Raw genomic sequence first — 57,087 nt, 5'->3', positions numbered from 1 at the left:
GCTCTGCTGCCCCGGCGGCAACACCCCGGTCGACCAGGAGAAACGGGTTAGGGGTGGCAGCGATGGCGCCTGGCGCCCCTCACCCTGCGTGTCCGTTGCCGTGGGGTAAGCAGAGCAAAGCGTGCGAGGAGGGTGTCCGAGCCGGGCGGCGAGGCAGCATTCCGTGACGGCTTGCCGCTGTCACCTCATGCCGCGCAGCGCGGTCTGGAGGCGTTCCTGGGCGCGGCGACGCCGCTCGTTGCTCGCCCCGAGCACCAGCAGCACCAGCCCGACCGGGATCAGCACCAGCCACGGACCGAGGCTGAACAGGGCGTGCACCGCCGCGATCGCGGTCACCGTCGCACCGACGATCACCGGCGCCTGCTGCCGGCTGGTCGACCCGAAGATCAGCACCGCCACCGCGCCGAGCAGCAGCAGCACCTGCCGCAGCATGCTCGAGTCGGTGGCCAGCACGATGGCCAGCGTCGGCACGAACGCGGTGACCAGTGCCGGCCCGTACGCCACCCAGCTCGACAGGTCCGGCCGGTGCCGCAGTTCGATCACCCCGACCAGCAGGGCGAGCGCCGCGAAGGGCAGGGTGTACGCCTCGGGCAGCGCCACGTCGGCGACCCGCATGAGGATCCACCAGGCGGTGATCTCGCAGGCCACCACCGCCCAGAAGAGGATCTGGCGTTCCATCGGCCGGCGCCCGGGCCGGCTCGCGGCGACCCCGAGCACGGCGCCCCAGGCGGCCAGCAGGGCGGCGATGTGCCGCGGTGAGTCGAAGGCCAGTGCCAGGGCGATGAGCGCGGCGGCGTACCCGCTCCACTCCACGGTGGCGGCCTCGCGTTGTGCCTCCGGGCGACGCAGTCGCGGCAGGGTGGCCGCGAAGACCTGCAACGCCGCCCCGACCGCCAGCACCCCGAACGCCGACCAGACCGCGGCGAGCCCGGCCACCAGGCCGGCGGTGAGCACGAAGAGCTGCGCCATCAGGGAGGCGAAGAGCCAGCCGAGGATGCGGGCCCGCTGGGTGGTGCCGTAGAGCGCGGCGACCGTACCGACGGCCACCGCCCCGCCCAGGGTGATCAGGGTCAGCCGCCGGTCGGCGAGGCCCCCGGCCAGTCCGGCGCTGCCGGCGGCGAGCCCGATGACGAAGACCAGCACCCGCGTGACCCGCAGCGACCGGGCCCGCTCGGCCAGCGGCGGCGGTGGGGTCAGCGCCAGGCCCAGCATCGAGATGGTGAAGACCGACAGGGCGGCCAGGGTGTTCTCCGGCCACGCCCGGCCCAGCGCGATCGGGGTGATCAGCAGCGTCACGGCCAGCCCGGGCAGCACCACCGGCACCGCCCGGGACCGCCGTCGGCCGCTGAACCCGGTGGCCGCCAGCGCGGCCGTCGCGGTCAGCAGCAGGGCGGTCAACACGTGCGTCGGGTCCGTCACCTCGGCCGGCGGGGTCAGCAGCTCCGGCGGCGGCCCCTGCCAGACGTGGTTGAGCATCCGGTGCGGCTCGACCAGCGCAACGTAGAGCAGCGGCGCGAGCGAGGCCAGCGCCAGCAGGGTCGGCAGCGCCGCCGCGGCCAGCGCCCCCGCCGCCGGGTTGAGTCGCCAGCGGCGCTCGCCGTCGTCCGGCAGCCGGCGCAGCGCCCCGTCCAGCAGCACCGCCCAGCGGCGTACCGGCTGCGCCGAGCCGACCGGCGGGACGGTGGCCGCCCGGACCAGTTCGGCGAGGACCCCGAGCAGGGCCGCCGCGGCGGCGAACACCCCGGAGGGCAACCGGGCCACCATGGCGCCGAACGCGCTGATCGTCGCGCCGCCGACGATCGCCGCGCTGGCGTACGGCAGGTACTGCGGGACCTGCCGGCGGACGGCGGCCACCCCGGCCAGCCCGAAGCTGGACGCCGCCAGGGCGGCGGTGAGCACCACCTGGGCCGGGTTGCCGAACTCGGCGGCCAGGGCGGCGACCGCGCCGGGCAGCGCCAGCAGTCCGGCGCCCGCCGCGACGCCGCCGACCTGCACCAGGTGCGGCGGCATCCCCTCGGTTTCGACGTCCTCCACCAGGGACGGGGCGAGCGTCCGGGCGAGGGCCGCGACGGTGAGGCCGATCAGCGCGATGCCGCCCAGCGCCAGCGCGGTGGTCCACGGGCGGACCAGGCCCGCCCCGGCCGCGTGCAGGGCGACCACGCCCGCCGCCGTGGCCCGGGACAGCCCGGCCCGCGGGTCGGCCGAGGCCACCGAGGCCATCCCCAGGACGGTGGCGACGGTGAGCCCCACCAGCACCGGTGACCACCACGGCAGGTCGAAGGCAGCCGGCGTGCCGATGGTGGCGAGCACCACGGCCGCCCCGGCGACGTCGTACTTCCAGGGCGGCGGCAGCAGAATCCCGGCGGCGACCGCGAGCAGCGCCAGGGCGACCGGGGCCTGCCAGGTCGAGCCCCCGGTCGGGGCGGCCGGCCAGCCGGTCAGGTCGCCGGCCCAGATCGGACCCGGGGTGGCCAGCGCGCCGACCCCGCCGCGCAGGGCCGACCAGCCGGCCAGCGCACCGATCAGCGTGGCGCCCGCCGCGACGCCCAGCACCGGCCCGCGCCGCCACTCCTCGGGCATGGCGCGGACGGCGACGGCGACCACCAGCACCAGCCCGGCGGCCACCGCGAGCTGCCCACCGGGCGAGATCACCGCGGCGATCCGGGCGAGCGTGGCGATCAGCGCGGCGGTGACCGCGGCGGCGGCCAGGTCGGCGCCGTCCAGGGCGAGGTCGGAGCGGCGGCCCGCGTCGACCTGGCCGGCGAAGACCACCAGCAGGGTGGCGATCAGCAGCAGCCCGGCCACCCAGGCGTCGGCGGCGGTACGGCCGGGGGCGAAGAAGGCGGCGCCGACGACCGCGAGTGCGCCCAGCCCGGTGCCCACGGCGTGCGGCGGGCTGATGTGCCGCTGTGAGACCTGCACCATCGCGGCGTAGCCGAGGGTGACGCAGACGGCCAGAAAGCTGGCCGCCAGGATCGGCACGGTCAGCTCTCGCAGCACCGCCGGGGTGGGCGTCGGACCGGCCGGCTCGGTGGCGGCGACGAAGGCGGCCACCGCCCCGGGCAGGGCGAACGCGGCGCCGCCGGCCGCCCAGCCGGAGAGCGTGTCGGCGGCGGCCGGGGCGAGCCGTACCCGGGGGGCCAGCGCCACCAGCACCCCGGCCAGCATGAGGATGGCCAGTGCGGCGGCGGTCAGCGCCGGTCGGCTCAGCGCGGCAGCGGCGCCGATGATCCCCACCACGGTGGCAGTGCCGGCGTGCACCCGCGCGGCCCGGGCGGTGGTCGCGGAGAGCCCCAGCACGCCGACGCCGACGGCGGCCAGCACCATCGGCCAGGGCGCCACCGCCCAGCCGAGGCCGAGCGACGCCGGCACGGCGAGCGCGGTCAGCCCGGCGCCGACCACCGCGAACTCCCGGCGGATCTCCGGGGGCAGGGCCAGCACGGCGGCGATGGTGAGCAGCAGGGCGGCCCCCGCGAGCTGCCAGTCGGCCGGGCCGACGGCCGCCGCCAGCTCGGCGGGGAACCGGTCCAGGTCGGCCGACCAGGCGGGCAGCGCCGCCGTGGCGGGGGCCAGGCCGGCCCGGAGCGCGCCGCCGGCGACCACCAGGCCGCTGACCGTGAGCGCCGCAGCCGAGGCGAGCTGCGGCCCGCGCCGGGCCGCCTCCGGTACGGCTCGGACGGCCAGCCCGGTGAGCGTGATGACCGCGGCGATCAGCAGCAGGGCCCGACCGGGGAAGGCGACCGAGGCGATCCGGCCCAGCGCGCCGATCACGGCCAGGGTGAGGATGCCGGCGCCCAGGTCCGGCAGCGGCGGGCGGCGCAGCACCAGCGTCCCGGTCAGGGCCACCGCCGCGGCCAGCAGCAGTGCCGCCCCGGCTCCGGTGGCCGCCGGTACGGTGGTGGCGCGCAGCAGGGCGGTGACCGCGTACGCCAGGGCCAGCGCGACCGCCGCGCCGTGCAGCAGCCAGGTCAGCTGTGGCAGCCACGGCACCGGGCGGACGGCGGCGGCGGCCGGGGTGGTCGCCGTGCCGTCGAGCACCTCGCCGGCCTCCTCGGGCGCCCCCTCGGGCCGGCCGTCGGCGGCGGTGCGCTGCCGGGGCGCGGTCGGCTCCTCGGGCGGGAGGTCCCGGCGGACCGGTCGTTCCATGACCACGCCGGAGCGGGCCAGCCAGAGGTCGAGCACGGCGACCACGGTGAGCGCGAGCGCCCAGCCGCCGGGGCCGGTGACCCGGTCGTACGCGAACAGCGGCAGCACCGGCTGGGCGGCGAGGACCGCCGCGAAGCGGGGCGCGCGCAGGCCGGTGCCGGTGGCGTACCCGAGGGAGACCGCGGCGGTGACCGCGAAGATCACGCCGGAGAAGACCGCGCCGGAGGCGCCACCGCCGCCGATCCGGTCCACCGCCCACAGCGCGTACCCGGCGAGCGGCACCAGCAGCAGGCCGACCGTGGCGACGGTTTCGGCGGTGGACGTGAGCCCGCGTCGGGCCAGCACCGGCGGCGCGAGCAGCAGCAGCACGGTGGCGACGAGCAGGATGCCGAGCCGGGCCAGCGCGTCCATCGAGCTGGTGGCGACGGCGGCGAAGACCACCGCGGCCACGGCCAGCAGCAGCGCGCCCAGCCCGAGCGGGATGTTCTGCACCTCCCGGGACGACGCCTCCGGCGGGTGCTCCGGGTCGTCGACGTCCAGCCAGGTGGCGGTGGCCCGGGGCCGGGACGGCGGGGGATCCTCTGGCCCGGACGGGGTGGCGCCCTGCCGGGGCACCCGGGGTGGCGCGCCGGTGGTGGCGGTCGGCGGTCTGCGGTCGGCCTTGCGACGCAGCACCCGGCGCGGGCGGGTGGCCTGCCGGGTCCGCTCCTCACCGGCGTGGGCGAGGATGTCCCGCTGGAAGAGGGCGGCCTGCATCTTGGCGGCGATCTGCCGCTGCTCGGCGAGGATCGCCGCCTCCCGGGCCTTCATCTCCGCGATGGAGCGTTCGATCTCCGCCAGGTGCTCGCGCCACTGCGGCTGCTCGGCGCCGCAGTGGGGGCAGCGGGCCGCCGGCTGGATCTTCCGCCCGCACGAGGAGCACTGAAAGCTCTCCACGACACCCCTCCGCCCGGCCGGCCCGCACTGTGGACTCCCACTGTCGCAGCATGCCTTGAGCCGGCGCGGATTTCGACACCTGGCGCTCCGTCCGGGGCAACAAAAAGCGCGCCGGCCGGGAGGGTGTGCTCCCGGCCGGCGCGTCAGGTCCGGATGTCAGGGGCGGCCCATGCCCCGGTACTCCCAGCCGGCCTGGGTCCACAGTGCGGAGTCCAGGCAGTTGCGCCCGTCGACCACCTTGCGGCCGGCGGCCAGCTCGCCGAGGGCGACCGGGTCGGCGTTGCGGAAGTCGGCCCACTCGGTGAGCACGCAGACCAGGTCGGCGCCGGTCACCGCGTCGTTCATGCTGGCCTCGTAGGTCAGCTCCGGCGCGACCCGGCGGGCGTTCTCGGTGCCCTGCGGGTCGTAGACGTGCACGTCCGCGCCGGCCTTGGCGAGCAGCGCGGCGACGGCGAGCGCCGGGGCGTCGCGTACGTCGTCGGTGTTGGGCTTGAAGGTCGCGCCGAGCACGGCGATCCGGGTGCCGGAGAAGTCCGGGCCGGCCGGGCCGGACCGGCGGCCGAGCAGGTCGGCGGCGAGCTGGAGGACCCGGGTACGCCGACGCAGGTTGATCAGGTCGACCTCGTGCAGGAAGCGCAGCGCCTCACCGGCGCCCAGCTCCTGGGCGCGGGCCTGGAAGGCGCGGATGTCCTTGGGCAGGCAGGCGCCGCCGAAGCCGAGCCCGGCCTGGAGGAACCGGTTGCCGATCCGGGGGTCGTACCCGATCGCCCGGGCCAGCTGGGTGACGTCGCCACCGGCGGCCTCGCAGACCTCGGCCATCGCGTTGATGAAGGAGATCTTGGTGGCGAGGAAGGCGTTCGCGGCTACCTTGACCAGCTCGGCGGTGGCGAAGTCGGTGACCACCAGGGGCACCTCGCGGTCCTCGGTGGCGGCCAGGTCGAAGACGCCCTTGTGCGCGGCGTAGAGCATGGCGTTGGCCCACTCGCTCTTCACGCCGACCACGATCCGGTTGGGGCGCAGCACGTCGTCGACGGCGAAGCCCTCCTGGAGGAACTCGGGGCTCCACGCCACCTCGACGCCCAGGTCGGCGGGGGTGTGCTTGCCGACCAGCTGCTCCACCCACTCGGCGGTGCCCACCGGCACGGTGGACTTGCCGACGATCAGCGCCTTGCGGGTCAGGTGCTGGGCCAGCTTGGTCACCGACGCCTCGACGTACGACAGGTCGGCGCCCATCCCGTCGGCACGCTGCGGGGTGCCCACGCAGATGAAGTGCACGTCGCCGAAGTCGGCGGTCTCCTGGATGTCCGTGCTGAACCGCAGCCGGCCGGCGGCCAGGTTGCGCCGGAGCAGTTCGTCCAGGCCGGGCTCGTGGATCGGCACCTCACCGGCGTTCAGCTTGGCGATCTTGTCGGCGTCGACGTCGAAGCCGAGGACCTCGTAGCCCAGCTCGGCGTAGCAGATGGCGTACGTGGCGCCGAGGTAGCCGGTGCCGAGGAAGGTGACCCGGGGCCGCGGAGCACCCGAGGGCGGCGTCACCGGGGCGATGACCGGCACCGGCTGGATGTTCGGGTACGGGATCGTCACGCCTGTCTTCTCCGCTCGCGCTGGCGGCGCTTCGCTGCGTCGCATTCGGCTGCGGCGCCGTGGCCGGGCACCGATGGGAACCTGTCTCTTCTTGAGGGTAGTTGTGCCCTGTCGGCGCCTCTCGGGCGCGAGCCTACCCGCCGGTAATGTGGGTCGAACCAGGGTGGCTATCCTTCAGTCTGCGGCGATCGGCTGTCTCCGGACGCCACGGACTGCCGCATGATAGCGGCGAAAGGGGAGGGCTGACATGGCCGCAGACCAGACGTTCGACGTCTACCGGCTGCCCGAGGAGCACGACGCGATCCGTGAGGCGGTCCGCGAGGTCTGTGACGCGAAGGTGGCCCCCAACGCCGCCGAGGCGGACGAGACCGGCGAGTTCCCCAAGGCGTCGTACGACGCCCTGCGGGCCGCGGACTTCCACGCCCCGCACATCCCCGTCGAGTACGGCGGTGCGGGCGCGGACGCCCTGGCCACGGCGATCGTGATCGAGGAGGTGGCGCGGGCCTGCGCCTCGTCCTCCCTGATCCCGGCGGTCAACAAGCTGGGCACGATGCCGCTGATCCTGGCCGGCTCCGAGGAGCTGAAGCAGAAGTACCTGACCAGGGTCGCCTCGGGCGACGCGATGTTCTCGTACTGCCTCTCCGAGCCGGAGGCGGGCAGCGACGCGGCCTCGATGACCACCAAGGCGGTCCGCGACGGCGACCACTGGGTGCTCAACGGCGTGAAGCGGTGGATCACCAACGCGGGCGTCTCGGAGTACTACACCGTCTTCGCTGTGACCGATCCCACAGCGCGGTCCCGCGGCATCTCCGCGTTCGTGGTGGAGAAGTCCGACGCCGGGGTGAGCTTCGGCGCGCCGGAGAAGAAGCTGGGCATCAAGGGCTCGCCGACCCGCGAGGTCTACCTGGACAACGTGCGGATCCCGGCGAACCGGATGATCGGCGCGGAGGGCACCGGCTTCGCCACCGCGATGCAGACCCTGGACCACACCCGGGTCACCATCGCCGCGCAGGCCGTGGGCATCGCGCAGGGCGCGCTGGACTACGCCAAGGGGTACGTCCAGGAGCGCAAGCAGTTCGGTAAGCCGGTCGCCGACTTCCAGGGCATCCAGTTCATGCTCGCCGACATGGGCATGAAGCTGGAGGCGGCCCGGCAGTTGACGTACGCCGCCGCCGGCAAGTCCGAGCGCGGCGACGCCGACCTGACCTACTTCGGCGCGGCGGCCAAGTGCTTCGCCTCGGACGCCGCCATGGAGATCACCACCGACGCGGTGCAGCTGCTCGGCGGCTACGGCTACACCCGGGACTACCCGGTCGAGCGGATGATGCGGGACGCCAAGATCACCCAGATCTACGAGGGCACCAACCAGGTGCAGCGCATCGTGATGGCCCGGCAGCTGCTCAAGGGCTGAGCCAGGCGCGAAGTCGGGCGGGCGGGCCGGTGGGCCGGCCCGCCCGCGGTCGTCTAGCGGGGGTCGGTGGTGCCGCCGGACTGGGCGCCGTAGCGCGGCGGCGCGGACCACGGCGACTCGGTGCCGCTGCGCCGGGGCAGCGGGTCGGTGGTGGACTCCGGGTAGCCGAGGCTGACCGGGTTGGTCTCCTGCTCGCGCCGGCCGCCGGCCGGCGGCCAGTCGGCGAGGGTGAAGGTGTTCTCCGGCGGCGTGTCGTCGGCCGGGGTCAGCTCCGCCCCGGTCGTCGACTCCGGCCAGCGCCGCCAGCGCTGGAGGCTGAACACCGCCATCAGTAGCAGCAGGCCGATGAGGAAGAGCGTGCCGTTCTGCACCGGCTGGCGCAGTGGCAGCGGGTCACCGAGCACCTTCCAACCGTCCGGGATCCGGTCGAGCACGGTGAACGGGGCGAGGAACATCCCGACGTAGGGGGTGATCAGCAGCAGCCCGGCGACGAGGGGGCCGAGCGGCGAGACGCGCAGGGTGCCGAGCAGTCCGAGCAGGATGCCGGCCACGCTGAGGTACACGGCCGGCTCGATCAGGTTGGGCGTGCTGTACGTGCCGATCTCCACCCAGCGGTTCACGGTCCGGCCTGACCCGTCCTGCCCGAGGGTGATCAGCGCCCAGGTGATGGGCGCCACCACCAGCCCGGCGAGGAAGCTCCAGAGATGTCGCATCCGCGCACCGTACCGTTTCCGTCATGACCGAGCACCCCTCCACCCTGCCTGGCAAGCCGACCTCGTACTCGCGCGTCACGCTGAGTCGCATCATGACCGCAGTCGATGTAAATCTGTACGGAACCGTGCACGGTGGGGTACTGATGAAGTTCGTCGACGACGTGGCCGGCGCGGCCGCGGCCCGGCACAGCGGCGGCACGGCGGTCACCGCGTCGATCGACGAGATCGTCTTCTCCGAGCCCGTCCGGGTGGGCGATCTGGTGCACGCGCACGCCCAGGTGAACTGGACGGGCAAGACCTCGATGGAGGTCGGGGTGCGGGTGGTGGCGGAGCGCTGGGACTCGGCCGAGGACGAGCCCGTCCGGGTGGCCACCGCGTACCTGGTCTTCGTCGGGGTGGACGTGGGTGGCGCGCCCCGGGTGGTCCGGCCGGTGCTGCCGGAGACCGCGGAGGACGAACGCCGGTTCAAGGAGGCGGAGATCCGCCGCGCGCACCGGCTGGCCAAGCGCCGGGCGATCCAGGCCCACCGGGCGGGCTGACCCACACAGCCGGCCGGCCGGGCCTGTGGGCCGGCCACGCCCCCTCACCGGCACCCGGTGCGGAGAATGACGCTTCGAGGTAGGGCAAGATGGCGCCACGGCCCATTCACAGTGTCGTGCGGGGCCTCAGGGAGGGTGGAGCAGTGGGTGACGTGCTGTGGACGCCGCCGGCGGACGTGCGTGAGCGGTCCCGGATCGGGGGCTACCTGCGCTGGTTGCGGGAGAACCGTGGGCTGGACTTCGCCGACTACGACGCGCTGTGGCGCTGGTCGGTCACCGATCTGGACGCCTTCTGGCGCTCGATCTGGGACCACTTCGAGGTGGTCGCGCACACCCCGCCGACGGCGACCCTGACCGACGCGACGATGCCGGGCGCGCGGTGGTTCCCCGGCGCGACGCTCAACTACGCCGAGAACGTGCTGCGGATGCCCGGCCGGGCCGACGACGACCCGGTGGTGATCGCGCACGGCCAGACCCGCGCGCCGGTCACCCTGACCGCCGCCCAGCTGCGCGAGCAGGTCCGTCGGGTGGCGGCGGGGCTGCGCCGGCTCGGCGTGGTCGCCGGGGACCGGGTGGCGGCGTACGCGCCGAACATCCCGGAGACGTACGTGCTGCTGCTGGCCACCAGCAGCCTGGGCGCGATCTTCTCGTCCTGCGCGCCGGAGTTCGGCACCCGCAGCGTCACCGACCGCTGGCAGCAGATCGAGCCGAAGGTCCTGGTCGCCGTGGACGGCTACCGGTACGGCGACAAGCCGGTGGACCGGCGCGCCGAGGTGGCCGCGATCCGGGCCGCCCTGCCGTCGCTGGAGCACACCGTCGGCATCGCGTACCTCGACCCGGCGGGCGCCCCGCCCGAGGGTGCGCTGGGCTGGGACGAGCTGGCCGCGCCGACCGACGAGCCGCTGGTCTTCACCCCGGTGCCGTTCGACCACCCGCTCTACGTGCTCTACTCCTCCGGCACCACCGGGCTGCCGAAGCCGATCGTGCACGGTCACGGCGGCATCCTGCTGGAGCACCTGAAGATGCTGGCCCTGCACCACGACCTGGGCCCGTCCGACCGGTTCTTCTGGTTCACCACCACCGGCTGGATGATGTGGAACTTCCTGGTCTCCGGCCCGGCGGTGGGGGCGGCGATCGTGCTCTTCGACGGCAACCCGGCCCACCCGGACCTGGGCGCGCTGTGGCGGCTGGCCGAGGAGACCGGCACCACGTACCTCGGCACCTCCGCGCCGTTCCTGCTGGCCTGCCGCAAGGCCGGGCTGGTGCCGAAGGAGATCGCCGACCTCTCCGCGCTGCGCGGGGTCGGCTCGACCGGCGCGCCACTGCCCGCGGAGGGCTTCACCTGGGTGTACGAGACGGTCGGCGACCGCCTCCAGCTCCAGTCCCTCTCCGGCGGCACGGACGTCTGCACCGGCTTCGTCGGCGGGGTGCCGCTGCTGCCGGTGCACGCCGGGGAGATCACCTGCCGGGCGCTCGGCGCGAAGGTGGAGGCCCGCTCGGCCGACGGCACGCCGGTCATCGGTGAGCTGGGCGAGCTGGTGATCACGGCGCCGATGCCGAGCATGCCGGTGGGCTTCTGGAACGACCCGGACGGCCGCCGCTACTCCGAGGCGTACTTCGAGGTCTATCCCGGGGTGTGGCGGCACGGCGACTGGATCACCATCAACGAGCGGGGCGGCTGCGTGATCACCGGCCGTTCCGACGCCACCCTGAACCGGGGCGGCGTCCGCCTCGGCACCGCCGAGTTCTACTCCGTGGTGGAGGGGCTGGACGAGGTCGTCGACTCGGTGGTGGTGCACCTGGAGGACGACGAGGGCGGCGCCGGCGAACTGCTGCTCTTCGTGGTCCTCGCCGAGGGGCTGGAGCTCGACGACGCGTTGCGGAAGAAGATCTGCCGCGAGCTGCGTACCGCCCTGTCGCCGAGGCACGTCCCCGACGAGATCCACCAGGTCAGGGCCGTCCCGCGCACCCTCTCGGCCAAGAAGCTGGAGGTGCCGGTCAAGAAGATCCTCACCGGCACCCCGGTGGACAGCGCCGCGGCCAAGGGCGCGCTGGCCAACCCCGAGTCGCTGACGGCCTTCGCCGCCTTCGCCCAACGCCGCGCCGAGAGCGACACCCCCAGCCCCGCCTGAGTTCAGGTGAGGGCGCGGGTGACCTTCTCGGAGGTGGCCCGGGACCCGACCCGGGCCCGGTCGAGATTGCCGCAGAGGACGGCCGTCGCGCGGGCGGTCAGCGGGGCGAGCAGCCAGTCGACCGGGTCCGGGTGGGTGGCGGTGTCGATGAGGACCCGGTCGCCGGGGGCGACGCCCAGGTCCGCGGCCCGGGCCCGGGCGCGGGCCAGCAGGTCCGCGTCGGCCGGACCGGCCTGGGGGTACGGGGTGAAGTGGTCGCCGTGGGTGCGCACCTCGGACACGAAGTCGGCGAAGCCCTCCGGCACCTGCCGCATCGGCAGGGCGAACGGGTCGAGCGCCAGCACGTAGCGGTCCCCGGCCGACCAGTCACCGGCCTCGGCGACCCGGCCGGCGGCGGCGAAGAGCACGTCCACGTCGCCCGGCGTGTCGGTCACCGTCAGCTTGGCCGACCAGCAGCCGAGCAGCACCGCGGCGGTCTGCCAGTGCGGCGGCAGCAGCACCCCGGCCGGGTCGCCGGGGGAGAGGGCCAGCTCGTCGACGAGCAGGTTGGCGGTCTTGGCCACCCAGTTGGCCAGGGTGGCGCCGGAGAGCTCGGTACGCTCCCCGGTCGCGTCGTCGTACCAGGTCAGCAGCGGTCGGGTCGGATCGGACGCGATCGCGTCGGCGAACACCCGGGCAATGTTGTCGGCCATCGGCGCGAACGATACGCCGCCGGCACCCGTACCCGACGATGACAAGTCGGCGTACCGTCGGGTCGCAGTCAGCGTCCCACCCGGGCTCCGGCGTAGGCTTGCCCGCAGTGTCGTTGCCCACAGACCCGCCAGTTCAAGGAGTCGCCCCGTGACCGCCGGTCGCCCGCCCCGCGTGCTCATCGACGCCACGAGTGTCCCCGCCGACCGCGGTGGTGTCGGTCGATACGTCGACGGCCTGCTCGGCGCCCTGGGCGCCGTCTCCGGGCAGGGGGTGGACCTGGTCGTGGTCAGCCTCCGCACCGACCTGGAGCGCTACACCCGGATGCTGCCGGGGGCGGAGGTCATCCCGGCTCCGGCCGCGGTGGCGCACCGCCCGGCGCGGCTCGCCTGGGAGCAGACCGGCCTGCCGCTGCTGGCCCAGCAGGTCGGCGCCGAGGTGCTGCACTCGCCCTTCTACACCTGCCCGCTGCGGGCCGGCTGCCCGGTCACGGTGACCGTGCACGACGCGACCTTCTTCACCGAGCCGGAGCACTACGACAAGTCCCGCCGGACGTTCTTCCGCAGCGCCATCAAGACCTCGCTGCGCCGGGCCGACCGGGTGATCGTGCCGAGCAAGGCCACCCGGGACGAGCTGATCCGCCTGCTCGACGCCGACCCGACCCGGATCGACGTGGCCTACCACGGGGTGGACCAGTCGGCCTTCCACGCGCCCAGCGAGGAGGAGAAGGCCCGGGTCCGGGCCCGCCTCGGCCTGGGCGGCAGCACCTACATCGCCTTCCTCGGTGCCAAGGAGCCCCGCAAGAACGTGCCCAACCTGATCCGTGGTTGGGCGCGGGCGGTCGGCGACCGGGAGGACCCGCCGGCCCTGGTGGTCGCCGGCGGCCAGGGGCACGACGACGACATCGACCGCGCGGTCGCCGAGGTCCCCTCGCACCTGCGCCTGCTCCGCCCGGGCTACCTGCGCTACGCCGACCTGCCCGGCTTCCTCGGCGGCGCGCTGGTGGCCGCCTACCCGTCGTACGGCGAGGGCTTCGGCCTGCCGATCCTGGAGGCGATGGCCTGCGCCGCCCCGGTGCTGACCACCCCGCGGCTCTCCCTGCCGGAGGTGGGCGGCGACGCGGTCGCCTACACCAGCGAGGACCCGGAGCAGATCGCCACCGACCTGGCCGCCCTCCTCGACGACGAGCAGCGCCGGTTGGCGCTGGCCAAGGCGGGCTTCGATCGGGCCAAGGAGTTCACCTGGGAGTCCAGCGCCGAGGTGCACATTGCGGCGTGGAGCCGGGCCCGTTCCTGAGCGTGCGCTGCCGGTACGGGCGACCCGACGGTTGGCCCTTGGCGGTTCGGGCATGATGTGCGGGTGATTTACGCCGTCATCCCGGCGGGTGGCAGCGGCACGAGGTTGTGGCCGCTGTCCCGCGCGGGGCACCCCAAGTTCCTCCACCCACTCACCGGAAGCAGCGCCTCGCTGCTCCAGGCGACCGTGGACCGGCTGGCGCCACTGGCCACGCCGGACTGCACGCTGGTCGTCACCGGGGCCGCGCACGCGGCGGCGGTGGCCCGGCAGCTGACCAGGCTGCCGGAGGAGAACATCCTGGTGGAGCCCTCGCCCCGGGATTCCTGCGCGGCGATCGCGCTGGCCGCCGCGGTGATCGCGGTGCGCGACCCGGAGGCGGTGATGGGATCCTTCGCGGCCGACCACCTGATCCGGGACACCGCGGCCTGGGTGGAGACGGTCCGCGCGGCGGTCCGCGGGGCCGAGCAGGGGCTGCTGATGACGGTCGGGATCACCCCGACCCACGCGGAGACCGGATACGGCTACCTGGAGACCGGCGCGCCCACCGGCGACGGGCTGCTGCGGCCGGTGATCGAGTTCAAGGAGAAGCCGGCCGCGCCGGTGGCCGAGGCGTACCTGCGCTCCGGCCGGCACCTCTGGAACGCCAGCATGTTCGTCTGGCGGGTCGACATCTTCCTCGCCGAACTGGCCCGGCAGCAGCCGGCCCTGCACGCCGGGGTCACCACGATCGCCGCCGCCTGGGGCACCCCCGAGCAGGACGAGGCGCTCGGCGCGATCTGGCCGACCCTGCCGAAGATCTCCGTGGACTACGCGGTGATGGAGGGCGCGGCGACCGCCGGCCGGGTGGCGACCGTGCCCGGGGACTTCGGCTGGAACGACGTGGGTGACTTCCACACCCTCGGCGACGTGCTCCCCGCCGATGCGGCGGGCAACGTGGTGCTGGGCACCGACGCGAAGCCGGGCGTCCTGCTGCACGACTGCGCCGGCCTGGTGGTGGTGCCGCAGTCCGGGCGCCTGGTGGCCGCCCTCGGGCTGCGGGACGTGATCGTGGTGGACACCCCGGACGCGGTGCTGGTCTGCCCGCGCGACCGGGCCCAGGACGTCAAGCTGCTGGTGGACGAACTGAAGGCGCGCGGCGAGGAGGGCCTGGTCTGAGCGGCGGCGCGGCCGGGGTCAGCCGCGGCGGCGGGCCAGCGCGGCCAGTGCCGGGGCGACCAGCTGGGCGGTGCCGCCGGCCAGCGGCTCCGGCAGCCGGTCGGGCCGGAACCAGCCCAGCGCCTCGGACTCGTCGCTGACCCGTTCCACCGCGCCGGTCGGGGCGAAGACCGCGAACCGGACGTCGTGGTGCAGCGAGCCGCCCTGGCAGGCCACCGGGTGGATGTCCACGTCGATCGGTACCGGGTCGATGACCAGGCCAGCGATGCCGGACTCCTCGGTCGCCTCGCGGAGCGCGGCGCCGGCCAGCGTCCGGTCGGTCGGCTCGCAGTGCCCGCCGAGCTGCACCCAGCGGCGGAACTTCCCGTGGAGGCAGAGCAGCACCCGGGTGCCGTCGGCGTCGAGCACCAGGGCGCTGGCGGTGACGTGCCCAGCGCGGTGGGCCCGGTCCATCGTCACCGGGCCCGCCGCCAGCAGCTCCACGGTCCGGTCCCGGGCCGCCGCGGCGGCGGGACTGGTCGGCTCCCAGCCGGTGAGCAGCGCGACCGCGTCCGCGTGCAGCAGGTCGGTCGGCGAGGCGGCGGCGGTCGGGCCGGTGGCAGGCAGGATGTCGGGCACCCGGACACTCTACGAGCGCGGCCTCCGTACCCTGTCCCGGTGACCCTGCGACTCGTCGAGTTCGTCGTGTCCGGCAACGAGGCCAGCGACCTGTTGCCGGTCCGTTCCCCGGCGCTGCTGCGGGCGTACGGCGCCCGCCGGGGCTTCTGGACGGTGCTGGACGAGGGGCCGGTGGAGCGCTGCCTGGCCCTGCTGTTCGAGCGGGCGGACGGTGAGTGGGTCGCCCACCACGTACCGGCCGACGCGGGGGCGGAGAACGCCCGCACCGAGGACGGTGAGGCGCTGGCCCACCACGACGGCTGGGTGTACGTCTTCGGCTCCCACTTCGGGTCCAAGGCCGGCCCGTTGCGCCCCCGCCGGGCCTTCGTGGCCCGGTTCCGCGAGGACGACGCCGCGGCCGGCACCCTGCCGGTGCAGGTGGTGCGGAACCGGTTCCGGCTGCACCGCGCGATCAACGACGCGCTGCTGAAGGCGGCGTTCACCCCGTTGCCGCCCGGTGACCGGGTACGGGACCGGTTCATCGTGGAGACGCTGGCAAGGGGCACGTCCCGGTCCAAGAGCTGGGTGACCCGGCTGACCGCGGACGACCTGCCGCTGAACGTGGAGGCCGCCACCTTCACCCCGGACGGCACAGTGCTGCTCGGCCTGCGCTTCCCGGTGACCGCCGACGGCGAGCCGATCCTGGTCGAGCTGGCCGGCGTGCCGGAGATGTTCACCAGTGGCGGGGGGTGGCCGCGGGCCGGCCGGGCGTACGCGTTGACCGGGGTGACCCCGCCGGGCGCGCTGGTCGGCTTCCGGGCCGTCACGCCCACCCCGGACGGCGGGTACGCGGCGGTGATCGGCTCGATCGACGCCCTGGGCAAGGGCTCGGTGCTGCTTGACGAGCATCCGACCGGCGGTCCGGTGACCTCCCGGCACGTCCGGTTCAGCTGGCCGCCGGCCGACGACGGGCACCGGGTCGACGCGGAGCTGGTGGCGGAGCTGGCCCCGTTCCACCACGTGGAGGGGCTGGCCGAGTCGGACGGGCGGTGCTTCTACGTCACCGACGAGGACCACCGGGTCGCGCTCTGGATCGGCTGACCGGCCCGGCGCCCGGGCGACACCTCTGCGGAGGTGAGGCCGCAGACCCTCGTGGTGCCGCCCGGACGTCGATCCTGATCCCCAGGTCACCCGGGCGTGGCAGTGGAGACCCCTTCGCACGCCGTACCGGGCAACAGCAGCATGTCAACCGCCGGCGCCGGGCGTCGAGGTCTTTCACTCCACGCTTAAAAATGGAGATAAGTGCCGGCGGGTACAGTGCGAAAGGTTGGTGGTTCCTCCTCCACCCGCCGCAGGAGAGCGCTCCATGCTGACGATCCACTTCACCCGGGAGGACGTGCTCCGCACCCGGGTCGCGCCCGGCGCGGACCCGGTCTGGGAGCTCGTCCTCAGCCTGCACCTGCTCCAGGGGCGCAGCCGCGACCCGCTGACCACCCCATGGCAGCGGGGCGTCGCCCGACAGTTGCGCCAGGACCCGGCCTCCGACCAGTTCCGGCTGCTCTTCGCGCTGAACCCGCCGCGCGGCTACTTCCCCGACTTCCTCACCCCGTACGCCAGCCTGTCGGGCTTCGAGGCGGGGCTGGAGGCGGTCCGCTCCACTCCGGCCGGGCTGCTGCGCCGGGATCTCACCCTGCTGGCCGGCGACAATTCGCTGCCCGCCTCCGCCGCCGGGCTGGCCCGGGGCGAGCCGGAGATGCTGCGCCACCTGACCGACTCGATGGAGCGGTACCGGTCGGTGGCGATCGGGCCGTTCTGGGCGCGGATCCAGGCGGCGGTGGAGGCCGATCGCGCCCGCCGGGCCCGGGCGATGCTGGACGGGGGAGCGGAGGGGCTGCTGGCCAGCCTGCGGCCGACCATGCGCTGGGCGGCCGACGTGCTGGAGGTGCCGGACTATCCGGACAACCGGGAGCTGCACCTCGACGGCCGGGGGCTGTTGCTGGTCCCGTCGTTCTTCTGCGCGCGTACCCCGGTGGCGCTGCTCGACGCCGCCCTGCCGCCGGTGCTGGTCTACCCGGTGGACCGGCTGGGCGGGCTGGCGCCGGCACCCGGCGAGGGGGCCGGTCCGGCCGGCGGCGGGTCGGGGCGGGAGGCGCTGGCCGCGCTGCTCGGCCGGACCCGGGCCGCGGTGCTGGAGGCCAGCGACGACGGCTGCACCACCGGCGAGGTGGCCCGCCGGCTGCACATCTCGCCGGCCGCCGCCAGCCAGCACACCGCCGTGCTGCGCAACGCCGGGCTGCTGGTCAGCCAGCGGGACCGCAACACGGTGCTGCACACGCTGACTCCGCTCGGCCGGGCCATGCTGGACGCCTGACCCGGCCGGTCGGGCCGGCGCGGGTCAGATCGCCAGGCAGGCGCTGGCCGTGCTGCCCGTCGGGGGCGGCAGCAGCGTCGAGCCGATCCCCTCGGCGGCCAGCGCGGTGCGCAGCCGTTGCAGGTCGGCCCCGAACCGGACCAGGTCCGGCTGGTCGACCGGGGTCGGCGCCGCGCCCAGCACCAGGCCGGTGGCGTCGGCCGGCCAGCCGTCGACGCTCGACACCAGTCCGGCGCGTACCTCGTCGTCGGTGACGTGGGTGAAGGCCGTGCCGGGTGCGATCACGTCGGCCACCGCGGCGATGGCCCGGGCCACCGCCGCCGGGTCCGGCGGCGTGCCACCGGGCCCCGGGTCGGCGGTCGCGGCGGACCGCAGGCCGTCCGCCCGCGCCTCGGCGGTGCCCAGCGAGAAGAGGTCCAGCTCGCTCTCCCGGACCAGCGCGGATGCCCCGGCGCCGTCGTCGGGCCGGACGGCGGACAAATAGCCGCGGACCACCGCGACCGGCACCTGGTCGCACTTGCCCTTGATCAGCTCACCGGCGCCGGCCAGCTCGTCCACCACGGCCATCTGGGTCAGTTGCAGCTCGTTGCCGTACGGGTCGACCTCGCCCCGGTGGTCCCGGATCGCGGCCATCCCGGCGACGCCGAGCGCCACGTCGGTCAACCCGTTGCGCCAGGGGCGGCCCATGGTGTCGCTGATGATCACCGCGACGTCGACGTCGTAGCGGTCGCGCAGCGCGGCGCGCAGCGCCCGGGCCGAGGCGTCCGGGTCCTCCGGCAGCAGCACCAGCCGGGTCTTGTCGACGTTGGACGCGTCGATCCCGGCGGAGGCCATCACGAACCCGTGGTGGGTCTGCACGATCCGGGTCGGGCCCCGGCTGGCCACCACCCGGGCGGTCTCCGCGGCCAGCACCTCGTCCCGGGCGGCGAGCCGCTCCGGCCCGTCGGCCGGCACGTCCACCAGCCGTCCCTCCGCCTTCGACACGATCTTGCTGGTCACCACCAGCACGTCGTCGTCGCGCAGCCACGGCGCGGCGGTCGCGATCATCGCCGCCAGGTCGTCGCCCTCGGTCACGTCGCCGATGCCCGGCACCGGCAGGATCTCCAGCCTCACACCAGCTCCAATGCGGCGCGGACCATCTGTGCGGTCGCCGCCTCGTCGGTCATCCGCAACGGCACGGCACGCACCGTCACCCCCGGCACCACCGCGCCCTCGTCCTCCGGCGCGACCAGCCAGCCGTCGAGCAGCCCGCCGTCGCCGCGCCCGCCGTAGAGCCGGCCCACGCCGCCGGCGCTGCACTCCACGCCCAGCACCGAGAGGCAGCGATCGGCCATGCCGCGCACCGGGGCGTCACCGATGATCGGGGAGACCCCGACCACCCGGGCCGGGCCCTGCGCGACCGCGTCCCGCAGGCCGGGCACGGCCAGCACCGGGGCGACGCTCACCACCGGGTTGCTCGGCGCGATCAGCACCACATCGGCGCCGGCGACCGCCTCCAGCACCCCGGGGGCCGGCTTGGCCTGCTCCGCGCCGACGAAGACGAACCGGTGGGTGGGGATTTCCGCCCGGTACCGGACCCACCACTCCTGGAAGTGGATCACGCGTTGGCCGCCGTCGAGGTCGACCACCACGTGCGTCTCCAGCCGGTCGTCGGTCGCCGGGAGCAGGCGTACGCCGGGCTGCCAGCGGGTGCCCAGCGCCTCGGTCACCGCCGAGAGCGGGTACCCGGCGTTGAGCATGGTGCTGCGGACCAGGTGGGTGGCGATGTCCTTGTCGCCCAGCCCGAACCAGGTCGGCTCGGCCCCGTACGCGGCCAGCTCCTCCTTGACCGTCCAGGTCTCGCCGACCCGGCCCCAGCCCCGTTCCGGGTCGGCGCCGCCGCCCAGGGTGTACATGACACTGTCCAGGTCGGGGCAGACCTTCAGCCCGTGCAGGAGCAGGTCGTCGCCGACGTTGACCACGGCGGTCACCTCGGCGCCCACCTCCCGGGCGTACGCCCGGACGCCGAGCAGGAATCGGGCACCCCCGATGCCGCCGGTCAGAACCACGATGCGCATGCCGTCCATCCTCGCGCACGGGCCGCCTACCGTCCGTCGGTGGCCCGGGAGACTAGGCTCACGTCGGCACCTGTCCGTTTCGCCCCCGAGGGAGAGCTCGTGACCAGCCCCGCCGAGCCCGCGCCGACCGCCGCGTCGCAGGCCCGCCAGCTCACCGCCCCACTGCGCGAACTGGCCGCGCTCGTGCTGCTCGGCGCGAACGCCGTCCTGCTCTTCGTCGGCTTCGTCCGGCTGCTCGTCCCGACCTCGGACTACAGCACCTTCTCGGGCCGGGCCGGCAGCGAGTTCTTCTCCTTCGTGGGCGTCGAGTCGACGGTGCTGCCGCTGCTGGCCGTGCTGCTCGCCACGCACGTGAACCCGGTGCTGCCCCGGGCGAAGCAGATCACCCAGGTGGCGGTCGGCGAGTACGCCTTCGGCGCGCTGTTCGGGACGCTGACCTTCCTGATCTGGCTGGTCGACCGGCTGGCCAAGGGGGAGGTGCTGGACGCCCTGCTCGGCATGCTGACCCGGGCCGCCTGGTTCGGGGTCTTCGCGGTGGCCGCCTTCGTCGTCTACCGGGTCTGGCGGACGCTCTACTTCGTCCCCAAGCCCAAGCCGCAGCCCGGGGTCTACGGCCAGCCCCAGCCGGGTTGGCCGCAGCAGTCCGGCCCGGCCGGCTACGGCGTTCCCGGCCAGCCCGGCGGCGGCTATCCCGCCCAGCCGGGCGGCTACCCAGCCCAGCCGGGCGGCTACCCAGCCGCCGGCCAGTACGGTCACCCGGCCCCTGCCTCGGCTCCGCCGTTCGCCGCCCCGCAGTCCGGCCCGCCGTTCGCCGCCCCGCAGTCCGGCCCGCCGTCGACTCCCTCGTTCGGGGGCGCGCCGCAGGCCGGATCGCCGTTCGGCGGGTCCAACACGGCTCCGCCGTTCGGGCAGCCACCGTCGGCCGACCCCACCCAGACCATCCCGCGGCAGCCGGCCGACGCCGGAACGCGGCCGCCCTCACCGGCCGACGAGGCCGACCGGACCCAGCGCCTGCACCGGGACGACCCGAACTTCCCCCGCTGACCGTCAGGCCCGTCGCCGTGCTGCCGGTGCCGGCGGCCTGCCCCGATGCGGTGACCTCGCGCTGGTTGCGGCGGGTCGGTGACGGCTGTCCCGCGGTTAGATGTGGGACTGCGGTGACCGACCGCCGTCCCCGGTTCGGCCTGGCGGGGTGTGCGATCGGTATTGCTGATGAGCGGTATGACTCTCCGTCATATTTATGACTGAGAGTCATACCGCTTCTGATGAAATCCGCTCCGGACGCCCGACACGCCCACTGCACCGGCCCCGGGGCTTGATCTCACACTGCCTCGCATGCCCGACCAACCGTCCCGCCCAGCGCATAGGCTGAGCGGATGGTTGAGCGCACCGATCCCGGTCCGACGACGGCGAGCATCGAGCGGGCGCTGCGCCGGGCGGCCACCGGACGCTCGCTGGACGTCGAGGAGGCGACCGCGCTGCTGGCGGCGCGCGGGCCCGCGCTCGACGAACTGCTCCGGATCGCCGGCGAGATCCGCGACGCCGGGTTGCGGGAGGCCGGCCGGCCCGGGGTGGTGACCTTCTCGAAGAAGGTCTTCATCCCGCTCACCCGGCTCTGCCGGGACCGCTGCCACTACTGCACCTTTGCCACGGTGCCGCACCGGCTGCCCGCCGCCTTCCTGGACCGGGACGAGGTGCTGGAGATCGCCCGCGCCGGCGCTGCCATGGGCTGCAAGGAGGCCCTGTTCACCCTCGGCGACCGGCCGGAGGAGCGCTGGCCGGCGGCCCGCGAGTGGCTGGACGAGCGCGGCTACGACTCCACCCTGGACTACCTGCGCGCCTGCGCGGTCGCCGTGCTGGAGGAGACCGGCCTGCTGCCGCACCTCAACCCGGGGGTGCTCTCCTGGTCGGAGCTGCAACGGCTCAAGCCGGTCGCGCCGAGCATGGGGATGATGCTGGAGACCACCGCGACCCGGCTCTGGTCGGAGCCGGGCGGCCCGCACTTCGGCTCGCCCGACAAGGAGCCGGCGGTCCGGCTCCGGGTGCTCGACGACGCCGGCCGGGTGGGCGTGCCGTTCACCACCGGCATCCTGATCGGCATCGGCGAGATCCCGGCCGAGCGGGTCGACGCGATCTTCGCGATGCGGCGGGCGCAGCGGGAGTACGGCCACCTCCAGGAGGTGATCGTGCAGAACTTCCGCGCCAAGCCGGACACCGCGATGCGCGGCATGCCCGACGCCGAACTGCACGACCTGGCCGCCACGGTGGCGGTGACCCGGATCCTGCTGGGCCCGAAGGCCCGCGTCCAGGCCCCGCCGAACCTGATCGAGGGCGAGTACGACCTGCTGCTGCGTGCCGGCATCGACGACTGGGGTGGGGTCTCCCCGCTGACCCCCGACCACGTCAACCCGGAGCGCCCCTGGCCGCAGCTGGACGAGCTGGCCCGGCACACCGAGAAGGCCGGCTTCGCCCTGCGCGAGCGGCTCACCGTCTACCCGGAGTACGTCCGGGCCGGTGATCCGTGGCTCGATCCGCGGCTGCTGCCGCACGTGACCGCCCTCGCCGAGCCGGGGACCGGCCTCGCCGTGGAGTCCGCCCGTCCGGTCGGCCGGCCCTGGCAGGAGCCGGAGGAGGTCTTCGGCGGTGGCCGGACCGACCTGCACGCCACCATCGACACCACCGGCCGTACCGAGGACCGGCGGGGTGACTTCGACAGCGTCTACGGTGACTGGTCCGAGGTCGCAGGCAAGGTCAGCCCGGAGGCCTCCGGCGTACCCCGGTCGAGGGGGAGCGACGCGGACGGTGACCTGCGGACGGGGTTGCGGCTCGCGGCGGACGACCCGGCGGCGCTGCTGGAGCCCCGGCACGCCGACGCGGCGCGGGCGCTCTTCGACGCGGACGGCCCGGCGCTGGACGCGCTCTGCCGGCTCGCCGACGACGTACGCCGGGACGTCGTCGGCGACGACGTCACCTACGTGGTCAACCGCAACATCAACTTCAGCAACGTCTGCTACGTGGGCTGCCGGTTCTGCGCGTTCGCCCAGCGTGAGCGGGACGCCGACGCGTTCCGGCTCTCGGTGGAGCAGGTCGCCGACCGGGCCGAGGAGGCCTGGGCGACCGGCGCCAGCGAGATCTGCCTCCAGGGCGGGATCGACCCGAAGCTCCCGGTGACCGGCTACGCCGACCTGGTCCGGGCGATCAAGACGCGGGTCCCCGGCATGCACGTGCACGCCTTCTCCCCGATGGAGATCGTCACGGCCGCCGCCAAGGCGGGGGTGCCGGTGAAGGAGTGGCTGCTCCAGCTCCGCGACGCCGGCCTGGACACCATCCCGGGCACCGCCGCGGAGATCCTCGACGACGACGTGCGCTGGGTGCTCACCAAGGGCAAACTGCCGGCCGCCGCCTGGGTCGACGTGGTCAGCACGGCCCACGAGCTGGGCATCCGGTCCAGCTCCACGATGATGTACGGCCACGTCGACCACCCCGGCCAGTGGCTCGCCCACTTCCGGGTGCTGGCCGGGGTGCAGGACCGCACCGGCGGGTTCACCGAGTTCGTGGCGCTGCCGTTCGTGCACACCAACGCGCCGATCTACCTCGCCGGCATCGCCCGCCCGGGGCCGACCTGGCGGGAGAACCGGGTGGTGCACGCGATGGCCCGGCTGCTGCTGCACGGCCGGATCGACAACATCCAGTGCTCCTGGGTGAAGCTGGGCGACCAGGGCACCGTGGCCATGCTCAACGGCGGCTGCAACGACCTGGGCGGCACGCTGATGGAGGAGACGATTTCCCGGATGGCCGGTTCGGGCAACGGCTCGGCGCGTACCGAGGAGCAGTTGCAGGCCATCGCGGCGGCCGCGGGACGACCCGCGCGCAAGCGGACGACCGCGTACGGTCACCCGTCGGCCTGACGTCGAACCTTTCTCCGGTGGGGGCCGTACCACTGGTCGTCGGCGGCGGTTGAGGCGAGGGCCGCCGCCGGCAGCCCCTCGCGAGCCACCGCGGGCGCCCCGGCGCCGCCGGAGGAAAGGTTCCCCATGACGAGTCAAGAGCGGAAGCGGCCCTGGCCGCGGTTGACCCGCCGGCAGACGCTGACGGCAGCGGCGAGCGCCACGCTCGGCGCCGCCGCCCTCACCGTGCCCGGCCTGTCGGCCGCCCAGAACACCCCGTCGGCGGGGGCCAAGGACGGCCCGATCGTCGTCTACCTGCGGGACGCCGCCTCCGGGACGATGGACGTCTTCGTCGGCACCTCCCGCATCGAGGTACGCGACCGCGGCCTGGCGGACCGGCTGCGACGCGCCGCCGGGCGGCGCTGACCGCGCCCCTTCCCGTACCTCCCCAGACCCGGCGCAGGCTCTCGGCGCCCGGTCGACCCTGCCCTGACTCCGTCCTGAACCCGCAAAGGTTGGTCCGCCATGTCGTCCCACCGCGAAGCACCGGAGATAAGCAAGGATCCGGTCGCCGACAGTTCCGACCTGTACGCCTTCGTCAGCCCCGACCGGCCCGACTCGGTGACGTTGATCGCCAACTACGTGCCGCTGCAACTCCCCTCCGGCGGCCCGAACTTCTTCGAGTTCGGCGACGACGTGCGGTACGAGATCCATATCGACAACGACGGAGACGGTCACCCCGACGTGACCTACCGTTTCGAATTCAGCACCGAGATCACCAATGCGAACAGTTTTCTTTACAACACCGGCCCGATCGAGTCGCTGGACAGCAAGAACTGGAATCGGCGCCAGTTCTACAAGCTGACCCGGGTGGCCGACGGCCGGGAGCACGTGCTCGCGCACAAGCTGCCCTGCCCGCCGTGCAACGTCGGCCCGCTCTCCACCCCGAAGTACGCGGAGCTGGCCCGGCAGGCGACGTACTCGCTCTCCACGGGGGAGCGGGTCTTCGCCGGGCAGCGGGCCGACGGCTTCTTCGTCGACCTCGGCGCCATCTTCGACCTGGGGACGCTGCGCCCGTTCCAGCAGCTGCACGTCGCCGGTAAGAAGATCTTCAAGACCGAGGGCGAGCCGGTCAACGCGCTGGACCGGATGAACGTGCACAGCATCGCCGTGCAGGTGCCGCTGAGCAAAGTGCGCCGCAGGGCCAACCGGTACGGCTACGCCGACCGTGCCTCGATCATCGGGGTGTGGACCACGGCCTCCCGCCAGCAGGTGCGGGTGCTCGGCGACAGGGTCGCGGCGGACACCGCGGCCGGCCCGTGGACCCAGGTGTCCCGGCTCGGCAACCCGCTGTTCAACGAGGTCATCGTGCCGATGTCCAAGAAGGACCTGTGGAACACGCTGCCCCCGTCGGAGGACAAGCGGTTCGCCCGGTTCGTCGAGCAGCCGGAGCTGGCCGCCCTGCTGCCAGCCCTCTACCCGGGTGTCTTCCCCAACCTGGACGCGCTCAACAAGTCGAAGAAGCCCCGGGCCGATCTGGCCGCGATCCTGCTCACCGGCATCCCGGCCGGCCTGATCGACGGCTTCACCAACAACACCGGCGCGGTGCAGGCCGACATGCTGCGGCTGAACACGGCGATCAAGGCGAACTCCAAGCCGGACCGGTTCGGAGTGCTCGGCGGCGACCTGGCCGGCTTCCCGAACGGCCGGCGGGTCGGCGACGATGTGGTGAGCATCGCGCTGCGGGCCATCGCCGGGGTCACCGTCCCGCTGGTGGACAAGGCGTTCAAGCCGGACGCAGCGGCCGGCGCGGTCACCCCCGGATTGAGCGCCGCCGACGTGACCGCGCCCTTCCTGGGCCACTTCCCCTTCCTCGGCACGCCGTACGACGGGTTCAACAATCCGCCGGCGGCGAAGTCCTGAGCGGACCGACGACAGATGCACGAGCACCCGCATGAGCACCGGTACGGGCCGACCGGCAGCGGCACGGTCATGCTGGACCTGGGCGGCGACACCGGCGCCCTGATCATCTACACCGGACGCGAGCAGCACGGTCGGGAGATCGAGATCAGCCCGGCCGACCGGACCGCCGGGCCGCGGACCCACGCCGCCGTCCGGGAGCGGATCGTCCGGGACGGGGTGTTCCACAGCGCCGTCTACCCGGATCTGGCCGCGGGCGTCTATACCGTCTGGTGGGACGCGAGCACGCCGGCCGGAGCGATCTCCGTCACCGGTGGCGAGGTCGCCGAGTTCGTCTGGCCGAGCAGCGCTCCCCCGGGGTCGGGCTGATCCCGTACCGGCCCCCGCGCCGTCGCGCCCCGTCCACATCGTGGACGGGGCGCTGTCGGCGTTTTCCGGCTCGACGGGCACGGTGACGGGAACCGGGTTAACCTGTGCCCCACCGAGATGCTGATCTTGGCCAGTCGGTCCACCGGAGCCTCCGCCGGCGCACCCGGCGGTGTCCACGATGGCGACGCCACGGCAGAAATCTCGGGCAACTCGCCGGAGAGGGCGTTACTCGTCCGGGGTCTGAATCGATAGGGCAGGTTGCGAGGCCGGGTGGTCCGAGTGGCGACCCGGAGGCGTGTCGGGAGGACGACTCCATTATCAAGTTCCGCTTGACGGCGCACGCATTACACGCGTGTAATTTGAATGGGGTTGTTCGCACGGAACGCAACAAAATTGGACCGGACGGACAAGCACGCCTTTCGCGTGGGGGGTTGCAGCGGCGGTGACGTCGGTGCGCGACAAGGAGGCATCTGATGGACGGCCAGCTCGAGGTGGCCGACCTGCTCGGGAACGCACCGGAGTGGCAGGAGCGGGCGCTCTGCTCGCAGACCGACCCGGAAGCGTTCTTTCCCGAGAAGGGCGGATCGACCCGCGAGGCGAAGCGGATCTGCTCGCGGTGCGAGGTCAAGACGGAATGCCTGGAATACGCTCTCGGCCACGACGAGCGCTTCGGGATCTGGGGTGGGCTCTCCGAGCGGGAGCGGCGCAAGCTCAAGCGGCGGGTCGCCTGAGCGAGGTGCGACGGGCCGGGGCGGTGGGGGCCGCCCGGCTCGCGCCCGGATCGTCGTCGCGGGGGCGACGGCGGTCGGGCAGCGGTCAGGCGAGTTCGTCGGGGTCGACCCCGAGCAGGTTCGCCACCTGCTCGATGATCACGTCGTGCACCAGGTCGGCGAGGTCCTCACGGTCCATCGCGCGGAACTCCAGCGGCCGGCGGTAGAGCACGATCCGGGGCGGCACCTCCTGCCGACCAGGGCGGCCCGGCAGCAGTCGGGCCAGCGGCACCTCGCCGTCCTCCAGCACGTCCGAGTCGTAGACGTTGAGGTCCGGCGGGACGTCCTCGACGGCGAACTCGACGCCGGCCAGCTCCTTGGCGAAACGCCGCTCCAGCGTCTCGACCGTGTCCAGCACCAGGTCGTCGAAGACCTCGGCCTTGGTCCGGGCCAGCGGGACGGTTGCCGGCACCAGCCGCCCACGCAGGCCGCGGCCGTGCCGGTCGCGGTGGTTGCGCCGGCCGGAGCCGGGGCGGCGGTGTTCCGGGCTCGTCATGACGCTCAGGGTAGCTCCACCGCCGGCCCGGCCAGCGGCAGCGCCCGATCAGTGGGCGCGGCGGGGCGGCAGCCGCGAATTGTGATCACTGCGACGGGCGTGTCGCAACGCGAACCGGTGCGCCGGACCCGGTAATGGGGATACCCTGCCGCCGTGAGGTCACCACGGCGCTGCTCCCGTAACGGCTGCCCCCGGCAAGCGGTCGCCACATTGACCTATGTCTACAACGAGTCGACAGCGGTGGTGGGGCCCCTCGCGGCGTTCGCCGAGCCGCACACGTACGACCTCTGTGAGCCGCACGCGCGCAGCCTGACCGCGCCGCGCGGCTGGGACGTGGTCCGGCACGAGGGCGAGTTCGAGCCCCCGCCGCCCACCACCGACGACCTGGTCGCCCTCGCGGAGGCGGTCCGTGAGGCCGCCCGCCCGGTCGCCCCCCGTCCCCCCGAGAACGACCAGCCCACCCAACAGCACCCCGGCACCGCCCGCCGAGGCCACCTCCGCGTAATCCCCCCCAACCACTAACCCCCCCACACCGCACCCCCGCACCCCCCGTGTTGATCAAGAAGTTTGCGCACTAATCCGGTACCTCGGAGTGCCCAAACTCCTTGATCAACGAGCCGAGGGCTCGGGGCGGGTGGGGATGTGCGGGGGTGGGGTCAGTGGCCGAGGAGGCGGGAGAAGGCGGCGGCGCGGCGGGACGGGCGGCCGGAGCGTAGCTCCGCCCGGTCGGCCGAGAACATGATCCGCAGGCCGGCGTTGACGGCCAGCCAGCGCAGCGGCTCCGGCTCCCAGCGGGGGGAGCGGTGGTTGACCCAGGGCAGGGCGGTCAGGTCGCTCTCGACGCCCCGGATCAGGTCGGCGAGGGTACGGCCGGCGAGGTTGCTGGTGCCCACCCCGTCGCCGACGTAGCCGCCCGCCCAGCCGAGCCCGGTGGCGCGGTCCAGCCCCACCGAGGCGGACCAGTCCCGGGCCACCCCCAGCGGGCCGCCCCAGGTGTGGCTGATCGGCACCTCCGGACCGAGCACCGGGAAGAGCTCGCCGAGCACCCGGCGCAGCGCGGCGAAGACCCGCGGCTCCCGGTCGTACGCGGGGGAGACCCGGGAACCGAAGTGGTACGGGGCGCCCCGCCCGCCGAAGGCGAGCCGGCCGTCGGCGGTGCGCTGGCCGTAGATGATGACGTGCCGGTGGTCGGAGAACGTCTCCCGCTCGGCCAGCCCGATCCGCGCCCAGGTCCGCTCGGGCAGCGGCTCGGTCGCCACCATCAGCGAGTAGACCGGGGCGACGGTGCGCCGCTGCCCGGGCAGCCCCGGCGTCCAGCCCTCGGTGGCCCGTACCACCACCGGCGCCCGGACCGTGCCGTGCGGGGTGACCGCCGCGCCGGCCCGGATCGCGGTGACCGGGGTGCGTTCGTGCAGGCGTACCCCTCGGCGCTCCACCGCCTCCGCCAGCCCGCGGACGAGCTTCGCCGGGTGCACCACCGCGCAGTGCGGGGTGTACGTCCCGCCGACCACCCCGTCGGCGGCGCACCGGGCGGACGCCTCGGCGGCGTCCAGGAGCACCAGGTCCGCCGGGTCGAGGCCGTGCTCGCGGGCGGTGGCCACCTCGGCCCGGGCGCGGCCGAGCTGGACCGCCGAACGGGCCAGCACCACCGTCCCGCCCTGGTGCCAGTCGCAGTCGATGCCCTCGGCGGCCACCACCCGGCCGACCTCGCGCACGGTCTCCTGCATGGCCCGTTGCATCGCCAGCGCCCGGTCCCGGCCGTGCCGGCGGGCCAGCGCGGGCAGCGAGGTGGGGAAGAGCGCCGAGCACCAGCCGCCGTTGCGGCCGGAGGCGCCGTAGCCGGCGACCTCGGCCTCCAGCACGGTGATCCGCAGCGACGGGTCGGCGGTCGCCAGGTGGTACGCGGTCCAGAGCCCGGTGTAGCCGGCGCCCACGATCACCACGTCGGCGTCGCTGTCGCCGGGCAGCGCCGGGCGGGGGGTCAGCGGCCCGTCGACGGTGGACATCCAGTACGACAGGTCCTGGTAGCGGGTCACCACTGCGGTGGGGGCAGGTCGTGGCGCAGCCCTGCGTCGGGCTGCGGTGTGCCGAGCGACTCGACCACCGGCACCACCCCGGCCCAGACCGCTCGGTCGAGGTCGTCCTCGGGGTCGTCGGGTGGGCCGGCGCTGACCTTGACCGAGCACTCGTCCAGTGGCAGGGCGAGCACCAGCGTGGCGGCGAGTTCCTTCGCCGACGGCGGGCGGATCACCGCCCACCGCCCGGGCAGCAGGTGCTCGGAGAGCCGTTCCAGGGCGGCCAGCCCGGCCTCCCCGTCGAGCGCGGTCAGCTCGCCGAGCACCATGGCGCAGCGGTAGTTCATCGAGGACGCAAAGGCGCTGCGGGCCAGTACCAGCCCGTCGACCAGGGTCACGGTCAGGCAGGCGCGCGCACCGGCGGCGAGGTGCCGGAAGAGCCGGCTGCCGGTGGAGCCGTGCACCAGCACCCGCTCGCCGTCCCGGGCGTACGCCACCGGCAGGGCGTACGGCTGGTCGCCGTCGGCCATGGCGAGGTGGCCGACCCGGCCGGCGTCGAGGACGGCGTGCAGGGCGGCCCGGTCGTGGACGGCGAGCTCGGGCAGTCGGCGTACCCGGGTCCGGGCGGTGCCGCCGACGGCCGGGGGCGCGGAGTCGGCGGCGGCCGGCCCGACGGGACGGGGCCGGTTCCCGCCGTCGCGAGTCCCGGCCCCGTCCCGTCCTGGTCCGTCGGTCACAGGCGTGCCCATGCCTCGGTCAGCACCGCGCGCAGGATCTGCTCGATCTCGTCGAACTGGGCCTGCTCGGCGATCAGCGGCGGGGCGAGCTGGACCACCGGGTCGCCCCGGTCGTCGGCGCGGCAGTAGAGGCCGGCCTGGAACAGCGCGCTGGAGAGGAAGCCGCGCAGCAGCCGCTCGGACTCGGCGTCGTCGAAGGTGGCCTTGGTGTTCTTGTCCTTGACCAGTTCGATGCCGTAGAAGTAGCCGTCGCCCCGGACGTCGCCGACGATCGGCAGGTCGTGGAGCTTCTCGAGGGTGGCCCGGAAGGCGTCCTCGTTGGCCCGGACGTGCCCGACCAGGTCCTCGCGGGCGAAGACCTCCAGGTTGGCCAGGGCCACCGCGCAGGAGACCGGGTGGCCGCCGAAGGTCACCCCGTGGGCGAACATGCCGGTCTCGGTGAGGAACGGCTCCATCAGCCGCTCGCTGGCGATCATGGCGCCGAGCGGGGCGTACCCGGAGGTGATGCCCTTGGCGGTGGTGATGATGTCCGGCTGGTAGCCGTAGCGAACGGCACCGAAGTACTCGCCGAGCCGGCCCCAGGAGCAGATCACCTCGTCCGAGACGAGCAGCACGTCGTACGCGTCGCAGATCTCGCGGACCCGCTCGAAGTAGCCGGGCGGCGGCGGGAAGCAGCCGCCGGAGTTCTGCACCGGCTCCAGGAAGACCGCGGCGACGGTGTCCGGCCCCTCCCGCTCGATGGCCCGGCCGATCTCCTCGGCGGCCCAGCGGCCGAACGCCTCGGGGGAGTCGCCGTGCTCGGGCGCCCGGTAGAAGTTGGTGTTCGGCACCTTGATGGCGCCGGGCACCAGCGGCTCGAAGTCGCTCTTGATGCCGGGCAGGCCGGTGATCGACAGCGCCCCCATCGAGGTGCCGTGGTACGCGATGTAGCGGCTGATCACCTTGTACTTGTTGGGCTGGCCGGTGCGCTTGAAGTAGGCCCGGGCCAGCTTCCAGGCGGCCTCGACGGCCTCGGAGCCGCCGGTGGTGAAGAAGACCCGGTTCAGGTCGCCGGGGGTCAGCGAGGCGATCTTCTCGGCCAGCTCGACGGCCTTCGGGTGGGCGTACGACCACAGTGGGAAGTAGGCGAGCTCGGCGGCCTGCTTGGCGGCCGCCTCGGCCAGTTCGGTGCGGCCGTGGCCGGCGTTGACGACGAAGAGCCCGGCGAGTCCGTCCAGGTAGCGGCGGCCCTTGGAGTCCCAGACGTACGCGCCCTCGCCGCGCACGATGGTCGGCACCTCTCCGTCGGCGTAGCTGGCCATTCGGGTGAAGTGCATCCAGAGGTGGTCGGTGGCGTTGGCCATGTCAGCCCCATCGGGTCTCGGGCCGGTCAGGGGGACACCGGCCGCTCTGCCCACGGTTATCGCACAGCCGCACGGGGAAACGCAAGTGTTAACGACAGTCAACAGGGGTTGCAACAACGGAATCAGCGTAGTTGGGATGTCCCAGCTACGGAATTCGTATCAGGCCGTACCCCAGGTGTAGGTCTGCTTGCGCAGCTTGAGGTAGACGAACGCCTCGGTGGCGAGCACGCCCTCGACGGCGCGCAGCTTCTGCAGGATCTCCAGCAGGTGGGCGTCGTTGCGGCAGACCACCTCGGCGAGCAGGTCGAACGAGCCGGCGGTGATGACCACGTAGTCGATCTCCTCGAACCCGGCCAGCCGGTCGGCGACCGCCTCCAGGTCCCCGTCGGTGCGCAGGCCGATCATGGCCTGCCGGGGGAAGCCGAGCTGGAGCGGGTCGGTCACCGCCACGATCTGCATCACCCCGGCGTCGAGCAGCCGCTGCACCCGCTGCCGCACGGCGGCCTCGGAGAGCCCGACCGCCTTGCCGATGGTCGCGTACGGCCGGCGGCCGTCCTCCTGGAGCTGCTCGATGATCTGCTTCGCCACGTCGTCCAACAGTGCGTGACTCGCACCATCGCGCACGGTGACCCGCCGCGCGCCGTTGCCGCTCTCCAGTTGCCGGTTCGTCATCGACCGCTCCCCATGTCCGATCACTCGCTGAGCCTAGCGCCACCGCGCAGTCTGGCGTAATTCGTCGTCCATTGCTATTCCCGCAACGGAATCCCTTGTAAGGGAGGTCACCTCATGTCAGGATCAGTCGTCCCTGACACCCGACCCCTCCCGCCGGCGCGTCACCCCCGTCCCCGCTGCCGACGGACGACCCCCTAGGAGTCGTCAATGCGTACTCCCTTCCGGCCCCTCTCCCGGCGTGGACTGCTCACCGGCACCCTCGGTTCGGCCGCCCTGCTCGCCGCGGGCGGCGCGCTCGCCGGCTGCGGCACCAAGGCCGCTACCCAGACCGAGGCGGGCTGCAAGAGCGAAGACCTCTCGGGCACCGAGAAGAAGCTCGCGTTCTCCAACTGGCCGCAGTACATCGACGTCGACGAGAAGGACGAGTCGAAGCGCCCCAGCCTCGACGCGTTCGTCAAGAAGTCCGGCATCCAGGTCACGTACACCGAGGACATCAACGACAACAACGAGTTCTTCGGCAAGGTCCAGAACCAGCTCGCGGCCTGTCAGAGCACGGACCGCGACATCATCGTCCTCACCGACTGGATGGCCGCCCGGATGATCCGGCTCGGCTGGATCCAGAAGCTCGACCCGGCGAAGATCCCGAACGTGGCGGCGAACCTGCTGCCGTCGCTGCTCAACCGCTCCTTCGACCCGGACAACCAGCTCTCCATCCCGTGGCAGTCGGGCCTCGCCGGCCTGGCCTTCAACGGCAAGGTCACCAAGGAGATCCGGACGGTCGACGAGCTGCTCACCCGCCCCGACCTCAAGGGCCGGGTCACCGCGCTGACGGAGATGCGGGACACCATGGGCCTGCTGCTCCAGTCCAACGGGCACGACCCGGCGAACTTCACCACCGCGCAGTTCGACGACGCGCTCGCCAAGCTCAAGAAGGCCGTCGACTCCGGACAGATCCGCAAGTTCACCGGCAACGAGTACTCCACCGAGCTCAACAAGGGCGACATCGCGGCCTGCATCGCCTGGTCCGGTGACGTCCTCCAGCTGACCGCCGAGGACGAGAAGATCCAGTTCGTCGCACCGGACTCGGGCGTGATGCTCTTCAGCGACAACCTGATGGTGCCGAACAAGGCCACCCACAAGGGCAACGCCGAAGAGCTGATCAACTACTACTACGAGCCGGCGGTCGCCGCCCAGCTCGCGGCGTACGTCAACTACATCTGCCCCGTGAAGGGCGCGCAGGCCGAGATGGAGAAGATCGACCCGGAGCTGGCGGCCAACCCGCTGATCTTCCCGGACGACGCGCTGCTGAAGAAGTCCAAGGTCTTCATGGCCCTGGACGAGAAGCAGGAGAAGGAGTACGAGACGAAGTACCAGAAGGTCATCGGGGCGTGATGGCGATGGGACACGAGTCACCGGCCGGCGACCTGCGGCTGGCCAACCTCACCAAGCGGTTCGGCATCTTCACCGCGGTCGACGACCTGAGCCTGACCATCCCGCAGGGTTCCTTCTTCGCCCTGCTCGGCGCGTCCGGCTGTGGCAAGACGACCACCCTGCGGATGATCGCCGGACTGGAGGAACCGACCAGCGGGCAGGTGCTCCTGGGCGACCGGGACATCGCCCGGCTGCGGCCGTACAAGCGGCCGGTGAACACCGTGTTCCAGAGCTATGCGCTCTTCCCGCACCTGGACATCAACGAGAACGTGGCCTTCGGGCTGCGCCGGCGCGGCATCCGCAAGGTGGACGACCAGGTCCGCCGGATGCTGTCGCTGGTGCAGCTCGACGGCTACGGCCCGCGCCGCCCGGCCCAGCTCTCCGGCGGTCAGCAGCAGCGGGTCGCGCTGGCCCGCGCCCTGATCAACCACCCGCAGGTGCTGCTCCTCGACGAGCCGCTCGGCGCGCTCGACCTGAAGCTGCGCCGGCAGATGCAGATCGAGCTGAAGCGGATCCAGACCGAGGTCGGGATCACCTTCGTGCACGTCACCCACGACCAGGAGGAGGCCATGACCATGGCCGACACCGTCGCCGTGATGAACGCCGGGAAGATCGAGCAGCTCGGCGCCCCGGCCGACCTCTACGAGTTCCCGGCGACCGCGTTCGTGGCGAACTTCCTCGGCCAGTCCAACCTGCTGGCCGCCGAGGCCGCGGGCAGCGCCGGCACCGACGTGCCGGTCACCGCCCACGGCGCCCGCTTCTCGGTGCCCGCCGACCGCGCCCGGTCCGACCGGGGCCCGGTCTACCTGGGGGTACGCCCGGAGAAGCTGCACCTGGTCGACTCCGTCGCCCAGGTTCCCAGTGGCCACCAGCACGTCGAAGGGATCGTCACCGACGCCTCCTACGTGGGGGTGAGCACGCAGTACCTGATCCGCACCGGCTGGGGGAGCGAGCTCTCCGCGTTCGCGGCGAACAGCGGCGCGGGCCGGCAGTTCCCGGTGGGCGCGTCGGTGGTGGCGTACTGGGACCCGCGGCACGCCTTCCTGCTCTCCCGCGAGCCCGGCCAGGACGACCGCACCACCCCGCTGCTGGACGAGCCGGTGGGTGCGTCCTCGTGACCGCCCTCGCCCACGTACCCACCCAGGGGCAGGCGGCTGCGGCACCGCCGCCGCCCCGGCGGGGGCGGCACCGGCTGCTGCCGTACCTGCTGCTGCTGCCCGGCGCGGCCTGGCTGTTCATCTTCTTCGTCCTGCCGCTGCTTCAGCTCGCCGCGGCCAGCCTCTACGACCCGTCCGGCTCGCTCTCCACCGGTTACGCGCTCACCTGGGCGTTCGGCAACTACCCGGAGGCCCTCCAGGCGTACTGGCCGCAGTTCGCCCGGTCCTTCGTCTACTCGGCGATCGCGCTGGTGCTGGCCCTGCTGATGGGCTACCCGCTGGCGTACGCGATCGCGCAGAAGGCGGGTCGGTGGAAGAACCTGCTGCTGGTCTGCGTGGTCGCGCCGATGTTCACCAGCTTCCTGGTCCGCACCCTGGCCTGGAAGACCATCCTGTCGGACAACGGCTGGTTCGTCGGGCTGCTGCGCGACGTCCACCTGCTCGCCCCCGACGGCCGGCTGCTCGCCACGCCGTTCGCGGTGGTGCTCGGCCTGACGTACAACTTCCTGCCCTTCCTGGTGCTGCCGCTGTACGCGAGCCTGGAGCGGCTGGACTACCGGCTGCTGGAAGCGGCCAGCGACCTCTACGCCAGCCCGGTGCAGGCGTTCCGACGGGTCACCCTGCCGCTGTCGATGCCCGGCCTGATCGCCGGCACGCTGCTCTTCTTCATCCCGGCCACCGGTGACTACATCAACGCCGAGCTGCTCGGCACCCCGAACCAGTACATGATCGGCAACGTCATCGACTCGGCGTTCCTGGTCCGGCTGGACTACCCGCAGGGCGCCGCGCTGTCGTTCCTGCTGATGGCGGCGATCCTCGCGATCGTCTTCGTCTACCTGCGCCGGGCCGGCACGGAGGAGGTGCTGTGAAACTGTCCCGTTGGCTGGCCGACCGCTGGGTGATGGGTGTGGCCCTGCTGGTGCTCGGCTACCTCTCCCTGCCGATCCTGGTGGTGGCCGCGCTCTCCTTCAACCGCCCGTCGAGCCGGCTGTCGTACGACTTCCACGAGTTCACCCTGGACAACTGGACCCACCCGTGCGCCACCTCCGACATGTGCGACGCGGTGGTCCGCAGCGTGCAGATCGGCTTCATCGCCACGGTGGTGGCCACCGTGCTCGGCACGCTGATGGCGTTCGCGCTGGTCCGGCACCGGTTCCGCGGTCGGACCGGGCTGAACGTGCTGATCTTCCTGCCGATGGCCAGCCCGGAGCTGGTGATGGGCACCTCGCTGCTCGCCCTCTTCGTCTCCGCGGGCGTGCCGCAGGGCTTCTGGACCATCGTCATCGCGCACGTGATGTTCTGCGTGTCGTTCGTGGTGGTCACCGTGAAGGCGCGGCTGGCCGGGATGGACCGGCGGCTGGAGGAGGCCGCGATGGACCTCTACGCCAGCGAGTGGCAGACCTTCCGGCGGATCACCCTGCCCCTGGTGCTGCCCGGCATCGTGGCCGCCGCCCTGCTCGCCTTCTCGCTCAGCTTCGACGACTTCATCATCACGAACTTCAACGCCGGCACCACCGTCACCTTCCCGATGTACGTCTGGGGCGCCGCCCAGCGCGGCATCCCGCCGCAGGTCAACGTCATCGGCACGGCGATGTTCGTGATCGCCCTGCTGCTCGTGGGCGCCAGCTCGCTGCGCGGCCGGCGGTCCCGGCGCGCCGAGGTCGCGGTCCCCGCTCCGGCGGGCGGACGGGCGAACGGCCCGTCATGACACTCCCGCATACCGGCCGGGCGCTCGCCGACGCGGCGCCCGTCCCCTACTGGCTGGACCGCCCGGAACGCCCCGACCCGCTGCCGCCGCTGACCGGTACGACCGACACCGACCTGCTGGTGATCGGCGGCGGCTACAGCGGCCTCTGGGCGGCGCTGCTCGCCAAGCGGGACGCCCCGGACCGGGACGTGCTGCTGGTCGAGGCCGGCACCTGCGGCTGGGCGGCGTCCGGGCGAAACGGCGGGTTCTGCGCCGCCTCGCTGACCCACGGGCTGGCCAACGGCGTGGACCGCTTCCCCGGCGAGATCGACGTGCTGGAGTGGCTGGGCCGGCAGAACCTGGACGCCATCGCCGCCACCGTCGACGCGTACGGCATCGACTGCGACTTCGAGCGCACCGGTGAGCTGGCGGTGGCGGTGGCGCCTTACCAGCTCGCCGGGCTGGCCGAGGACGAGGCGCTGGCCCGCCGGTACGGCCACGACGTCCGGCTGCTCGACGCCGACGAGGTGCGCGCCGAGGTGCACTCGCCGACGTACCTCGGTGGGCTGTGGGACGCCGACCGGGTGGCCATGCTCGACCCGGCGAAGCTGGCCTGGGGCCTGCGCCGGGCCTGCCTCGCCGAGGGGGTGCGGATCCACGAGCACACCCGGGTCACCGGGCTGCGCCGCGACGGCGCCGCGCTGGCCGCGCGCACGGCCGGCGGCCCGGACGTCGCCCCGGGGGCCGTCCGGGCCCAGCAGGTGGTGCTCGCCACGAACGCGTTCCCGCCGCTGCTGCGCCGGCTGCGCAACTGGGTCGTGCCGGTCTACGACTACGCCCTGATGACCGAGCCGCTGACTCCCGAGCAGCGGGACGCGATCGGCTGGCGGAACCGGCAGGGCCTCGCGGACACCGGCAACCAGTTCCACTACTACCGGATCACCGGGGACGGGCGGATCCTCTTCGGTGGCTACGACGCGGTCTACCACTACGGCAACCGGGTCGCGCCGGAGCTGGCACAGCGGCCGGCCACCTTCGCCGCCCTCGCCGACCACTTCTTCACCACGTTCCCGCAGCTCGACGGGCTCCGCTTCAGCCACAACTGGGGCGGGGTCATCGACACCTGCACCCGGTTCTGCCCGTTCTTCGGCACCGCCTACGACGGCCGGCTGGCGTACGCGGCCGGCTACACCGGCCTCGGCGTCGGGGCGACCCGGTTCGGGGCCCGGGTGATGCTCGACCTGCTGGGCGGCCAGGAGACCCCGCTGACCCGACTCGACCTGGTCCGCAGCACCCCGCTGCCGTTCCCGCCGGAGCCCGTCCGGGCCGCCGGCATCAACCTCACCCGCTGGTCGCTGGCCCGCGCCGACGCGCGCGAGGGCCGGCGTGACCTCTGGCTCCGTACTCTCGATCGTCTTGGTTTGGGGTTTGATTCCTGATGCGCATCCTCCTCGTCGGCGCCGGTGGCGTCGGCTCCGCCGCCGTAGCCATCGCTGCCCGCCGCGACTTCTTCCAGACCATGGTCGTCGCCGACTACGACCTGGGCCGCGCCGAGCGCGCGGTCGACGGTCAGGGCGACCGGTTCGTTGCCGCGAAGGTCGACGCCTCCTCGGCCGACGCGGTCGCCGCGCTCTGCCGGGAGCACCGGATCACCCACGTGCTCAACGCCGTCGACCCGCGCTTCGTCATGCCGATCTTCGACGGCGCGTTCGCCGCGGGGGCCGACTACCTCGACATGGCGATGTCGCTGTCCCACCCGCACCCCGCCCGGCCCTACGCGGAGACCGGCGTCAAGCTCGGCGACGAGCAGTTCGCCGTGGCCGACCGGTGGGAGGCCGCCGGCCGACTCGCGCTCTGCGGCATCGGTATCGAGCCGGGCCTGTCGGACGTCTTCGCCCGCTACGCCGCCGACGAACTGTTCAGCGAGATCGACGAGATCGGAGTCCGCGACGGCGCGAACCTCACCGTCGACGGGTACGACTTCGCGCCGTCGTTCTCCATCTGGACCACCATCGAGGAGTGCCTGAACCCGCCGGTGATCTGGGAGAAGGATCGGGGCTGGTACACCACCGAGCCGTTCAGCGAGCCGGAGGTCTTCGACTTCCCCGAGGGCATCGGCCCGGTCGAGTGTGTCAACGTGGAGCACGAGGAGGTGCTGCTCATCCCGCGCTGGGTGCAGGCGAAGCGGGTCACCTTCAAGTACGGCCTCGGCGACGAGTTCATCGAGGTGCTGAAGTCGCTGCACAAGGTCGGCCTGGACTCGACGAAGCCGGTGACGGTCAGGGGCGTCCAGGTGTCGCCGCGCGACGTGGTCGCGGCCAGCCTGCCCGACCCGGCCACCCTCGGCGACCGGATGCGCGGCAAGACCTGCGCCGGCACGTACGTCACCGGCACCGGCGTCGACGGCCAACCCCGTCGCGTGTACCTCTACCACGTGGTCGACAACGAGTGGTCCATGCGGGAGTACGGCCACCAGGCGGTGGTCTGGCAGACCGCGGTCAACCCGGTGGTGGCGCTGGAACTGCTCGCCACCGGCGCCTGGTCCGGCGCGGGTGTGCTCGGCCCGGAGGCGCTGCCCCCGCGCCCCTTCCTCGACCTGCTCACCGGCTACGGCTCGCCCTGGGGCATGGAGGAGCGGTGACCCGCTACGGCCCGATGTACGGCCCCGACGTCACCTTCCTCGGCGTCGACCGCTGCACCCTCGACGAACCCGACACGTACGCCGACGCCGACGTGGTGATCGTCGGCGCGCCCTTCGACGGCGGCACGTCACACCGACCCGGTACCCGGTTCGGCCCGTCCGCCATCCGGCAGGCCTGCTACCTGCCGCACGACGGCTCCCGACCGTCGCTGGCACTGCGCGTCGACGCCCTGCGCGACCTGCGCGTCTACGACGCCGGCGACGTGGAGATGTTCTCCGGCGACATCGAGCGCTCGCTGGCCGCCCTGGAAACCGCTGTGTTCGCCGTCGCGTCCGCCGGTGCGATCCCGGTCGTGCTCGGCGGTGACCACTCCATCGCGCTGCCCGACGCCACCGGGGTGGCCCGCCAGCACGGCCTCGGCCGGGTGTCGCTGGTGCACTTCGACGCGCACGCCGACACCGGCCACGTCGAGTTCGGCTCGCTGCACGGGCACGGCCAGCCGATGCGCCGGCTGATCGAATCCGGCGCGGTGCGCGGCGACCGGTTCCTCCAGATCGGCCTGCGCGGTTACTGGCCCGACCCGCCGACCCTGGCCTGGATGGCCGAGCAGCGGATGCGCTCGTACGAGATGACCGAGCTGGTCGCCCGGGGACTCGATCCGTGCCTCTCGGAGGCCTTCACCATCGCGACCGACGAGTGCGAGGGCGTCTTCCTCTCCGTCGACGTGGACGTGGTCGACCCCGGTATGGCGCCCGGCACCGGCACCCCCGAGCCGGGCGGCCTGACCTCCCGGCAGCTGCTCGACGCGGTCCGCCGGGTCTGCTACGAACTCCCCGTCGTCGGCGTGGACGTGGTCGAGGTCGCCCCGCCGTACGACCACGCCGACATCACCGCGTACCTCGGCAACCGGGTGGTGCTGGAGGCACTCTCGGCAATCGCCCGACGACGCCGAGACGCCGCCGGCGGTCCCCCATGGAACCCAAGCCAGCCCCTCCTCGACGCCCGCTAACCCCCCCCGCCCCCCGCCCCCGCCCCCGCCCCCCGCCCCCTCCCCCCGCGCGATCTTGCACTTGCGGCCGGGATTTCCCCGACAAAGGCGACATTCTGCGGGCCCGAAGTGCAAGATCGGCGGCAGGAGGTCGTGGGGAGCGCGGGGCGGGGGTTTTCCACAGGGGGGTGGGTTGTCCACAGGGGAAGGGGTGTGGGGGGCGGCGGGGTGGGTTGGTCGGGGATTGTGCCGTCATGGCGAGCGGGCTCTGGCGCACCAGGTTTCTGCTCCAGGTGACCACCCGTAGGCGGCTGCGGACCCACCTGGCGAGGGGTCGGGTCATCCGGGTGCGTCGCGGCGTCTACGGGGATCCGGGTGCCTCAGACCTCGACGCTCTACGGGCGATGCTGATGTGCCTGCCTCCCGAGGCGATACTGGCCCGAAACACGGCCGCCCGCCTCCACGGCTTCGGCGTGTTGCGGGAGGAGGCCGTCCACGTCCAGTTGCCGGCCGCGGTGCCGAAACCGCGACTCCCCGGTCTGGTGGTGCACCATTCCGTACTGCCCGTGCAATCCGTCCTGGTGGGCGGGCTGCCATGTGTCCCGCCTGCTCGGTGCGCGGTCGACCTGGCACGCACCGTCCGTCGGCTGGACGCCCTGCCGGTGCTCGACGCGGCAGTCCGATCCGGGGCGGTGTGCCGGGACGAGCTGATCGAGGAGGCGTTGACCCACCGAGGGCTGCGCGGCGTACGGCAGGCTCGCGACCTGACGCTATTGGCGGACGGGCGAGCCGAATGCCGGCAGGAGAGCCAGCTGCGCCTGGTGCTGATCGACGGCGGACTCCCGGTTCCCGAACCGCAGCTCGAGGTGTACGACCAGGACGGGGCGCTGCGCTTCCGGCTCGACCTCGGATATCGAAAGCAGCGGATCGGTGTCGAGTACGACGGCATGTCCCACCTGGACCGCGACCGGCTGCGGCACGATCGGGACCGCGGCAACTGGCTGGCCGCCAACGGTTGGACGATGCGCCACTTCACCGACCGCGACCTCTACCGTCGCCCGGCTCACATAGTCGCCACGGTCGCCGCCACCCTGACCTGAACACCCCCGCCCCCACCCCGCCCCACCCCACCCCACCCCACCCCGCCCCGCCCCCCACCCCCGCCTGCCGCGATCTTGCAGTTGGGGCCCCAACAAATGACGCGTAAAGGGCGACGGGTGGGCCGCAAGTGCAAGATCGCGGGTGTGGGGAGGTGCCCGGAGGTTTGTGCGGCGTCAGGTGCGGGGGCCCTCGGCGCTCGGCTCCGGATCATCTTCGGGTATGGCAACGACCTGCGGCAGATCGCCTGATCGCCCGAAAGGTACCGGGTGCGGGACGCGTCAGGTGGCGAGCCGGGGGCGGCCTCGGGCGATCGTCCACCGGGGACGCCCGCGCGGGTGGCCGTGGATGGACGTCCGGGCCGGCGCCGGACCTGTCGGACCCCGGCGGGACGACCATCGACGCAGGTGAGAAGAGGTACGGCGGTTTTCGTCACGGTCCGTAGGTAGGAGACTCGACCGGGTGACGACCACGCCGCCGCCCGCTTTCGGCCAGCCGTATCCGCCCGTCCCGCCCGCCCGGCAGCCCGGTTGGTTCGGTCGGCTGAGCCCGGGCAGGCGGACCGGGGTGGTCATCGGTGGGATGCTGCTCTCCGTCTTCCTGCTCTGCTGCTCCGGCGTGGCGGTGATCGGCGCCTTCACCGACGACTCGCCGCAGGACCGGCGGGCGGTGGCCGACGACCAGAACGCCCCGTCGGCCGCGCCGCCCGTGGTGGTGCCGAGCACGAGTGAACCGGCCTCCCCGGTCGCGGTCGCGCCCTCCCCGACGTCCGCCGCACCGTCGCCCACGCCGTCGCCGACACCGCGGGTGGAGGTCCGCACCGAGACCCAACGGCAGACGATCCGGTACGGCACGCGGACCGTGCAGGACCCGGACCTGGCCGAGGGCACCCGGAAGGTCCGCACCCGGGGCGTCGACGGGGTACGGACGCTGACCTACCAGGTGACGCTGACCGACGGGGTGCGCACCGGGCGCAAGCTGGTCCGCTCGGTGGTGACGAAGCAGCCGGTCACCCAGGTCGTCGCGGTGGGCACCAAGCAGGAATCGAGCTGCGACCCGAACTACAGCGGCTGCGTCCCGATCGCCAGCGACGTCGACTGCGCCGGTGGCAGCGGCAACGGTCCCGCCTACGTGAGCGGCCCGGTCCGGGTCATCGGAACGGACATCTACGACCTCGACCGTGACAACGACGGATACGCCTGCGAGGACTGAGCGGGCATTGACAGCGGCGCAACGGGCAGTGATCCTTTCAGGACGCTGCGGCCGTACGGGGGCCCGCAGCCCCATCTCCGGAGGACCTTCATGGGTCGAACCATGTCCGCATTCGCCCTGGGTGTGACCGCTCTCGCCGCCGCCGTGCTGGTCGACACCGCACCCGCGTACGCGGCCACCGAGCAACTGCGGCTCGACTTCGACGCCACCCCGACCGGTCAGGTCGAGCCCGGCCCGTGGACGTCCGGTTGCTTCGCCGACGTGGCCACCCCGGGCGACTCGGGGTGCATCGCGGTGAGCGACCCGGGCAGCATCTCCCGGGCGACCCGTCCGAGTGGCACCGGCACCAGCCCGGCGATCGCCTTCCCGGCGTCGGGCAGCGCCGTGATCCAGGTGCCGGACGCCGCCAACCTCAACCCGGGCACCCAGGACTTCACCATCAGCACCCTGGTGAAGGTCACCTCGGGTCAGGTGACCAGCGGGGCGAACCTGATGCAGAAGGGAGTCTTCGCCGACCCCGCCCAGTGGAAGCTCCAGCTCGACGGCGGCAAGCCGGGCTGCCGCATCGCCGGCACGGACAGCGCGGGCAACCCCGCCGCCGCCGTCCTGCTCACCACCGACGTCTCCATCGCCGACCAGGGCTGGAAGTTCGTCCAGTGCAAGCGGCGCGGGGACGTGCTGAGCCTGATCGTCGGCGCCGACACGGTGGACACCGAAGCCGGCGCGACGATGAACATCTCCAGCACCGCCAAGGTGAACATCGGCGCCAAGGGGGCCGGCCTCACCAACAATGACCAGTTCCGCGGCGAGATGGACAACGCCGTCTTCAGCATCGGCTGACGGATCACCGACCGTGGGCGGGCGCCTGGCGCCCGCCCGCCGTCGTGTCGGGGCTGATCGAGTCCGGCGCGGCGGGCAGCAGCCGGCCCACCTCAGGGTGAGGTGGGCCGGATCGGCGGGTCACCGGTAGATGACCGTGATGGTGCCCGTCGTGGTGTTGTAGATGATCGAGCCGTGCTGGAAGTCGCTGCGCTGGCCGACCGAGACGGCGTACCCGTCCGTGGTCGGCAACCCGAGCCGGCTCCCGGTGCCACCGAGGCTGAGGTAGCGGGTGAGGATCGCGCCGTGCACCTCGTGGGCTCCGGTGGTGGAGGACCAGTAGATGTTGCCGCCCTGGAACTGGGAGGCACGCCCGTTCGTCACGGCGACCTCGTCACTGCGCGGGTAGCCGAGGAACCCGCGCTCCCAGCCCAGCGACGCCCACTTGGTCCGGATGCCGCCGTGCACCTCGTGTGCCCCGGTGGCCGAGGTCCAGTAGATGGACCCGCCCTGGAAGTGGTTGTACCTGCCGCCGTTCGCCCCCGCCAGCTGGTCGGTGGTCGGGAAGCGCAGGAACCCGTTCACGGTGCCCAGCGAGCGGTACTTGTTGAGGATGCCGCCGAACACGTAGTAGGCGCCACTGGCGTCGCTGCGCCAGTAGATCCGGCCCTGCTGGAACCACTGCACCGCGGTGTCACTCGTGGTGGCGGTCATCTTCCCGGTGATGGGAGCCCCGAAGGCCGATTTAGGGCCGCCCAGCGCCAGATACCTGGTCCGGATGGCACCCCACGTCGTCGCCTGGTACGGGCTGGCGAAGGTGTACCCCTTGGCGCGCAGCTTGTCGATGGTGTTCTGCAGGTACATCGGGTCCGTCGACGGCGCGCTGATGTGCATGACCAGGATCGCGCCCGGCACGGTGTACGCGTCGATCCGCGAGCTGATCACCGACCACGACGCCGCCCGGTAGCCGGTGGTGTCGTAGGTCCAGTCGAAGTTGATGTAGTACCCGCGCAGGGCCAGGTCCCGGTTCACGCCCGAGTCCAGGTAGCCGGCCCGGTACGGCGTACGGAACCAGCCGGCCGACGCGAGACCGGCAGCCTTGAGGGCAGCCTCGGCGCGGTCCAGCTGCGACCACCGCTGAGCCTGCGTGAGGTTCAGGAAGTTGGGGTGGTCGTAGCTGTGGTTGATGACCTTGTGGCCGGCGGCGGCGATGGCGCGCGCGTCGACAGGGTTCTGCTCCACGTACCGCCCGGTGAGCCCGAACCCGGCGGTGATGCCGTTCGCGCTCAGCGTCTGCAGGACCTTCGCCAGGTTGGCCTTGCTCACGGCGTTGTCCTGGGTCGGCCAGTCCGCGTCGAACGTGAGCGTGACGCGGTTCGACGTGTCGTACCCCTTGGTGAAGACCGTCGCCTGGTAGGGGGCGCTGTCCGCGGCCTGGGCCGGGGACGCAACCGCCGCACCCAGGGCGGTCAGTGCCATGACCGCGAGGGCGGCCAGCCCCGTACGGATCCTCCTCGTTCCGCTGCGCGGTCTCTGATCTGTTGACCATGACCCGTTCATCTGGGTCACCTCCCAAAGGGGCGCCGAGTGCGGGCATGGTCGCCCGGTTCGCGCCCTGGCAGCTCCATCGTCCGCTGTCCAGATCAGTCAGCGAAGAGTCGGAAGTCCCTTTTTGTGTTGGCCGGTCGGCTTCTGCGCTCATCGCTGGTTGCCGCACTCGGTCACGACCCGCACCGGATCGCCGGGTCGGGAGGGGCAGAGTTGAGGTGGAGGAATCTTTGGCCCGGGCTCCGCCGCGAGGACCCGAGGCGGAGCCCGGGCTCCGCCGCGAGGACCCGGGGCGTCAGGGTGCCAGGCGGGAGCGGATGAGGAAGCGGACCCCGTCCGGCGCCTCCAGCGAGAAGCCGCTGCCCCGGCCGGGCACCACGTCGACCGTGAGCCGGGTGTGTTTCCACAGCTCCCACTGCGACGACGACATCCAGAACTCGACCGGCTCGGGCACGCCGTCCACGTCGAGTGCCGCCAGCAGGACGTCCGAGCCGCCGGTGCGGAACTCGCCGGCCGGGTAGCACATCGGGGCGCTGCCGTCGCAGCAGCCGCCGGACTGGTGGAACATCAGCGGCCCGTGCCGGTCCCGCAGCGACCGGATCAGCTCGGCCGCCGCGGGGGTCACCGAGACGGGCGGCGCTGCCGCGGCCCCCGGAACACCGGGAGCCGCGGCACCGTCGGAAGCGGCAGCCATCAGAAGAAGCCCAGCTTCTTTGTGGAGTAGCTGACCAGCAGGTTCTTGGTCTGCTGGTAGTGCTCCAGCATCATCTTGTGGTTCTCCCGGCCGATGCCGGACTGCTTGTACCCGCCGAACGCGGCGTGCGCCGGGTAGGCGTGGTAGCAGTTCGTCCAGACCCGGCCGGCCTGGATCGCCCGCCCGGCCCGGTACGCGGTGTTCATGTCCCGGCTCCACACGCCCGCGCCGAGCCCGTAGAGCGTGTCGTTGGCGATCTTCACGGCGTCGTCGAGGTCGGCGAAGGAGGTCACCGAGACCACCGGCCCGAAGATCTCCTCCTGGAAGATCCGCATCGAGTTGTCGCCCTCGAAGATCGTCGGCTCGACGTAGTAGCCGCCCGACAGTTCCCCGCCGAGGTCCGCCCGGGAACCGCCGGTGAGCACCTTCGCGCCCTCCTGCCGCCCGATGTCCAGGTAGGACAGGATCTTCTCCAGTTGGTCGTTGGAGGCCTGCGCGCCGATCATCGTGTCGGTGTCCAGCGGGTGGCCCTGCTTCACCGCCTTGGTGCGCTCGACGGCCGCGGCGAGGAAGTCCGAGTAGTGGCCCTGCTGGATGAGCGCCCGGGACGGACAGGTGCAGACCTCGCCCTGGTTGAGGGCGAACATGGTGAAGCCTTCGAGCGCCTTGTCCAGGAAGTCGTCGGAGGCGGCGCTCACGTCGTCGAAGAAGATGTTCGGGCTCTTGCCGCCCAGTTCCAGGGTGACGGGTTTGATGTTCTCGCTGGCGTACTGCATGATCAGCCGCCCGGTGGTGGTCTCGCCGGTGAACGCCACCTTCGCCACCCGGGGCGAGGACGCCAGCGGCTTGCCCGCCTCGACGCCGAAGCCGTTGACGATGTTGAGTACGCCCGGCGGGAGCAGGTCCGCGACGAGCGACAGCCAGTAGTGGATCGACGCCGGGGTCTGCTCGGCCGGCTTGAGCACCACCGTGTTGCCGGCGGCCAGCGCGGGCGCGAGCTTCCAGGTGGCCATCAGGATCGGGAAGTTCCACGGGATGATCTGCGCGACCACGCCGAGCGGCTCGTGGAAGTGGTACGCCACGGTGTCGTCGTCGATCTCGCCCAGGGAGCCCTCCTGGGCCCGGATCGCGCCGGCGAAGTAGCGGAAGTGGTCGATGGCCAGCGGAATGTCGGCGGCCAGCGTCTCGCGTACCGGCTTGCCGTTCTCCCAGGTCTCGGCGACGGCGAGGGATTCCAGGTTCTCCTGCATCCGGTCGGCGATCTTGTTGAGGATGAGCGCCCGGTCGGCGACCGAGGTGCGTCCCCAGGCGTCGGCGGCGCCGTGCGCGGCGTCGAGCGCCTTCTCGACGTCCTCCGCCGTGCCGCGGGCCACCTCGCAGAAGGTCTGGCCGGTGACCGGGCTGGGGTTCTCGAAGTACTGGCCGCGGTGCGGCTTCACGTATTCGCCGCCGATGTAGTGGTCGTACCGGGACTGCCAGTGGGTGGGGGCGTCGTAGCGCGCCATGGGTACCTCCGCCGTCCGTGTGGGGTGGTTGGCGGGACCCTAGTTTCACCGACGTTGCAGGAACGTTGCGCCTGGCAGGTCGTACTCCTGGGCGAGCTGGCGGATGCGCGCCACGGCGAGCGGCCGGCGCGGCGCGCCCGGCGGCAGGGCCCGCGCCAGGGCCTGCCAGGCGGTGAGGTCGTCGGCGCCGGCGGGCGTCGCGGTCCAGGCCGCGAGCAGCGCCTGATCCGCGGCGGCCAGCACGGCCGCGCGTAGCTGCCCGTCGATCCGCCGGCGCAGTCGCGCCACTCCCGGCGCGTCGGAGCCGGGCAGCAGACTTCCCGGGTACGCGTCGAGCGCCCCCGCCGCATCGCCGCGTTCCAGCAGGTCGCCGACGGTACGGAAGTCCGCGCGCACGGTCCCGCGCAGCCGGTACGGGCGGGAGCCGAGCAGTTCCGGGCCGAGCGCCCGGCGCAGCCGGGACAGCTCGGCGCGCAGGGTGACCGGGTGCAGCCGGTCGTCGCCGTAGAGGTCGAGGCCGAGCTGTTCCCCGGTGCGCCCCTCTGGGTGGTCGAGGAGCAGCACCAGCAGCTCGCTGTGCCGGCGGCCGAGCCGGACCCGACGCCCGCCGATCCGCAGCTCGGCCTCGTCCCGGCCGAGCGTCGCCACCTGGATCACGTCCGGCTCGACCGGTTCGGCGCCGGCCAGGAACGCCTCGGCGGCCCGGGCGGTGGCCCGGACCAGGGCGAGGCTCTGCGGGGTGGCCAGGTGGTCGCCGCCGGTGATGTCGACCGCACCGAGCAGCCGGCCGGTGGCCGGGTGGTGGATCGGCGCGGCGGCGCAGGTCCAGCGCTGCACCGGGCGGACGAAGTGCTCGGTGGCGAAGATCTGCACGCAGTGGTCGACGGCGAGGGCGGTGCCGGGCGCGTTGGTCCCGGCGTGCTCCTCGTCCCAGCGGGCGCCGGGAACGAAGTTCATCCGCTCGGCGTGCCGGAGCACCCCGGGGTGCCCCTCCACCCAGAGCAGCCGCCCGTACGCGTCGCAGACCGCCATCAGGTGCGCCCCGTCCTGGGCGATCCCGCCGAGCAGGTCGCGGAAGAGCGGCAGCACCTGGGCGAGCGGGTGGGCGGCGCGGTAGTGCTCCAGTGCGTCGTCGGTGAGGTCGACGGGGGCGGTGGCCTCCGGGTCGAGGAGCGCCGAGCGTTCCCAGGAGCGCCGGACCACCTCGCGGACCCGGGCGGGGGTGGTGCCGGCGGTGAGGAACGCTTCGTGGGCGGCGCCGACCTGCGCGATCCGCTCGGCCGGATCGGCGCCGAATTCCAGGGCGAGCCACGGGTCAGCCATCGGCGACCTCCTCGCGCCCATCGTGGCGCAGCTCACCCCGGATCGCCAATAGCGATTGCCCGGTCGATTGTCGTCGGCTCATGCTGGGTGCCGCTCCGCACAGCGCGGTGGCGGGACGGCACGGAGAGGGCGGTCGTGATGGTCGGGACGCGGGAACGGATGATGGTGCAACTTCAACTGGTCAGCGACGACCGTCACCTGGTCGCCTGGGTGGCCGACGACCGCCGGGTACGGGTCGGCGTCGAGGTCTCGCTGCGCGACCACGCCGAGCCGGACCGCTTCTGGCGGGTGGTCGGCAGGGGCGAGCCCAGGCCGGCGGGCGAGATCAGGCGCGGCTGGCACAACGACATCTGAGCCACCGGTGGGCCCGGGACGTCTCCCGGGCCCACCTCTTCGCCCGCATCTTGTCATTGACAAGTACCGCTCCTCGCCAGTAACTTGACAACGACAAGATAACTCGGGGAGGTCGAGATGGAACTCGCCATGGTGCGACGGTTGTGGCAGCTCATCGAGCCGGTGCACGCACTGGTCTACTACGCGCCGGAACTGACCGAGGAGGCCGCGGCCCTCGGGCTGGCCACCGACGAGCGCTGGCCCGGCTACTTCGCCCTGCGCTCCGCCCCGCTCGGCGCGGCCGGGCCGGAGCTGGTCACCGCCACCTACTACAGCTTCAACCCGCGCATGGTCGCCGAGTACGTCCCGGCGATCTGGTCGGCCGCCGACCCGGCCAAGGTCCTCGACGCCCGGCTGTCCGGGGTGGACCGGGCGCTGCGTGCCCTGCTCGGCGACCGGGTCGACTCGCCCGAGCTGGCCGAGGCCGCCACGCTGGCCCGCCGCGCGGCCGAGGCCGCCGACCTGGCCGGTCGTCCGCTGGCCGCCGCCAACGCCGACCTGCCCTGGCCGGACGCCCCGCACCTGGCGCTCTGGCAGGCGGCCACCGTCCTGCGCGAGCACCGCGGCGACGGGCACGTGGCGGCGCTGCTCACCGCCGGCCTCGACCCGACCGAGGCGCTGGTCTCCTTCGCCGCCGTCGGGGCCGCCCCCGTCGAGGTCTTCGCCAGCCGGCGCTGGACGGCGGACGAGTGGGCCGCGGCCCGGGAACGGCTCGCCGCCCGGGGCCTGGTCGACGCGTCCGGGCTGGCGACCGCATCCGGTCGCGCGCTGCGCGACGAGGTGGAACGGCGTACCGACGAGCTGGCCGCCGGGCCGTGGCGGGCGCTCGGGCCGGCCGTCGGTCGGCTCGCCCAGTTGGTCGCGCCGGTGACCCAGGCGGTGGTCGCCTCCGGGATGCTGCCCACGCAGAGCACCCTGGGCATCGGCAGACGGTGATCTTCCCACTTACTTTTCGGTAAGCGTGAACCGGGCAGTGCTCCCAGCCCGTACCCGTCGTCGTAGGTGATCGAGCAACGACGGGAGATGTGGTGAAGGTGCAGCGGAAGCACGTGCTGGCGGGTGGGGTGGCGGCGGTCGCCGCGGCGGCGGTCGCGGTCGGGACCGGGCTCGGGTTCGCCGCCACCACGCCCGAACGACAGAGCGCCTGCCAGGGAGCCGTCACGTTCTCGGCCGAGGCGGGCGCCCCGGCCGCGACGAGCGACCGGTTCCCGCTGGGCACCCGGCTGCGGGTGACCAACCTGGACAACGGCAAGGCCGCGACGGTGACGGTGGCCGGGCCGTCGGGCAGTTGCGTGCTGCTCAACGCCGCCGCGATGGACCTGATCCGCGAGCCCGGCAAGAACGTCGTCCGGCGCAACCTGGTGGAACGCCTCGACGGTGGGGTGACGCCCGGCAGCTCGGCCCGCCCCGGCCGGGGCGACCAGCCGGGGGAGGCCCGACCCGGTGACGCCCGTCCCGGCGCCGGGTCCGCGCCGGCGGCGGCCAGCGCGTGCAGCGGGTCGATCACCTTCTCCGCCGAGGGCGGTGCGCCCGCCGCGACCAGCGGTCGGTTCCCCGTCGGCACCCGGCTGCGGGTGACGAACCTGGACAACGGTAAGGCCGCGACGGTGACGGTGGCCGGGCCGTCGGGCAGTTGCGTGCTGCTCAACGCCGCCGCGATGGACCTGATCCGCGAGCCCGGCAAGAACCTCGTTCGCCGCAACACGGTCGAGCTGCTGCGCTGACCTCTGACCGGTCCGGCGACGGGCGGAACACCATGGCTGTCTCCGGGGTGCGGTGACAGCCATGGTGTTCCACCGGAGCGGATGAGGACCGCGGCTCAGGCGATGCGGCGGATCCGGCGCAGGGCCAGGAACAGCAGGAGCGCCGCCAGGGCCACGAAGATCCCGGTCTCGATGCCCTGGAACAGCCAGAACCGGTCCGCCGGCTGATAGAGACGCCAGTTGTAGGCACCGGGCCCGAGACCGAGGTCCGCCCCGCAGACGCGCTCGCGCGGCCCCTGGCCGGGCGGCGCGCACTGGATCTGGCTGTCGGCGGCCACCATCTTCCCGTCGGCGCTGCGGACCCCGCTGGCCAGGACCCAGTCGCCCCGGTGCCGCTGCGCCGGCCCGGTCCCCTCCACCGGGAAGGTGAGCGTGCGGGCCGGCTGATAGTGCGGCCTGACAAGGATCGCCACCGCCGCCCGGACGCCGATGAACCCGACCAGGGTGACGGTCATGGCCGGCAGCATCCGACCCCAGAAGGTGCCGGCGAAGATGCCGAGCGCCACGGCGAAGAGGGTGTAACCGATCGGCGCGATGCCCTGCAGGTCGAAGACGATGAAGCCGAAGCGTCCCTCCCCGGCCGCCTGGGTCAACGGGCTGACCCACCAGGACATGCCCAGCCCGTAGCAGACCGCCGCGCCCACCGTCAGCGCGCCGACCAGACCGAACTTCACCAGCGCCCAGTGCCGGCGGCCGATCCCCTGGGTCCAGGCGAACCGGTGCGTGCCCTGCTCCACCTCGCGGGCGACCAGCGGGGCGCCCCAGAACAGGCCGACCAGCATCGGCAGGACGAGCAGGAGTACGGCGACCAGGTTCAGGCTGCCGTACCGGTTGGTGAACCGGCGGAACGTCGCCTCGCAGCCCTCGGTGGTCGCCGGGGTCACGTCGGTGCGGGACAGCTGCCGGACGCACTCCGGCAACCCGAGGTCGGCGAACGTGTGCCGCATCGACAGGCCGATCGGGATCATCACGGCGGCGAGCACCGCGAACCCGAGCAGGGTGACCAGTGCCTGCCTGCGGTGCTGTCGCCACGCCAGCCAGATCATGCCGGCACCTCCCACTCGGCGTGCCGGGTGGTCGTCTCACCGTCGGCCAGGTAGGCCAGGATGACGTCCTCCAGGCCGACCTCGCGGACGCTCCAGGACGGGTCGGTGATCGGACCGTCCGTGCGGACCAGCAGGGTCGACTGCCGGTCGGTGTGGCTGGCCCGGACCACCGTGGCGACGCCGCCGAGCGGCCCGCCGTCGTGCCGGGGCCCGACGAGCTGCCGGTGCCCGGCCACCAGGTCGTCGACCGTGCCGAGGACCTGCACCCGCGCCGCGTGCAGCACGATCAGGTAGTCGCAGACTCGTTCCAGGTCGGCCAGCAGGTGCGAGGAGAGCAGCACGGTCGTGTCGGATTCGGCCACGCTGCCCATCAGGGACTGGAGGAACTCGCGCCGGGCGAGCGGATCGAGGCTGGCGACCGGCTCGTCCAGCAGCAGCAGCCGTGGCCGCTTGGCCAATGCGAGAGCCAGCGCGACCTGGGCGCGTTGCCCACCGGACAGTTTGCCGACCGGCAGGTTCGGTGGGATGCCGACCTGGGCCAGCCGGTTGCGGGCCAGGGCCGAGTCCCAGCGTCTGTTCAGCCGGCTGCCCAGGTGGACCAGCTCCGCCGCGGTGAAGTCCCGGTACAGCGGGGTGTCCTGCGCGACGAAGCCCACCTCGGGCAGGACCGCCGGGTTGTCGTACGGCGCCTGACCGAAGATCCTTACTGTCCCGGCGTCCGGCCGCAGCAGGCCGACGGCCATGTGCAGCAGCGTGCTCTTGCCGGCGCCGTTGGGGCCGACGAGGGCGGCGATCCGCCCGGCGGGCAGGCGCAGCGAGCAGTCCCGCAGCGCCCAGGTTCTGCCGTACCGCTTGCCGAGTTGGTCGGCCTCCAACGCGATCTCCATCAGGTGTCCTCTCATCCTGCTGGGGCGGGTTCGGCGCGCGGTGTGTCGGCGGTGAGCGCGGCCCGCATGGTGGTTTCGATCAGGGCGGTGACGTCTTCCGGGGTGAGGCCGGCGGCTCGGGCGCGATGCAGCCAGGCCACCAGCTCCTCACGCAGCCCCGCCTGATCGGCGAGGGACGGGCCGGCCAGGGTGCGGCGGACGAAGGTGCCCACCCCGGGCCGCCCCTCCACCAGACCCTCGATCTCCAGCTCGCGGTACGCCTTGAGCACGGTGTTGGGGTTGATCGCCAACGACTGCGCGACGTCGCGGACCTTCGGCAGTTGGTCGCCGGCGGCCAGCAGTCCGACCCGTAGGGCCTGCTTGACCTGCTGGACCAGCTGCACGTAGGTGTTCACCTTGGTTCGGCTGTCCAGCACGAACTCGATCACCCGAGACCAACCCTTCTATTGTCCTACGACAGTAGGACTATAGGACATCGTCGGTCCATGAGGGAGCCCTTCGCCGGCCGGACAGCGAAACGCCGCGGATGGCACCGGCGAGGGTGACATCCGCGGCGTCCCACGGGGGAGTGGCCGGCGGTCCGGCCGACCGTCAGCCGAAGGCGGCGTCCAGAATGGCCAGCCCGCGGGCCAGCTCGTCGTCGGAGATGACCAGCGGGGGCAGGAAGCGCAGCACGTTGCCGTACGTGCCGCAGGTCAGGGTGAGCAGTCCGGCGGCGTGGCAGGCCGCCGACACCGCTGCCGTGGCGGCCGGGTCGGGGGTGCGGGTGCCGGGCTGGACCATCTCGACGGCGAGCATCGCGCCGCGGCCGCGTACCTCGGCGATGCGCGGGTCGCGGGCGGCGATGGCGCGCAGCCGCTCGCCCATCACCTGTTCGATTCGCCGGGCGGCGGCGGCCAGGTCCAGCTCGTGCATGGTCTCGATGGCGGCGAGCGCGGCGGCGCAGGCGATCGGGTTGCCGCCGTACGTGCCGCCGAGGCCGCCGACGTGCACCGCGTCCATCAGCTCCGCCCGCCCGGTCACCGCGGCCAGCGGCAGGCCGCCGGCGATGCCCTTGGCCAGGGTGATCAGATCCGGCTCGACGCCCTCGTGCTGGCAGGCGAACCATTCCCCGGTCCGGCAGAACCCGGTCTGGATCTCGTCGGCGACGAAGACCACCCCGGCCGCCGTCGCCCACTCGCGCAGCGCCGGCAGGAACCCCTGAGCGGGTACGACGAAACCGCCCTCGCCCTGGATCGGTTCGATCAGCAGCGCGGCGACGTTCTCCGCGCCGACCTGCTTCTCGATCATCTCGATCGCCCGGGCGGCGGCCTCGGCCCCCGACAGCCCCCCGTCGCGCAGCGGGTACGACATCGGCACCCGGTAGACCTCCCCGGCGAACGGCCCGAACCGGTGCTTGTACGGCATGTTCTTCGCCGTCAGCGCCATGGTCAGGTTCGTCCGGCCGTGGTACGCGTGGTCGAAGACCACCAGCGCCGGCCGCCCGGTGGCGTGCCGGGCGATCTTCACCGCGTTCTCCACCGCCTCGGCGCCCGAGTTGAACAGCGCCGAGCGCTTCTCGAAGTCACCCGGGGTGAGCGCGTTGAGCTGCTCGCAGACCGCCACGTACGACTCGTACGGGGCGACCATGAAGCAGGTGTGGGTGAAGCGTTCGACCTGCGCCCGCACCGCCTCGACCACCCTCGGGGCGGAGTTGCCCACGTTGGCGACCGCGATGCCGGCGGCGAAGTCGATCCACTGCCGACCCTCGACGTCGGTGATGGTGCCGCCGCCCGCGTGGTCGACGTACGACGAGATGGTGCTGCCGACCCCTCGGGCGACCGCCGCCCCGCGCCGCTTGTGCAGTTCCTCGGAGGAAGTCATCTCAGCCCTCGATGTTGTGCATGACGTGCTTGATCCGGGTGTAGTCCTCCAGGCTGTAGACCGAGAGGTCCTTGCCGTGCCCGGAGTGCTTGAAGCCGCCGTGCGGCATCTCGGAGACGAACGGGATGTGGGTGTTCACCCAGACGCAGCCGAAGTCGAGCCGGCGGGTCATCCGCATCGCCCGGCCGTGGTCCTTCGTCCAGACCGAGGCCGACAGGCCGTAGTCGACGCCGTTGGCCCAGCGCACCGCCTCGTCCTCGTCGGAGAAGCGCTGCACGGTGATGACCGGCCCGAACACCTCGTCCCGGATGATCTCGTCCTGCTGGCGCACTCCGCTGACCACGGTGGGGGCGTAGAAGTAACCCTGCGTGCCCTGCCGGGATCCACCGGTCTCGACGGTGGCGTGGTCGGGGAGCCGGTCGACGAAGCCGCGCACCCGGGCGAGCTGGTTGGCGTTGTTCAGCGGGCCGTAGAGCACGTCTTCGTCGTCCGGCGCGCCCGTCTTCGTGTTGCGGGCCTGCTCGGCGAGGGCGGCGACGAAGTCGTCGTAGATGCCGGGGCCGGCGAGCACCCGGGTCGCGGCGGTGCAGTCCTGGCCGGCGTTGAAGTAGCCGCCGACGGCGATCGCCTCGGCCGCCGCGGCCACGTCCGCGTCGTCGAAGAGCACCACGGGGGCCTTGCCGCCGAGCTCCAGGTGGGTCCGCTTCAGGTCGGGGGCCGCCGCGCTGGCGACCTCCATGCCCGCGCGGGTCGAGCCGGTGATCGACACCAGCTGCGGGGTGGGGTGGGAGACGAGGGCGCGACCGGTGTCCCGGTCGCCGCAGACCACGTTGAACACGCCCGGCGGGAAGAACTCGGACGCGATCTCGGCGAGCAGCAGCGTCGACACCGGCGTGGTGTCGGACGGCTTGAGCACCACCGTGTTGCCGGCCGCGAGCGCCGGGGCGATCTTCCAGACCGCCATCATCAGCGGGTAGTTCCACGGGGTGACCTGCGCGCAGACGCCGATCGGCTCGCGCCGCACGTAGGAGGTGTGCCCGGCCATGTACTCCCCGGCGGAGCGGCCCTCGAGCAGCCGGGCGGCGCCGGCGAAGAAGCGGAACTGGTCGACGGCGGGCGGCAGCTCCTCGTCGGCGGTGAGCTGGCGGGGCTTGCCGGTGTTGCGTACCTCGGCGTCGACCAGCTCGGCGGCCCGTGCCTCCACGGCATCGGCGAGCTTGAGCAGCGCCTTCTGCCGCTCGCCGGGGGTGGTGTCCCGCCAGCTTTCGAAGGCGGTGGCGGCAGCCTGCATCGCCTTGTCGACGTCCGCCGTCCCGGAGACGGGCGCCTGGGCGAAGACCTCGCCGGTACAGGGGTCGATCAGGTCGGCGTAGCCGCCGTCCACCGGATCGACGTACTCGCCGTTGACGAAGTTGCGCAGCTGCTGCTGGTCGCTCATAGGGATGTCTCCGAGGGGTGGCCGGGCGATGGTCAGCGGAGGTATTCGCAATCTAGCTGCCATCTTGGCTACTGAATTCGCGGCCCACAAGGCCTGAGGCGACTGTTTCCGTGTGGGCGGGCGTCGTCTACGCTGCGGAACGTGGAGCCGAGAGCCTGCTATGTCGCCGGTCGCCCTGTTCACGGTGAGGGCGAGCTGACCGTCACCCATCCGTACGACGGTCGGGTGGTGGGGCGTACCTCCTTTGCCACGGCCGACCAGGTCGAGACCGCGGTCGCGGCGGCGGCCGGGGTGGCGGCGGAGGCCGCGGCCCTGCCCGCGCACGTGCGGGCGGCGGCCCTGGACCACGTGTCCCGGCGGCTGGCGGAGCGGGCCGACGAGGTCGCCGCGCTGATCACCGCGGAGAACGGCAAGCCGGTGAAGTGGGCGCGGGCCGAGGTGGGGCGGGCGGTGTCGACGTTCCGCTGGGCGGCGGAGGAGGCCCGGCGCTTCTCGGGCGAGTTGCAGCGGCTGGACACGGACCCGACGGCGACCGGGCGGATCGCCCTGGTGCGACGGGCGCCGCGCGGCCCGGTGCTGGGGATCGCCCCGTTCAACTTCCCGCTGAACCTGGTGGCGCACAAGGTGGCCCCGGCGATCGCGGTGGGCGCGCCGATCATCGTGAAGCCGGCCCCGGCGACGCCGCTGTCGGCGCTGCTGCTGGGGGAGATCCTGGCCGAGACGGCGCTGCCGGCGGGGATGTTCTCGGTGCTGCCGCTGCCGAACGAGCGCGCCGCCGACCTGGTGGCCGACCCGCGCCTGCCGGTGGTGTCGTTCACCGGTTCGGGTCCGGTGGGCGCGGCGATCCGCCGGCAGGTGCCGGAGAAGCACGTGACGTTGGAGCTGGGCGGCAACGCGGCGGCGGTGATCTGCTCCGACTGGACGGCGGACGAGGACCTGACCTTCGCGGCGCACCGGATCGCCATGTTCTCCAACTACCAGGCCGGGCAGTCCTGCATCGCCGTGCAGCGGGTCTTCGTGCACGAGTGGCTCTACGACGGCTTCCTGCCCCGGCTGGTCGCGTCGGTCGAGGAACTGCGCACCGGGGACCCGTCCTCGGAGCTGACGGACGTCGGGCCGCTGGTGTCCGAGGACGCGGCCCGTCGCGTGGAGGAGTGGGTCGACGAGGCGGTCGCGGCGGGCGCGACCATCGAGGTGGGCGGCCGGCGCGAGGGCGCCACCTACCCGCCGACGGTGCTCTCCGCGGTCCCGGCGGACGCAAAGGTCTGCACCGAGGAGGTCTTCGGGCCGGTGCTGGTGGTCACCCGGGTCCAAGACGACGCCGAGGCGTTCGCCGCCGTCAACGACTCGGCGTACGGGTTGCAGGCGGGGGTGTTCACGCACAACCTTCAGACGGCGTTTCTTGCTGGCCGCGTCCTGGAGGTCGGCGGGGTGATCGTCGGGGACGTGCCGTCGTACCGGGCCGACCAGATGCCGTACGGCGGGATGAAGGGGAGCGGCGTCGGGCGCGAGGGGCTGCGCTCGGCGATGGAGGACTACACCGAGCCGCGGGTGCTGGTGCTGACCGGGGTGCAGCTGTAGTCGTCGCGGTCCCGCGTGGTGCGGGGGTGCGGGGTGCCCGGGCGTGTCGCGGGCTGGAGATGGATTTGCTGGTGAGCGGTATGCCTCTGCGTCATAAATATGGGTCTTGTGACGGATGTGTGGGTCGGGTGGTCATCGGCGGGGTAGTTCGGGTCGGTGGCCGCCGAGGCTGAGCA

Annotated in this window: 49 protein-coding genes; 28 read left to right on the top strand and 21 right to left on the bottom strand. The window is 72.9% G+C overall.

Annotated elements, in window-relative coordinates:
• Positions 1-180: 180 nt before the first annotated feature.
• Entirely contained in the window at positions 181-5,082 is a 4,902-nt protein-coding gene (locus tag V6U81_RS13660; RefSeq protein ID WP_334488922.1) for an SCO7613 C-terminal domain-containing membrane protein, read from the bottom strand.
• A gap of 156 nt (positions 5,083-5,238) precedes the next feature.
• The gene (locus V6U81_RS13655) at positions 5,239-6,666 is read right to left on the bottom strand and encodes a UDP-glucose dehydrogenase family protein (RefSeq protein WP_334488919.1); all 1,428 of its coding nucleotides are present in this window, start codon (positions 6,664-6,666) and stop codon (positions 5,239-5,241) included.
• Between the two features lie 247 nt (positions 6,667-6,913).
• On the opposite strand from V6U81_RS13655, the gene V6U81_RS13650 reads away from it, so the two are divergent.
• Complete coding sequence (locus V6U81_RS13650) at positions 6,914-8,077, top strand: acyl-CoA dehydrogenase family protein (protein ID WP_334488916.1); 1,164 nt, start codon at positions 6,914-6,916, stop codon at positions 8,075-8,077.
• Between the two features lie 53 nt (positions 8,078-8,130).
• Here V6U81_RS13650 and V6U81_RS13645 read toward each other — a convergent pair whose 3' ends face one another.
• On the bottom strand, positions 8,131-8,790 hold the full coding sequence (locus tag V6U81_RS13645) for a hypothetical protein (RefSeq protein WP_334488913.1): 660 nt from the start codon (positions 8,788-8,790) through the stop codon (positions 8,131-8,133).
• A gap of 23 nt (positions 8,791-8,813) precedes the next feature.
• Here V6U81_RS13645 and V6U81_RS13640 point away from each other — a divergent pair, with 23 nt between their 5' ends.
• Positions 8,814-9,329 (top strand): acyl-CoA thioesterase, encoded by a 516-nt coding sequence (locus V6U81_RS13640; RefSeq protein WP_334488910.1) that lies wholly within the window; start codon positions 8,814-8,816, stop codon positions 9,327-9,329.
• Between the two features lie 143 nt (positions 9,330-9,472).
• Complete coding sequence (locus V6U81_RS13635) at positions 9,473-11,461, top strand: acetoacetate--CoA ligase (protein WP_334488907.1); 1,989 nt, start codon at positions 9,473-9,475, stop codon at positions 11,459-11,461.
• Positions 11,462-11,463: 2 nt separating this feature from the next.
• Here V6U81_RS13635 and V6U81_RS13630 read toward each other — a convergent pair whose 3' ends face one another.
• Entirely contained in the window at positions 11,464-12,153 is a 690-nt protein-coding gene (locus tag V6U81_RS13630) for a TIGR03089 family protein (RefSeq protein WP_334488905.1), read from the bottom strand.
• Positions 12,154-12,301: 148 nt separating this feature from the next.
• On the opposite strand from V6U81_RS13630, the gene V6U81_RS13625 reads away from it, so the two are divergent.
• Together V6U81_RS13625 and V6U81_RS13620 are read left to right on the top strand one after the other, a co-directional pair.
• Positions 12,302-13,447, top strand: a complete 1,146-nt coding sequence (locus V6U81_RS13625; RefSeq protein ID WP_334488902.1) for a glycosyltransferase family 4 protein — start codon at positions 12,302-12,304, stop codon at positions 13,445-13,447.
• A 63-nt stretch (positions 13,448-13,510) separates the two neighbouring features.
• Positions 13,511-14,602 carry a mannose-1-phosphate guanylyltransferase gene (locus tag V6U81_RS13620; protein ID WP_334488900.1) on the top strand — a complete coding sequence of 364 codons (1,092 nt, stop codon included), beginning with the start codon at positions 13,511-13,513 and terminating at the stop codon, positions 14,600-14,602.
• Between the two features lie 18 nt (positions 14,603-14,620).
• Here V6U81_RS13620 and V6U81_RS13615 read toward each other — a convergent pair whose 3' ends face one another.
• Positions 14,621-15,208: an NUDIX hydrolase gene (locus V6U81_RS13615; protein ID WP_334489063.1), complete on the bottom strand. Its 588-nt coding sequence runs from the start codon at positions 15,206-15,208 to the stop codon at positions 14,621-14,623.
• Between the two features lie 51 nt (positions 15,209-15,259).
• On the opposite strand from V6U81_RS13615, the gene V6U81_RS13610 reads away from it, so the two are divergent.
• Positions 15,260-16,300 carry a hypothetical protein gene (locus V6U81_RS13610; protein WP_334488898.1) on the top strand — a complete coding sequence of 347 codons (1,041 nt, stop codon included), beginning with the start codon at positions 15,260-15,262 and terminating at the stop codon, positions 16,298-16,300.
• Positions 16,301-16,565: 265 nt separating this feature from the next.
• Complete coding sequence (locus tag V6U81_RS13605) at positions 16,566-17,570, top strand: winged helix-turn-helix domain-containing protein (protein WP_334488895.1); 1,005 nt, start codon at positions 16,566-16,568, stop codon at positions 17,568-17,570.
• Positions 17,571-17,594: 24 nt separating this feature from the next.
• On the opposite strand, the gene V6U81_RS13600 is transcribed toward V6U81_RS13605, so the two are convergent.
• Together V6U81_RS13600 and cofD are read right to left on the bottom strand one after the other, a co-directional pair.
• Positions 17,595-18,683 (bottom strand): coenzyme F420-0:L-glutamate ligase, encoded by a 1,089-nt coding sequence (locus V6U81_RS13600; RefSeq protein WP_334488892.1) that lies wholly within the window; start codon positions 18,681-18,683, stop codon positions 17,595-17,597.
• Positions 18,680-19,627, bottom strand: a complete 948-nt coding sequence (cofD, locus tag V6U81_RS13595) for a 2-phospho-L-lactate transferase (RefSeq protein WP_334488890.1) — start codon at positions 19,625-19,627, stop codon at positions 18,680-18,682. The genes V6U81_RS13600 and cofD overlap by 4 nt, the downstream gene beginning before the upstream one ends.
• A 99-nt stretch (positions 19,628-19,726) precedes the next feature.
• On the opposite strand from cofD, the gene V6U81_RS13590 reads away from it, so the two are divergent.
• From V6U81_RS13590 to V6U81_RS13565, 6 genes are all read left to right on the top strand, one after another.
• Positions 19,727-20,671 (top strand): hypothetical protein, encoded by a 945-nt coding sequence (locus V6U81_RS13590; RefSeq protein WP_334488887.1) that lies wholly within the window; start codon positions 19,727-19,729, stop codon positions 20,669-20,671.
• 332 nt (positions 20,672-21,003) lie between these two features.
• Positions 21,004-23,535, top strand: coding sequence for a bifunctional FO biosynthesis protein CofGH (locus V6U81_RS13585; protein WP_334488884.1), 2,532 nt, complete (start codon positions 21,004-21,006; stop codon positions 23,533-23,535).
• A gap of 126 nt (positions 23,536-23,661) precedes the next feature.
• Positions 23,662-23,940, top strand: a complete 279-nt coding sequence (locus tag V6U81_RS13580) for a hypothetical protein (RefSeq protein WP_334488881.1) — start codon at positions 23,662-23,664, stop codon at positions 23,938-23,940.
• 99 nt (positions 23,941-24,039) lie between these two features.
• Positions 24,040-25,437, top strand: coding sequence for a DUF4331 domain-containing protein (locus tag V6U81_RS13575; protein ID WP_334488879.1), 1,398 nt, complete (start codon positions 24,040-24,042; stop codon positions 25,435-25,437).
• A 15-nt stretch (positions 25,438-25,452) separates the two neighbouring features.
• Complete coding sequence (locus tag V6U81_RS13570) at positions 25,453-25,803, top strand: phospholipase (protein WP_334488877.1); 351 nt, start codon at positions 25,453-25,455, stop codon at positions 25,801-25,803.
• 473 nt (positions 25,804-26,276) lie between these two features.
• Positions 26,277-26,534, top strand: a complete 258-nt coding sequence (locus V6U81_RS13565; protein ID WP_088980572.1) for a WhiB family transcriptional regulator — start codon at positions 26,277-26,279, stop codon at positions 26,532-26,534.
• Between the two features lie 85 nt (positions 26,535-26,619).
• On the opposite strand, the gene V6U81_RS13560 is transcribed toward V6U81_RS13565, so the two are convergent.
• Positions 26,620-27,069, bottom strand: a complete 450-nt coding sequence (locus V6U81_RS13560) for a metallopeptidase family protein (protein WP_334488856.1) — start codon at positions 27,067-27,069, stop codon at positions 26,620-26,622.
• 153 nt (positions 27,070-27,222) lie between these two features.
• Here V6U81_RS13560 and V6U81_RS13555 point away from each other — a divergent pair, with 153 nt between their 5' ends.
• A complete protein-coding gene (locus V6U81_RS13555; RefSeq protein WP_334488853.1) occupies positions 27,223-27,591 on the top strand; it encodes a DUF3499 domain-containing protein in 369 nt (122 codons plus the stop codon).
• A gap of 134 nt (positions 27,592-27,725) precedes the next feature.
• On the opposite strand, the gene V6U81_RS13550 is transcribed toward V6U81_RS13555, so the two are convergent.
• The 4 genes from V6U81_RS13550 to V6U81_RS13535 all read right to left on the bottom strand — a co-directional run bounded on the left by V6U81_RS13550 (position 27,726) and on the right by V6U81_RS13535 (position 31,836).
• A complete protein-coding gene (locus tag V6U81_RS13550) occupies positions 27,726-29,105 on the bottom strand; it encodes an NAD(P)/FAD-dependent oxidoreductase (protein ID WP_334488850.1) in 1,380 nt (459 codons plus the stop codon).
• Positions 29,102-29,833 carry a pyridoxamine 5'-phosphate oxidase family protein gene (locus V6U81_RS13545; protein WP_334488847.1) on the bottom strand — a complete coding sequence of 244 codons (732 nt, stop codon included), beginning with the start codon at positions 29,831-29,833 and terminating at the stop codon, positions 29,102-29,104. The genes V6U81_RS13550 and V6U81_RS13545 overlap by 4 nt, the downstream gene beginning before the upstream one ends.
• Positions 29,818-31,164: an aspartate aminotransferase family protein gene (locus tag V6U81_RS13540; RefSeq protein ID WP_334488845.1), complete on the bottom strand. Its 1,347-nt coding sequence runs from the start codon at positions 31,162-31,164 to the stop codon at positions 29,818-29,820. Before V6U81_RS13540 ends, V6U81_RS13545 begins: the two co-directional genes overlap by 16 nt.
• A 159-nt stretch (positions 31,165-31,323) precedes the next feature.
• Positions 31,324-31,836, bottom strand: a complete 513-nt coding sequence (locus V6U81_RS13535; protein WP_334488843.1) for an Lrp/AsnC family transcriptional regulator — start codon at positions 31,834-31,836, stop codon at positions 31,324-31,326.
• A 207-nt stretch (positions 31,837-32,043) separates the two neighbouring features.
• On the opposite strand from V6U81_RS13535, the gene V6U81_RS13530 reads away from it, so the two are divergent.
• From V6U81_RS13530 to V6U81_RS13485, 10 genes are all read left to right on the top strand, one after another.
• Entirely contained in the window at positions 32,044-33,228 is a 1,185-nt protein-coding gene (locus tag V6U81_RS13530; RefSeq protein WP_334488840.1) for a polyamine ABC transporter substrate-binding protein, read from the top strand.
• The gene (locus V6U81_RS13525; RefSeq protein WP_334489060.1) at positions 33,228-34,385 is read left to right on the top strand and encodes an ABC transporter ATP-binding protein; all 1,158 of its coding nucleotides are present in this window, start codon (positions 33,228-33,230) and stop codon (positions 34,383-34,385) included. Before V6U81_RS13530 ends, V6U81_RS13525 begins: the two co-directional genes overlap by 1 nt.
• Positions 34,382-35,293 carry an ABC transporter permease gene (locus tag V6U81_RS13520; RefSeq protein ID WP_334488836.1) on the top strand — a complete coding sequence of 304 codons (912 nt, stop codon included), beginning with the start codon at positions 34,382-34,384 and terminating at the stop codon, positions 35,291-35,293. Before V6U81_RS13525 ends, V6U81_RS13520 begins: the two co-directional genes overlap by 4 nt.
• Positions 35,290-36,132: an ABC transporter permease gene (locus V6U81_RS13515; protein ID WP_334488834.1), complete on the top strand. Its 843-nt coding sequence runs from the start codon at positions 35,290-35,292 to the stop codon at positions 36,130-36,132. Before V6U81_RS13520 ends, V6U81_RS13515 begins: the two co-directional genes overlap by 4 nt.
• Positions 36,129-37,550 (top strand): NAD(P)/FAD-dependent oxidoreductase, encoded by a 1,422-nt coding sequence (locus V6U81_RS13510; protein ID WP_334488832.1) that lies wholly within the window; start codon positions 36,129-36,131, stop codon positions 37,548-37,550. The genes V6U81_RS13515 and V6U81_RS13510 overlap by 4 nt, the downstream gene beginning before the upstream one ends.
• Positions 37,550-38,752: a saccharopine dehydrogenase family protein gene (locus V6U81_RS13505; protein WP_334488829.1), complete on the top strand. Its 1,203-nt coding sequence runs from the start codon at positions 37,550-37,552 to the stop codon at positions 38,750-38,752. Before V6U81_RS13510 ends, V6U81_RS13505 begins: the two co-directional genes overlap by 1 nt.
• Positions 38,749-39,762, top strand: coding sequence for an agmatinase (gene speB, locus V6U81_RS13500; protein WP_334488826.1), 1,014 nt, complete (start codon positions 38,749-38,751; stop codon positions 39,760-39,762). The genes V6U81_RS13505 and speB overlap by 4 nt, the downstream gene beginning before the upstream one ends.
• Positions 39,763-39,995: 233 nt before the next feature.
• Positions 39,996-40,841: a DUF559 domain-containing protein gene (locus tag V6U81_RS13495; protein WP_334488824.1), complete on the top strand. Its 846-nt coding sequence runs from the start codon at positions 39,996-39,998 to the stop codon at positions 40,839-40,841.
• A gap of 460 nt (positions 40,842-41,301) precedes the next feature.
• Positions 41,302-42,051 (top strand): G5 domain-containing protein, encoded by a 750-nt coding sequence (locus tag V6U81_RS13490; protein ID WP_334488821.1) that lies wholly within the window; start codon positions 41,302-41,304, stop codon positions 42,049-42,051.
• Positions 42,052-42,153: 102 nt separating this feature from the next.
• A complete protein-coding gene (locus V6U81_RS13485) occupies positions 42,154-42,891 on the top strand; it encodes a hypothetical protein (RefSeq protein WP_334488819.1) in 738 nt (245 codons plus the stop codon).
• Positions 42,892-43,011: 120 nt separating this feature from the next.
• Here the strand turns inward: V6U81_RS13485 and V6U81_RS13480 are convergent, their stop codons facing one another.
• The 4 genes from V6U81_RS13480 to V6U81_RS13465 form a co-directional block, all read right to left on the bottom strand.
• Positions 43,012-44,349, bottom strand: coding sequence for a polysaccharide deacetylase family protein (locus V6U81_RS13480; protein ID WP_334488816.1), 1,338 nt, complete (start codon positions 44,347-44,349; stop codon positions 43,012-43,014).
• Positions 44,350-44,713: 364 nt separating this feature from the next.
• On the bottom strand, positions 44,714-45,043 hold the full coding sequence (locus V6U81_RS13475) for a DUF779 domain-containing protein (RefSeq protein WP_334488813.1): 330 nt from the start codon (positions 45,041-45,043) through the stop codon (positions 44,714-44,716).
• Between the two features lie 68 nt (positions 45,044-45,111).
• A complete protein-coding gene (gene adh / locus V6U81_RS13470) occupies positions 45,112-46,617 on the bottom strand; it encodes an aldehyde dehydrogenase (RefSeq protein ID WP_334488811.1) in 1,506 nt (501 codons plus the stop codon).
• A gap of 45 nt (positions 46,618-46,662) precedes the next feature.
• Positions 46,663-47,940, bottom strand: coding sequence for a GAF domain-containing protein (locus V6U81_RS13465; protein ID WP_334488809.1), 1,278 nt, complete (start codon positions 47,938-47,940; stop codon positions 46,663-46,665).
• A gap of 162 nt (positions 47,941-48,102) precedes the next feature.
• On the opposite strand from V6U81_RS13465, the gene V6U81_RS13460 reads away from it, so the two are divergent.
• The 3 genes from V6U81_RS13460 to V6U81_RS13450 all read left to right on the top strand — a co-directional run bounded on the left by V6U81_RS13460 (position 48,103) and on the right by V6U81_RS13450 (position 50,057).
• Positions 48,103-48,294: a hypothetical protein gene (locus V6U81_RS13460; RefSeq protein ID WP_334488806.1), complete on the top strand. Its 192-nt coding sequence runs from the start codon at positions 48,103-48,105 to the stop codon at positions 48,292-48,294.
• A gap of 117 nt (positions 48,295-48,411) precedes the next feature.
• Positions 48,412-49,269 carry an SCO6745 family protein gene (locus V6U81_RS13455; protein ID WP_334488803.1) on the top strand — a complete coding sequence of 286 codons (858 nt, stop codon included), beginning with the start codon at positions 48,412-48,414 and terminating at the stop codon, positions 49,267-49,269.
• 92 nt (positions 49,270-49,361) lie between these two features.
• Positions 49,362-50,057, top strand: coding sequence for a hypothetical protein (locus V6U81_RS13450; protein WP_334488801.1), 696 nt, complete (start codon positions 49,362-49,364; stop codon positions 50,055-50,057).
• 95 nt (positions 50,058-50,152) lie between these two features.
• Here the strand turns inward: V6U81_RS13450 and V6U81_RS13445 are convergent, their stop codons facing one another.
• From V6U81_RS13445 to V6U81_RS13425, 5 genes are all read right to left on the bottom strand, one after another.
• Positions 50,153-51,142 carry a transporter gene (locus tag V6U81_RS13445; RefSeq protein WP_334488799.1) on the bottom strand — a complete coding sequence of 330 codons (990 nt, stop codon included), beginning with the start codon at positions 51,140-51,142 and terminating at the stop codon, positions 50,153-50,155.
• The gene (locus V6U81_RS13440) at positions 51,139-52,029 is read right to left on the bottom strand and encodes an ABC transporter ATP-binding protein (RefSeq protein ID WP_334488796.1); all 891 of its coding nucleotides are present in this window, start codon (positions 52,027-52,029) and stop codon (positions 51,139-51,141) included. Before V6U81_RS13440 ends, V6U81_RS13445 begins: the two co-directional genes overlap by 4 nt.
• Positions 52,030-52,040: 11 nt before the next feature.
• Positions 52,041-52,457, bottom strand: a complete 417-nt coding sequence (locus tag V6U81_RS13435) for a GntR family transcriptional regulator (protein WP_334488793.1) — start codon at positions 52,455-52,457, stop codon at positions 52,041-52,043.
• A 163-nt stretch (positions 52,458-52,620) separates the two neighbouring features.
• Positions 52,621-53,892: a 4-aminobutyrate--2-oxoglutarate transaminase gene (gabT, locus tag V6U81_RS13430; RefSeq protein ID WP_334488791.1), complete on the bottom strand. Its 1,272-nt coding sequence runs from the start codon at positions 53,890-53,892 to the stop codon at positions 52,621-52,623.
• A 1-nt stretch (position 53,893) separates the two neighbouring features.
• A complete protein-coding gene (locus V6U81_RS13425; protein ID WP_334488788.1) occupies positions 53,894-55,330 on the bottom strand; it encodes a gamma-aminobutyraldehyde dehydrogenase in 1,437 nt (478 codons plus the stop codon).
• Between the two features lie 141 nt (positions 55,331-55,471).
• Between V6U81_RS13425 and V6U81_RS13420 the strand changes: the two genes are divergently transcribed.
• Positions 55,472-56,911 carry an aldehyde dehydrogenase family protein gene (locus V6U81_RS13420; protein ID WP_334488785.1) on the top strand — a complete coding sequence of 480 codons (1,440 nt, stop codon included), beginning with the start codon at positions 55,472-55,474 and terminating at the stop codon, positions 56,909-56,911.
• The last annotated feature ends 176 nt before the right edge of the window (positions 56,912-57,087 follow it).

The sequence above is a fragment of the Micromonospora lacuserhaii genome, assembly GCF_036902735.1.
GTDB lineage: Bacteria > Actinomycetota > Actinomycetes > Mycobacteriales > Micromonosporaceae > Micromonospora.
Note: the sequence above shows the minus strand (reverse complement) of the source record. Positions and strands in the feature narration are given on the sequence as shown.

Coding starts and splice junctions, on each gene's coding strand:
- V6U81_RS13650 (WP_334488916.1), top strand. CDS start 6,914: ATGGCCGCAGACCAGACGTTCGACGTCTACCGGCTGCCCGAGGAGCAC.
- V6U81_RS13645 (WP_334488913.1), bottom strand. CDS start 8,790: ATGCGACATCTCTGGAGCTTCCTCGCCGGGCTGGTGGTGGCGCCCATC.
- V6U81_RS13640 (WP_334488910.1), top strand. CDS start 8,814: ATGACCGAGCACCCCTCCACCCTGCCTGGCAAGCCGACCTCGTACTCG.
- V6U81_RS13630 (WP_334488905.1), bottom strand. CDS start 12,153: ATGGCCGACAACATTGCCCGGGTGTTCGCCGACGCGATCGCGTCCGAT.
- V6U81_RS13605 (WP_334488895.1), top strand. CDS start 16,566: ATGCTGACGATCCACTTCACCCGGGAGGACGTGCTCCGCACCCGGGTC.
- cofD (WP_334488890.1), bottom strand. CDS start 19,627: ATGCGCATCGTGGTTCTGACCGGCGGCATCGGGGGTGCCCGATTCCTG.
- V6U81_RS13585 (WP_334488884.1), top strand. CDS start 21,004: ATGGTTGAGCGCACCGATCCCGGTCCGACGACGGCGAGCATCGAGCGG.
- V6U81_RS13580 (WP_334488881.1), top strand. CDS start 23,662: ATGACGAGTCAAGAGCGGAAGCGGCCCTGGCCGCGGTTGACCCGCCGG.
- V6U81_RS13575 (WP_334488879.1), top strand. CDS start 24,040: ATGTCGTCCCACCGCGAAGCACCGGAGATAAGCAAGGATCCGGTCGCC.
- V6U81_RS13570 (WP_334488877.1), top strand. CDS start 25,453: ATGCACGAGCACCCGCATGAGCACCGGTACGGGCCGACCGGCAGCGGC.
- V6U81_RS13565 (WP_088980572.1), top strand. CDS start 26,277: ATGGACGGCCAGCTCGAGGTGGCCGACCTGCTCGGGAACGCACCGGAG.
- V6U81_RS13560 (WP_334488856.1), bottom strand. CDS start 27,069: ATGACGAGCCCGGAACACCGCCGCCCCGGCTCCGGCCGGCGCAACCAC.
- V6U81_RS13545 (WP_334488847.1), bottom strand. CDS start 29,833: ATGGGCACGCCTGTGACCGACGGACCAGGACGGGACGGGGCCGGGACT.
- V6U81_RS13540 (WP_334488845.1), bottom strand. CDS start 31,164: ATGGCCAACGCCACCGACCACCTCTGGATGCACTTCACCCGAATGGCC.
- V6U81_RS13535 (WP_334488843.1), bottom strand. CDS start 31,836: ATGACGAACCGGCAACTGGAGAGCGGCAACGGCGCGCGGCGGGTCACC.
- V6U81_RS13530 (WP_334488840.1), top strand. CDS start 32,044: ATGCGTACTCCCTTCCGGCCCCTCTCCCGGCGTGGACTGCTCACCGGC.
- V6U81_RS13525 (WP_334489060.1), top strand. CDS start 33,228: ATGGCGATGGGACACGAGTCACCGGCCGGCGACCTGCGGCTGGCCAAC.
- V6U81_RS13510 (WP_334488832.1), top strand. CDS start 36,129: ATGACACTCCCGCATACCGGCCGGGCGCTCGCCGACGCGGCGCCCGTC.
- V6U81_RS13505 (WP_334488829.1), top strand. CDS start 37,550: ATGCGCATCCTCCTCGTCGGCGCCGGTGGCGTCGGCTCCGCCGCCGTA.
- V6U81_RS13495 (WP_334488824.1), top strand. CDS start 39,996: ATGGCGAGCGGGCTCTGGCGCACCAGGTTTCTGCTCCAGGTGACCACC.
- V6U81_RS13485 (WP_334488819.1), top strand. CDS start 42,154: ATGTCCGCATTCGCCCTGGGTGTGACCGCTCTCGCCGCCGCCGTGCTG.
- V6U81_RS13480 (WP_334488816.1), bottom strand. CDS start 44,349: ATGGCACTGACCGCCCTGGGTGCGGCGGTTGCGTCCCCGGCCCAGGCC.
- adh (WP_334488811.1), bottom strand. CDS start 46,617: ATGGCGCGCTACGACGCCCCCACCCACTGGCAGTCCCGGTACGACCAC.
- V6U81_RS13465 (WP_334488809.1), bottom strand. CDS start 47,940: ATGGCTGACCCGTGGCTCGCCCTGGAATTCGGCGCCGATCCGGCCGAG.
- V6U81_RS13460 (WP_334488806.1), top strand. CDS start 48,103: ATGGTGCAACTTCAACTGGTCAGCGACGACCGTCACCTGGTCGCCTGG.
- V6U81_RS13455 (WP_334488803.1), top strand. CDS start 48,412: ATGGAACTCGCCATGGTGCGACGGTTGTGGCAGCTCATCGAGCCGGTG.
- V6U81_RS13445 (WP_334488799.1), bottom strand. CDS start 51,142: ATGATCTGGCTGGCGTGGCGACAGCACCGCAGGCAGGCACTGGTCACC.
- V6U81_RS13440 (WP_334488796.1), bottom strand. CDS start 52,029: ATGGAGATCGCGTTGGAGGCCGACCAACTCGGCAAGCGGTACGGCAGA.
- gabT (WP_334488791.1), bottom strand. CDS start 53,892: ATGACTTCCTCCGAGGAACTGCACAAGCGGCGCGGGGCGGCGGTCGCC.
- V6U81_RS13425 (WP_334488788.1), bottom strand. CDS start 55,330: ATGAGCGACCAGCAGCAGCTGCGCAACTTCGTCAACGGCGAGTACGTC.